The following is a 54,049-nucleotide window of genomic DNA, read 5'->3' on the forward strand; positions in this document are numbered from 1 at the left end:
CGGGGGTGAGCGCCGTCGCTCTGCCCGCGCTCGCAGTCCTGGAACTGCGCGCCACCGCCGGGCAGGTGGCGACGCTGGCGTTCCTCGGCCAGCTCCCCAGCACGCTCGCGCTGTGGGCCGGAGCCATGTCGGACCGGCACGCCAAGCGCTTCCAGCTCCTCATCTCGGACCTGGTGGCCGCCGCGGCACTCACCACGATCCCGGCCGCCGCTCTGGCCGGGGTGCTCACCACCGGTCAGCTGTACGGGGTGGCGCTCGCGGTCGGCGCGGCGAAGGTGGTCCGTGACGCCGCGGCGATCAGTCTCCTGCCGACAGTCGTCGCCCCGCACCTGCTGCACGACGCCAACTCCCGTCTGGGTGCGGCCTCCTCGGTGGCCGACAGCGCGGGCAGCAACGTCGGTGCGGCGCTCGTGGGAGCCGTCGGCGCCGCACGGTCACTCCTCGTCGACGCCGCCTCCTTCCTCGCCTCCGCCTGTCTGGTCTGGCGTATCCGCGCGCCTGAACCGCACGCGCCCCGCGTCGGAGCCGTGAAGCAGCGCGGCCTCATCCGGGACATCGCCGCAGGCGTGCGCTACGTGATCGGGCAGCCGACGATCCGCACGGTGATCGCGGCCCTGGCCGTGCTGTCCTTCGGCCTCGCGCTGATGAACACCTTCTGGGCGTACTACCTGCTCACCGCGCTCGGTGTCTCCCCGACCGCGTTCGGGGTGATCATGGGCGCCGGAGGCATGGGCAGTCTGGCCGGTGCGCTGCTCACCTCACGGATCACGGACCGGTTCGGCGTCGGCCCGGTGATCATCACCGGGTTCGTGGTCAGCCCCCTCGCCCAGGTGCCGCTCCTTCTGGCCGGGCCCGGCCGCGGCTGGCAGATCGTCCTGGCCGCGGCGCTCGCCGTCCAGTTGTTCTGGGCGACGGCTGCGGGAGTCAGCCAGCGCACCCTTTCTTGGGGCGTTTCAGATTTGTCTCAAGCCACGTCCCTCCTGCCGGTGGATGGTGTCCGCTTGGCTCTCCGCTGACTGCTATCTCTCTTCTCCCAGTTATCTCGAGAAGTGACGAGCATGCAGTTGTTCGCGGTTGACATGGCGCTGGTGCGCCGACATTTGGACAGCCCAGTTCTCACGGGCACTGACGCAGCGCGTTTGCTGGAGCTCCACGGGATCTCCGACGGCACGCCGGTCTTCCTAGATGACGAGACGATGATGCCGGTGGAGCCCCTGTGCGCGTGGGGCCGGAGCATGTCGTACGCGGATCTGGCCGAGGGCACGTTGAAGGACTACGGGCGGATCATGGCCCGGTTCGGCGCCCATCAGGTCGAGCGTGACCGTGAGGTGCTCATGGCTACCGAGGCCGACCTCGTGTCCTACAAGAAGTCGCGCACGCAGCTGCAGGAGAAGCCGATCGGTTCTTCGGCGTGGTCGAAGGAATCATCGGTCTTGGACCAGTTCTTCGCCTTCGCGGTGGAGCAGAGGTACCTGCGACGTCGGCCCGTGCGGGTGGCGTCACGGGGGCGGAACGCGCTGAGTCCGAGGACGCGGCGTGGGATGGACATCCGGCATCTGAGTCTGGAGCAGTACCGGTACTTCCGGGATGTCGGGCTTGGCGGACAGGGCCCGGACGCGCGGCTGAACCGGTCCTATCGGGGGAGTTCCCCGCATCGTGACCGGGCTGGGGCTGATCTGGCGGTGTGCAGCGGGATGCGGTGGCAGGAGTGGGCGACTGTGCTGCTGCCCGAGCTCGGCATGGGTGTGGACCGCCCCGGCGACGAGGCCGACTTCACCGTCCAGGCGTGTGCGAAGTACGGCAAGGCACGGAGAGTCTTCGTCCCTGAGCAGGCCGTGCAATCCGTGGAGACCTACTGCCTGCTGGAACGGCCGGAGTTCACCGCGGCCGCGGCCCGGCGGCTGGAGCGCCGGCACCGGGAGCTGTTCGTCGTCTCCCGTGCCGAGCCGGAAACGGGCCGGGTTCACGGCGTGCTCGACGGTGAACGGCAGGTGTTCGCAATGCAGGCGATTCCGCCGAAAATGCGCCGGATCACGGTCTGGGAGGGCGAGTTCGGACTGGAGGCCATGACGGTGTTTCTCGGGCGGGGCGGTCTCATGCCGGGGGCGGATTCGTGGAAGCGGTACCGGCACGCCGCGTGGCGCCGGATGGTGGCGCTGGCCGATGAGACGACGCCGCGGCTGCCGGCCAAGAGGTGGCGCTGGCACGATCTGCGCCACACGTACGCCTTGCAGCTGTTGACCTATCTGGAGCGTCAGATGGATGGGGCCGAGCCGGACCTGGTGGCGCGCCGGCGTCGACATCGCTCCTACTTGAGCGGGCACATCCGCTACAACCCTCTGCTGATCGTCAGCCGCAGGCTCGGTCATTCCAGCCCGGAGACCACGTACGCGTACCTCGAGTACACCGACGACCTGGTGCACGAGTACGAGGCGGCGTTCGCCGGGTGGCTTGGTGACCCCGGTGAAGAGGCTACCTACGCGCAGATCGCCGCCAGGGCCTTCCAGTTGGAGAAGCAGTCGGCAGGGGCGTGTTGATGGCGCGCGTGAAATGGCGGAGGTCTGTTGAGTGGACGGCGCATCTGCGGCAGGCGCTGGGGGCTCCGGGTGGGGACGGCAGGATCGGGGTGCGCGTGGTGGCGGTCAATGACCAGGGGCGGGAGCGGCTGCAGTACATCGATCCCGGGGACTACCAGTGTTCGAAGCTGGCCGCGCAGTTGGCTGACGAGTGGGTGGAGTACGTCAACGCGACTGGTCTGTCGGCCTCGGCGTCCCGGGACTACGTGCGGGCTGTTGATCTGGTGTGCGCGGCCATGGACGCCGCATCCGAGGACTCGGCCGCCTTGTCACTGGAGTCCGTGGATCTGATGCCGCTGCTGGCCCGGTGGGAGCGCACCTTGCCCGCCGCGTACAAGGAGGGTTCGCGGCAGCCGGGGATGGCGGCCTCGGGCGTGCGGATTTTGATCGTGCGGCGGGACGACCATGCGGAGCGCCGGGTCGACGAGTCGCTGGCGAGGTTCTCCCGCGGCCAGACTCTCACCGGGTGGGGTGAGGGTGCCGAACGGGACGAATTCAGCCGGGCCGACAAACAGGCCTTGCTCAAGGCCGCGTGGTCGTCGGTGCACGCACTGGAGAAGCGGCTGGCCGAGGGCTGGGCCCTGGCGGAGCAGGGACGGCATCCCGACAAGGGGGACTGGCTGCACGTGCCGGATCTGCTGTGGGGCCTGTCGCGGGGAGCGATCCTGCCCCGGCAGATCGGCGACAGGCTCCCGCCGACCACCGCGCTGTGGCCCACAGTGCTGCGCGAGATGATCCAGCGCGAGGACGGGACCGTCGCGCCTCGGCGGGCCCGGCGGGATCTGATCTGGCAGCTGGTGCGCCGCCTCTACCCGACGAACCTGGATCTTCACGCCTTCAGAGTCCTGCTGATGGATGCCACCGGGCACGCCTCGGAGGAGGTCACCAGCTTCGGCCTGTCGGATATCGAGTTCCTCCCGAAGGGTGTGCGTTTGACGCTGGTCAAGGAGCGCGCCCACCGCGTGCGGCACCGGGCCTTCCGCGACGCCCCCGGGGATGACGAGCCGGAGATCGAGGAGACGCTCGATCGACCGCGACGTGAGGCGAGCGCGATCGTGCGCCGGCTTGTGAAGGTCACGGAGCAGTCGCGGAGGCAGTGCCCGGAGGTGACCGACACCCTGTTCGTGCGCCCCTCACTGGTGTACTACGACCTCAGGTTCGGACGCTGGGACGCCAACGCCGCAGGGCAGCGGTTCACCGACTGGCTGGGCTCGGTCGGGGTCACGATCGACGGCCCGGCGCACATCGGGCGGCTGCGGAAGTCCACGAAGGTGGAGAAGGCCATCGTCTCCGGTGGCCGTATCAGCGCTGCCGCCGACGACCACCTTGAGGAAACCTTCGCCGGCCACTACGCCCAGGGCACCACACTGCGGATCCTGTCCGGCAAGGTCATCACCACGGCCCAGGCCCACTGGTTCGAACGGGCGGTGAACGGGCCGACCGTGATCGCCCCGGAGGCGGCCGAGATCGCCGAGAACAGCGAGCGACTGCGGGAATTCGGACTGGAGGCGGAACAGGCGGACGGCATCGTCCAGGGCGAACTCGACATGGGCGTCTCCCACTGCAAGAACCCGTGGGACTCACCGTTCAGCAACCCCGGGGAGCTCTGCGCGGTCGCGCCGCTGCGCTGCATGGAGTGCCGCAACGCCTGGGTCCTGCCCAGCCACTTGCCGCAACTGATGCTGCTCGCCGAGCACCTGGAGAGGGTACGCCTCCGGCTCGATCCGCGAGCCTTCACCCTGCGGTGGGGCCAGTCCTACGTCAACCTCCGTGCCGTACTGGAAGAGCGCAGCGAGCAGGAGAAGGCCCTGGCGCGGCAGCACATCAACGACGGACTGGTCCGATTGGACCTGCCACTGTCCGCTCACGTGGAGTTCGACGCATGATCATTCCCCGCCCGACTGCTCGTACGCAGTCCCTGTTCCGGCCGGACGAGCCGATCGTCCAGGGCCGGGCCCTGCTGCCGGAGGCCCGCAAGGAAGGCGCCCGGCAGCCACGTTTCGGAGACTTCGAAGTCCTCGACTTCAACGGGGTGGTGGCCAAGCCGGCCAACCGCAATCCGGCGTGGTGGCGCATTCGCCTTGCCGGGGAGCTGGCTGAGCCGCACTGGAACCTGCTCGCTCGAGAGGTGGTGATGATCCTGGCCAACCCTCAGCACGAGACGCTGCAAGCCCACGGCCTCCACTTCGGCTTCGCTCCCTGGGACATCGGCACCATCAACTTGAACATGGGCTGCCTGCGCGGGCTGATCGCGTGGGCACGAAGCGAGGGCCTGGACGATGACCCGGCGTACTGGAACGTGGCCGATCTGCGCCGGCGGATCACAGCTTTGAGGACGACGGTCAAGGCCCCGACGCTGACCCGGCATGTCGCGTTCCTGAAGAAGTTGTCCCTCTTCGCCCCGGCCTTGAGTTGTGCCTGGCCGGCCGAGGACCCGTGGCCGGGCAAGACGGCGGGACAGGTCGCCGAGGACGTACGGGACGGCGAACTGTCCACGAGGGCCGTGCCGCCGGACATCTGGTTTCCGCTGGTACGGGCGGCCTGGACCTACGTGCACACCTTCGCCCCTGACATCCTCCATGCCCTTCGCCAGGTCGAGCAGCTGAAGGAGGCCGCCGCCACGTCGGCTGCCGGGAGGGACGCCGCGCTGGATGCCTGCCTGACGGACCCGGAATGGAAGGTGCCCTGCCACTACGACCCGGAATGGCCGGGGGACCTGCCGCCGGAGGTCAACTGGTCGATGCTCGCGTTGCTGCTGGGCGTGAACGAGCGTCGCTGCGGGGCGCTGTTCGGACGGTCTTCGGCAGCGTCGCGCAGCCGGCGGGCGAAGGTGTTGCGCGCCGTTGCCGACGGCCGCTACCACCTCGGCTTCCCCATGTCCTTGGTCGAGGTGACCCGTGCGAACGGCAGCCGCGGGCCGTGGCATCCCGGCTTCGACCTCTACGAGCTGTCCGTCCTGGCGACCACCCTCCGAAATGCCGCGTTCGTGCTGGTGGCGGCGTTGTCGATGATGCGGGACTCGGAGTTGCAGGAGATCGTCCGCGGGAGCGTGGTGGAGCACTACGACGCGCCCGCCATCGCCTCCACCCTCGTCAAGGGCCACGACGGGCGGCCGCGCAAGCACTGGTGGATCAGCGAGCCGGTCGCCGAGGCCATCGCGGTCGCCGAGGCCGTCTCACCTCACCCCACCAGGGTGTTCTCGACGCTCACGCCGAGGGCGGTCAACGAGGAGCTCAACGGCGGCCACATGGTCGACTCGTTCATCACCGCCGTCAACGCCGGACACACCTTCTCGGGGCTTGAGCCGATTCCTGCCGGCACCGTCCGTCCCCACATGTTCCGCCGCACGATGGCGATGCTCACCGACCAGTTCGCCGGCTCCGAGATCGCGCTGGGCATCCAGCTCAAGCACATCGCCACTCGGGCCCTGGCCAACCGCGCCACCCGCGGTTACGCCGCGCCCGATGCCACGTGGGCCAAGTACCTTGACGACGCGGTCCACGCCGCCCGGTTCCGTCGGCTCAAGGACCTCTACGGGGTCCACAGCAGGGGCGAGGAAATCGGCTTCGGCCCGGCAGCCGAACGCCTCAAGGCCGCCTTCGACCAGATCACGGCGACAGTCAAGGCACGTCACGGGGACGCCCGCGTCGAGGACGACCTGTTGCACAAGGCCCGGATCACCATCAGGTTCGGCACGCTCAACAACTGCCTGTTCGACGAACGCAACCCGGCCGGGGCCGTCTGCCTGGAGAACGCGGTCGTCCCCGAGGGGCACGCCGGCCCGCTGGAGGACCGCTGCCGCCCCGACCGCTGCCCCAACAGCATGATCGGCACCGAGCACGTCGCGCTGTACGACTCCCACCACCGCACCCAGCTCCAACTCCTACAGACACCGGGCCTGCCCGCCGGCCGCAAGGCCCTGATCTCCAGAGAGGCCGAACGCGCCCAAGCCGTCCTGGACAAGATTCGAGGCACATCCGCATGACCACCCCAAGCCGCGTCACATCCGACGGCGTCTCACCCGAGACGGCGAGGGCCCTGCGGGCCGCGATGCAGCGTCTGTTCACCGGCAAGCCCCAGCGCACCGACGGACGGCTCACCAAAGAGAACCTGTGGCGAGAAGCCCAGGTCAGCCGGGCCACGATGAACCGCGCCCAGCCGATTCTCACCGAATGGGACGCCCACATCGCCGAGCGGGGCAAAACCACGGCAGGAGAGGCCCGCCGGGACGCCGAGATCACCCGCCTCCGTAAGCGCCTCGCCGCCAAGACACAGGAATGCACGCAGCTGGAGATGAAGCTGAAGGCCGCCGCGACCGCGATCGCCGCCCTCCACCACGACAACCAGGCTCTACGCGCCGAACTCACCGACCGATCCGGCACAGTCGTGCCCATCGCTCGTCGGCCGTAGCCGCGCAATGGCACTCCCGCTGATCCCTGGCGAAGCCGCGACCTCCACGTCGTTGCGCACGGGCTCCGGCTCGTTGGGTTCGATGCGCTCCTCGGTGACAGCCGTCATGTACCCGGCCTCGGTGGCTGCTCTGAGAGATCGTCTGTCGGGAACGCGCCAGCGCCTACGCGGAGGCCGTCCGCTCCGCCTGCCCTGATGCCGTCCAGGTCGCGGTGACCGCTTCCATCTGTGGAAGAACCTGTGCGAGGCCGTCGAGAAGTGCGTCGCTCAGCACCGCAAGTGCCTCGCCGAGCTCACCGGAGGCTCGACCGCGGACACCGCCATCACGGAGGTCGACGACGTACCGGAAGTCATGGAGGGGCTCCGCGTGATCAAGCGACGCGAGCGGCACTCCGCGGTGCACGTCCTGTACGACAAGGGCCTGAGATCAAAGTGATCGCCAAGACTCTTGGCCTCGACACGAAGGCCGTGCGCCGTTACGCGCACGCCGCCACCCCCGAGGACGCATCCCTTGGCACCGGCTCCCGCCGCTACGGCCAGATCCACGCCTATTCGCCCTACCTGCACCGGCGCTGGAACGAAGGCTGCACGGACGCCGCCCGGCTCCACGCCGAGATCACCGAGCTTGGCTACCTCGGCAGCAAGCGGACTGTCCGCCGTCACCTGGAACAGCTTCGCGCCAGCGGCAAACCCGCACCCGAGAAGCCCAAGGAGCTCACGGTCCGGAAAGCCACCTGGCTGATCACCGCGCCCCGACAAGATCGACGAGAGCAACGCGCCCAGGCGCAAGCACCTCCTAGCCCGCTGCCCAGAGTTGGAATCTGTCGCTGATTGCGTGAGGGACTTCGCCCGGATGGTGACCGAGCGTCGAGGCAGCGAACTCGACGACTGGCTCACCCGCGCCGAGAACACCGGGCTGAAGCCGCTACGGAGTCTGGCCCGTGGCCTGCGGCAGGACTTCGACACCGTCACCGCCGGACTCACCCTGGAGTGGAGCTCGGGCAAGGTCGAGGGCAACGTCAACAGAGCGAAGCGGATCAAGAGGGACGGGTACGGTCGGGCCGGGTTCGAGCTGCTTCGTCGACGGATCCTCCCCGCAGACTGAGCGCCATCACCCTTCGTAACCGCTCCACAACAAGTGGATCAGAGCCGCTTGTCATGGCCGCCGTCACTGATGGTCGCCTCCGACGTCACCTCAACCGATTCATGGCGTTCAGGCTATTTGCCCCATAACTGCGCCTCCTGGCGCCGGCAACCTCCTTCCACCTCGGCGGCAACGAATAACGGTTCGATAAATCCGCAGGAGGTGTGGAAGGCGAGCGCATCGGTCGTGGTGAACACCCTGACGAGAAAAGGATGGGGAAGTCCATGAACGACCCGCGACGCCGCCTGTCTCTGCGCCTGCTCGCCGGCGCTTCCGGCACCGCCCGGGCCGACGGCCCCCCGCCGGGCCGGGGCTGGGAGGCCGGGGACGCGGCGGGCTACGAACCGGGAGACGGCGCGGGCGTGGTGTCCCCCGCTGGCGCCTGTGAGTTCTCCGTGGACGGCGTCGTCTGGCGGGGACAGGTGAAGCTGGGGCCCGCCCGCCTGAAGTCCGGCAAGGACGGCACCGTCCGGGTCCGGGTCCGCTCGGCCGGACGCCAGACCTGCGTCGCCTCGCTGGCCTCGTACCGTACGCACGGCGCCACCTGGAAGTCCTCCGGACTCCAGGTCTTCCACGACTGGGACACGATCACCGTCGCGGGCCAAGCCACGGGAGTGCTTCGGATCGCCGTGCCGGACGCCGGTTGCTTCGGGCAGGTGGACCTGTACCGGGACGATGTCGTGTACGACGGGCTCCTCGACGCCCGAGACGGGAGGCGACACGGCCCGCTGCCCCAGGGGCCCGACCGGCCAGTGATCAAGGAGCGGCTGATCGCCGCGTGGAACGGGGGCACCAGGGACTGCGTCCCCCGGCAGACGCCGGAGCCGGACCCGTCGGCCGACACACCGGCCGCTCCGGTTCCCTCGGCCCCCTCCCCCGCCGGGTCGGCGGGACCGGCGGGACCGGCGGGACCGGCCACACCCTCGCCGACGGTTCCGACGCCGTCCGTTCCCGAGGGCGGAGAACCGCAGCCCGGCACGAACCCTGTCGCGCCGAGTCCCATGGAACACGAGCGCGGCCGTCCGGGCGGCGAACTCGCGCGGATCGGTGCGAGCGACACAGGCGTCCACGCCGGGTTGGGAGTGCTCCTGCTCGGAGCGGGCGGGGGCGTGCTCATGCTGCGGCGCCGCTGTGGGGGCACCGGGCCGACCGATAGGACCTGAACGGCCGGTCCCGTTATCCTCCGCGTCGGTCCGACGTGGCCATGGTCCCGGCAGAGGGCGCCCCGAGCGGCTCGGGGCTCGGGGCTCGGGGCTCGGCCGACGGTTGCCGGATCTGGCGGCGAGTGACCCGTCGCCGCGCATCTGTCCGCGTCTGCGGGAAATCGCAGGCGCCTGATCTGTAGAACGCATGTCTATTCTTGCCAGACGACGCCTTCCGGATTCATGAACTCCGGCTGGTCGTGCCGGGGACGACCGGTTGCCGACCCCTCGACCGGGGCTGCCGCCGGGACCTTCCGGACCCCGCGATTTCACGCCGTCCGGCCGAGTTTCAGGAGCATCATGACTGAGTACGCGGGGCCCTCGATGGAAGACCGTTCGGACGAGGAGCTGGCGGAAGCAATTCGCGGCGGTTCGGAGCAGGCGGCGATGGCGGAGCTGTACGTGCGCCACCAGTCCGCGGTGCTGGCCTACGCGCGTTCGTGCTGCCGGGACACGCACACCGCCGAGGACCTCGCGGCCGAGGCGTTCGCCCGGACGCTGGAGGCGGTGCGGTCGGGCGGCGGGCCGACGGGGCCCTGGCGGCCCTACCTGCTGACGGTGGTCCGGCGTACGGCGATGGCCTGGACCGCCACGGCCCGGCGGTCCGAGCTGACGGAGGATGTCGAGCGCTGGGAGGAGACCGCCCCGTACGCCCAGGACGGGGCGGAGTTCGCCCTGCGCGATGAAGAGGGCGACCTGGTCCTGCGCGGCTTCCGCGCGCTGCCCGAGCGCTGGCAGGCCGTGCTCTGGCACACCGTCGTGGAACAGGAGAGCGCCCAGCAGGTGGGGACCATGCTGGGGCTGAGCGCGAGTGGGGTCTGGTCGCTGGCGGAACGGGCCAGGGAAGGGCTGCGTGAGGCGTACCTGTCGGAGCACGCCCACGGCCCACGGGCCTCGCACGAATGCCGTCGGCACGGTCCGCTGCTTGCCGCCGCGGTGCGCCGGGGGCGCCGTACAGCCGGTCGGCGCCTGGAACGGCACCTGGGCGAGTGCCGCTCCTGCCGCAGGGCGTTCCGCGACCTGACGGAGCTCAACTCCCGGCTGCGGCTGGTGCTGCCCGGCGCCGTGCTGCTGTGGGGCGCCGAGAAGTACCTCTCCTCCAGCGCCGCAGCCGCTGCCACAGCCGCTGCGGGGAGCGGAGGTGCGGCGGCCGGCGGCTCGGGGGCGGCGGCTGGTCTGCCGACCGCCCACCTCGCCGGGGTGTCACTGGCGGCCGTGACGGCGATCGGCGCCCTGGTCTATCTGGCCGCCCCCCAGTGGGACGGCCCGGACAGAGCCACCCCGCCCGCCGTCCGGGAAGTCACCGGGCTGCCGGGGAGCCTCGGCCCCGGGGCGTCCATATCGACGGCCGCCCCTGCCCCGAGCGGTAGCACCAGCCCCATTCCCACCTCAGCCTCCACCCCCCCGCCTTCTCCTTCGTCCCGCTCCCTGGGGAAGACCGCCGGCTCCTCCGCGGTGGCTACCTCGGCACGCTCTGGCGACCGCACCCGGCTGCGGATCGACGCCACGGGGCTGTGCATGGAGATCCCGGGCGGCTCCACGGCCGCCGGGACGCAGCCGCGGGAGGCGGCGTGCACCGGCGTGACCTACCAGGAGTGGGACGTCACTCCGCAGGAGAAGCGCCGCCGGGTGATGCTCAGGAACGCGGGTACGGGCCTGTGCCTCTCCCACACCGGCACCACCGCCGCCGGCGCCCCCGTGCGGCAGGTGGTCTGCGACCCCGCCGACCCCCTCCAGGTGTGGACCATCAACCGGCACGACGACAAGGGCACCGCGGGGATCTTCACCAGTGACAACATGTACCTCGGCCTCAAGGAGTGGGCCCCGGCCGGGCGGGGCGAGGCGCACGACTCGCTGATCGCCACGTCCCCCCACTACTACCTCTCCCCGTCCCTGCACTTCCGCACCGACTGGTGACCCGACGGGCCGCGGCACCCGGCCGTGAAGGATCCCGTACGGGCCGCGGGCACAACGGAATCCCCGGCTGCCGGGGCACGGTCAGATGGAAGCCGGCCGGGCGCGCTCCGAGCCTTCGAGAGTGCGCCCGGCGGGTGCCCCGCCTGCGGCCTCCGCGCGCGGCCGCCGGGGCGGAAGGCGGCGGGGCGGCCTTCCGCGCCGCTTCGGTCGCCTCGCCGGTCTGCGAGAGGCTCCCCACGGCCGCGCCCCGCGCCACGGGGCCGGGGTAAGGCGTGCAGGGGGTTGATTCCTGCGTCGTTCATCGGAAGCTCCTCCGGTCGTCGAGTGCCGCCAGCCGTCCGCCCTCGGGGCGGCGAGGCCGTCTCCGACGGCGGCTACGGGTCATACCAGGGGAGATGCGTTCGAATGCCACCATTCCTCCATCTTTGCTGACTCTTCACCAAGTGCGGTCTCGGTCGATCCGGCCGGGCACCAGGCCAGCGCACTCTCCTTCAGTAAAGGAAAGGCAAAATGCCGGGAGGGTCCGGGTGTCTCGTTGCTCTTCCCGGTGAAGGGCGGCAAGACAAGGGAGTGCGGAGCGTCATGAGGCTCGGTCCGAGGCGGGTTGCCGGAGTGGCGGCGGCGTCCGCGGCGCAGTGGGCGGATGCGGCGGGAGCGGCTTCGCCCGGCGTGGCGGAAGGGGTGCTTGAGAACCGCTCGGTGGTCGTGGCGCCGGACCTCCCGGTCCGGCACCGCCTCGGTCACTCGCGGGACTGGTGGGTCGCCATGGTCGAGATGGCCACGGACATCGCGGCGTCACCGGCCGCCGTGACCTCCCTCGCCCCCGTCCGGCCCGCCGTCCGGTATCCGGCGCGGTGCGAAACCGGAAGCCACGCGGACACCAGCCCGCAGCCGGCCCGCTGGCCCCGCCCTACGGAAACACGAGAACGACGTCCCCGGGACAGAAACGGCCGGGCCACAGCCCCGGCCGGAACGCTCCCACGGAAAACCTGCGAGAAGAGGACGCACGAAAGTGTCCGAACCGATCTGCCCACACTGCGGCGCCGCCCCAACGCCTCGGGACGCGAACTGCTCCTGCGCCACGGCACACGCCCACGCCCACGCGGACGGGTACGACGACACCGAGCCGTTCGCATGGACACGGGTGCGCCGGTACGTCGACCTGCCTCCGCACGACGCGTCGGCCGCGGACACGACGACCGCCCCCCACCCGGGGCAGGGCGGCCCCCGGAGACCCGCCTCCGGTCCGGTGTGGGGGATCATGCAGGGGACAGTGCCGCAGCGGCCGGCACCCGATCCGTGCGCGGCGCCTCCCGAGGCTCCAGCGTCCCCGGCGCACGCCCTGGAGGGGTCGGCGGGTCCCTGGGAAACCCCCGCGGCCGCACGGCCTTCCGGCCCGCCCGGGGAAGACACTCTTGTTCTGCGCGCGGTCGGCCACGGCACGCGTGCTGCCGTCGCTCCGCCCGGGACGCAACGCTCGGACCGGAGTGCGCCGACGGCGCGCCAGGGCGTGGGCCTGAGCCGGTCGGCCAGGATCGCGGGCGCCGTGATCGTGCTGGCGGCGGTGGCGGGCGTGACTGCGTTTGCCGGTGCCATGGTCGGGACGGACGGCACCGAGCGGCAGGCGGTGCCGTCGGTGGTGCCCTCGATCCCGGTCGCCGGGCCGACCGCCGCACCCATCGCATCGCCCTCCGGCAGCTGGCTGGACCCGGTCGACGAGGACGGGTCCCTCCCCAGCGCTGCCCCCACCTCCCCGGCCTCGGACTCGTCCTCCGTGCTCCCCCGGACACCCGTGCCCACCGTCACCGCTACACCCACCGTCACCGCTACACCCACCGTCACCGCTACACCCACCGTCACCGCTACACCCACCGTCACCGCTACACCCACCGTCACCGCTACACCCACCGTCACCGGCGGGGGTGCCGCACGGTGTACCGTGCCGCACCTTCCCGGGGCGCCGTGTCCGTCCGGTGGCGGGGCGGACCCGGAATCGTCCCCGCCCGCTCCCACCGGCCTGTGCTGCGGGGCCACAGGCCCCGAGGTCGCCGACCTGCAGTACCGGCTACGGGCACTCGGCCTGTACGAAGGTCGGATCAACGGCGTCTATCACCAGCGCGTGACCGAATCGGTCGCCACCTACCAGCGGACCCGTCGCATCACGGCCGACCCGTCCGGCCGGTACGGGCCCTCCACCCGGGCCGCCCTGCGCACCGAGGTACCCGACGTCAGCGACTACTGACTCCCCGGCGTGGGAGCACGCCGGCCGTGAGGGCCGGGATCCTCCCCTCCCCGTGCGCAGCTCCAGCCAGACGGTCAGGCCCGGCCGCCGGGCGAAGTCCCCGCGCGGCGGCCGGGTTCTCCCCGACGGGCAGGCGTGGCCGTGTTCCGGCTGCGCGTCCTCCTCGTCCGATCGAGTTCGCGGCCAGGACGCGGAGCGGCTCCCGCGCGATCGGCCGTGCCGCGTTCGCGCGACGCGCCCTATCTCTTCACAGGTGGCAGGATCCTCCAGCCGAGCCCCGGCAGAGAATGACGACGGGCCACGCGATCCCCCGCCTCCCTCCGGACGCCCCGCTCCCTCGATCACCCGGTCCGCCGGGCGCCTGGGTCGCGTTCGGCCCTGTGGTCGTTCGGAGGCGGCGCGCACCGTCCAGGTGCCGATGACAGGGCGGGAGGCCGAGGCACCCGCCGCTCCCCATAGAGGACCGCCGTGCCGCCGTACTGAGGCCGTCGTAGTGACGAGCCGCCGTGCCGACGGGTCCCGCGAACGGCGACGGCCGGGTCCCACGCCGGACCCAGGGCCCCTGTCCGGGACGGTCACATCCGGGCTCTCGGCCGCTCCTCGACGAGCTTGCCGAAGACGATCAGACGCCCCCGGGTGCTGAACTCGGGCGTGCATGTCGTCAGGGTGATGTAACGGCCGGACTCGGAGAAGGGCGACCCGCCGGGGATCAGCCGGAGGACGCTCACGTCGGTGGGGGGCGTCTCCGGGATGCGGCCGGCCACCTCGTAGCCGTACGAGACGGTCGCGGTCTCCACCACGATCCGGTCCCCGGGCGCCAGTCTGCCGATCTCCCGGAACGGCTCGCCGTGCGTGTTCCGGTGCGCGGCCAGCACGAAGTTCCCGACGGAGTCGGCAGGCATCCCCGTGCCCGGGTAGTGGCCCACCAGGCCCTTGTCGAGCACCTGCTCCAGGCCGACGCCCTCGGCGATCGGGAAGGCCAGGTCCAGCTTCGGGATGCGGATGATCGCGAAGCCCTCGCCCGGCGCGAACTCCCCCGCCCCGTCCTCCGTCTGTGAGTCCGGTGCCTCATCGCTCCACGTCCGTTCCAGCTTCGAGAGCGCCTCGTCGGCCTCCGCGCGAGCCTGGACGTTGGTCCACCACACCTGGTGGACGACGAAGAGCACCATCGCCAGCCCGGACGTGACGAGCACCGTGCTCGCGGCCCGGGCGGCATGCGCGGCGGGCGACCGCTTGCGGCGGCGCCCGGCGCCCGTCGGACGTCGCGCGGCCCGGCGTCTCCCCGAACCGGCGCCAGGGGCCGCCGCCCGCCGGGCCCCGGCCCGTCGCGAAGGGGACGTCTCCCCCCTCTCAGAGGGCGCCGGCTCCGCTTCCGGAGCCGACTGCGGCGGGAGCGGTGTCCCGAAGTCCTCCTCGCCAGAGCCGGCCGTCCACTCGTGGGCCGACGGGGCCGGGGCATACGCCTGCGGTTCCTGAACGTACCAGCCGTCCGGTGACGGGAGCGGCTCGTGGCTGTACCAGATGCCGGAAGGCTGGGGTGGTACCGGAGTGTCCCAGGTGTCCGGCGGCGGCTGATGGGCGTACGCGTCGGCCGGTTGGTGCGGTGGGTACGTCTCAAGGTCGGAGGAGGCCGGCCGGCCGGGCCACGGGGAGGGGTGCGGAGCCGACGGGTACGCCGGAGGCTGGTGAACGTACCAGTCGTCCCGCGACCAGTGCGGTTCCTGAACGTACCAGCCGTCCGGTGACGGGAGCGGCTCGCCGCTGTGCCAGGCCCCGGACGGCTGGGGCGGTGCGGAGGTGTCCCAGCCGTCCGGCAACAGCGGTGGTTCCCGGACCCACCAGGCGTCCGGTGACGGTACGGGAGGGTACGGCTGCCGAGTCGCCGGTGCGCCGAACCCGTACGCGGCCTCCTCCGGATGCGGCATGGTCATGAGGAGGGTCCTCCGGAGACTCGGCCGGGTCGGTCCCGGCGGGATGGGGGTGACGGCCCGGTCGGGGCCGGCCCGGGTCTGCGGCGCCGCGGTGCCCGGGCGTGCGGGGAGCGGTGTCCGGTCAGTGGCCCTGGGAGGCCCTGCGCCGGGAGCGGGTGTAGCGGGTCCCGGCGAACGCCCCGCCGAGGAGGAGCACGGTGCCGCCGACGGCGGTCAGCGTGAGCACCGTGCCGTCGCTGCCCGTCGAGGCGAGGTTCCGGCCCGGGAGGCCCATGGCGGAGCCGGCCTTCGCGGACGGGATCTCTGTCGAGGACGGTGTGGCTCCCTGCCCCGCTTCGCCCTGTGTGCCGTGCTCGTGTGCGGAGTCGGTGCCGCTCTCGTCGAGGTCGGTGGGGCTGGTCGGGACGGCCGGGTCCGTCACCTCCAGGGCAGCGACGCCCTCGGCCGTCTCCTCCGGTGCGACAGCGACGCTCGGGGCGGCGCCGGCGGCCGGGGCCTTCCCGTCGAGGGAGACGGTGACGGTCGCGGCGTCGGCGGTGCGGCCGGTGACCTTCATGGTGACCTTGCTGGCGTTGTCCTGGAGGGTGATGATGCCGGCGTGGCGGCCGGTCGTGGACAGGACGATGGGGACGGCGGTGTGGTAGTTGCCGTCGGTCACGCGGTAGGCGAAGACGCTGTCGAAGTCCTTGTCCAGGGAGCCGGACGGGCGGCGGTATTCAAGGAGCAGGCTCTCCTTGTTCCCCATCGGGATCTCCAGCGCGCGGGTGCCTTTCTGGGAGCCGTAGAGAGGCTTGAGGCTGAAGGTCCCGGAGCCGGTGACGCGCCGGTGCTCCGCGGTCTCCAGCCAGCCCATGCGGATCAGCTGGTTGGCGGACAGGCCGGCTTCTCCGTTGCCACCCATGGGGGACCTGCCCGCGACGGCGGCGCGCTCCCCGCAGTCGACGAGGTTGCCGTTCTTGCACGTGAAGCGGACCTGGTGGCCGAAGCCGATGTTGTGGCCGAACTCGTGGCGGATCGTGGTCTCGGAGACGTCGTTGTTGCCGGTGTTCAGCCAGGTGTAGCGGCCGCCGATGGAGCCCATGCCGGACCAGTAGCAGCCGAGGCGGGGCAGGATGATGGACAGATTGTCCCAGTCCCTCTTCCGCTCAAGGCCCTTGGCGGTGACCTGTGCCTCGATGTCCTCCCGGATTCCCCTGAGGTCAGTGCAGCCAGCCTTCTGCCGCAGGGTCAGCGGACCGAGGACCTTCTCCTTGACGGCGGGTACGAAGGTGAACCGGCCGCGCGAGACCTGACTGAAGTACGTGTTCAGCGACTCGCCCGCGCCGAAGTACTTGTCGACGGCGTTCGCCCGCATCACGGCGGGGTCGGGGTGTGCCCGGTCGGAGAAGTCGGCCATGACGACGAGGACGCGGCCTTCCTTGGCGTCGTCCGCCGCGGCCGGCGTGGCCCAGGCCCCGACCGCAAGCGCGGTGAGGGATGCCGTGGCGGCGAGGACCCTGGCGATTCTGGTGCGCATGTGCTCTGTGCTCCCCTTGCTCGGAGTGTGCTTCACCCCGTAAGAGCAGGAGCCGGCCGCACCCTCGCACGCCGTTGCCATCTCGTTATCTTCTGGGGCGGGGGGATCCGCCACCGAGGGAGTCCAGCCCCCTCCTCGTGCTCCGGGCGGCCCTCAGCGCCCAGCGTCCGTACCCCACCCCGAGCCCCCGGGCCGGGCACGGTCGAGGCAGGCCGTCGATGCGCCCGAACGGCTGAACCTCGCCCCTGTCCAGCCCGGTCCGCCCTCGCCGTGGCCCACCATGAGCCCATGAACGTGATCAAGGCTGCGGCCTCGCCCGCTCCCTCTTCCACCTCTCGTGCGGCTCGCAAAGTCGTACCGCTCTGCGCCGCAGTCGTCGCCGCGGCGGTTGTCCTACCCGCCCTGCTGGCCGGCCCGTCGGCCGCGCAGACCGCACCTGAGCGTCCCGCGGTTCGCGCGGCCCAGGCAGTCTCGATGGAGCAGGCCGTACTGGAGCGCATCAACGCCTACCGTGCCCGCCACCACGCCCCGCCGGTCACCCTGGACCAGAACCTGAACGGCATCGCGGCGGACCGCGCCCGGCAGTGCACCGGCAGGCCCGTGGCCTCCAGCAGCCCGCCCTACCTGACGAACGTGGCAGCGGGCGTCTACAGCAACCCTGAACTCTACGTCGACGCCTGGTACGAGACCAGGACCGGATACGACTACGACTCGGGCACCATGTCGGACTTCAGCGCCGGCAACTTCACCCTCATGGTGTGGAACGAGGTCACGACGATCGGCGTCGGGTTCGCCGACACCTGCGAGTCGAGTAGCCCCAGCGGCTTCCCGTACGAGCTGACGGTCGCCTTCGGCCCGACCGGGAACGTCCCCGGCGCGTTCAAGGCGAACGTCAACCGGCCCGACCCCACCGTCCCACTGCCCACTCCCGCCACCTGACAGCACCGCAGCCAGCAAGTCCCGCCCTCGGGCCGCCGCACCGGCGAGTGCGGCGGCCCGAGGGCGGGAGGAAGACCGCCGCGGACGGCGTCGAGGCGCCCGGCCCGCGAGCGTGCCGGTGCGGCGGCCCCACCGGGCGGTCGGGGGCGAACCCGCATGACGCCGAAGTCCGCAGTCGAGCTGTATCGGAGACAAGGCCGGTGCCGTGCGGCGGCCCCACCGGAGTCGCGCCGCGGACGAGCCCGCGCCCGCGGTGCGGGGATCCGGAGCTACCCGCCGCCGCGGCCTGACGATGCCCGACCAGGGCTCGAAAGCCGGCGAATCAAACGCCCGAATCCCGCTCATCTGCGCGATAGGCGAGGGGGGCAAGGGCCCGGAGTGAGCGAAGGGACCGAGGCCGGGCGCAGAAGAGGACTGATTCACGCCGCTCCCGGTCGGCTCCTGAACGGCCCGCGACACACCTGAGAAGACCCTCCGTGCAGTCGGCGGGAGGGTTCGTCGTGGAGGACGGACACCTGGAGCCGGTGGCCGTGGCCGGTTCACGCCCTGGAGAGGGAATGGCCGACTCCCTACCGTCATGGACGGCCCGCGCACAGGGTGCGGGCCTTCGTCATGCCGGGAGAACCCCTTTGGACATCAGCGACAGCCGCGTGAAGGTCTACAGCGATCGCAGGTACACACGGACGACGGCGGTGCGGCACCAGGGCACCACACTGGCCTTCGCGATGGACGATCAGCGCCGGATCGTCTACAGCGTGCTCGCACTCGACGGATACGACCCCGCGCGGGGTGACACGGACGCGGCCTACTGGAGCGAGAACCCAAGGGAACTCTCCTTCCCGCAGGAGCTGAACCGGGTCGGCTACGCGGCGCTCGGCACCGTGACGATGCCCCGGGTGAAGAAGGGCGGCCGGGCGGAGGCGGATCCGGGTCAGGTGCTGGACCCGGAGGAGACCAACGCGTTCCTCTCCTCGACGGCCCGGCTGACCGCCGATGTTCCCTTCCAGGTGCTCTCGGACGGCACCCACGTGATCGTTCTGCGGCAGTCCATCGCCGCCGGGCACCCCGACGCGGTGCGCGAGGTCACGCCGGGGGCGGCGTCGGCCGCCGGGACCGAGCCCCCGCTCGTGGACGGCCTGCTGCTCTGCGACCGCTTCCTGATGGTGGGCGGCATCCTGAAACCGGTGCGCGAGACCCGCTACCGGCGCAGTCGGATGAAGCACCGTCCCGGCTCCGCCAAGGACAGCCTCGGCGCCTCCGACATGGAGGGCAAGCCGTTCTACGAGCCGACCCAGGCGATCGGCTTCGTCCGCAACCTGAGCGAGGGACGGTTCGCGGCGGTCCTGGTGCCGACCAGCGTGGCGGGGGCCCAGCGCTGGCAGTTCTTCGCCTGGAACACCGTCACGGGCCGTATGGACGCGTTCAGCGTGGACCGTTCGGCCGACGGGCTCTTCACCACCCAGGGCAACCGTGCCTGGACCAGTCCCGACCCCCGCTACCAAGGCGCCGTGTACGAACGCGGTGCCGGCCCGTGCCCGTTCACCGGGGCGCCGCTGGTACCGGTGCGCTCCGAGTCGGGATTCGGGGAGACGGCGCTGCGGCTGGCCGCCGCCGGGGCCCAGGGCATGGTGGGCACGATGCCGCGCGGACCGGAGTTCACCGTTCAGGCGTGGGTGAACCCGGCCCGGCAGGCCGCCACCACGCTCCTCACGAACGGCTACACGCTGGAGCTCACCGACCAGGGCTGCCCGCGGCTGCGCGCCGGCGACAGCGAACTGACCGGAACACAGCCGCTGCCGGCCGGGCGGTACACCCATCTGACGGCCACGTACGCCGACGGCACCGCGACCCTCTACCTCGACGGAACGCCCTGCGGCAGCGGCGCGTTCGCCTTCCCCGGGGAGGCTGCGGGCGAGGCGGTCATCGGCGGCACCGTACCCGAGGGCGGCTTCGCCCTCGACGAGCTGCGGGTCTGGGACCGCGCCCTCGGCCCCGCCGAGATACGCGAGGACCTCGGCCACCGGCTGGTCGGCGACGAGCCGGGCCTGGTGGCGTACTACCGGTTCGACGGGGGCGCCGGAAGTATCGCGTACGACCAGACCGACGCCGCCCGCCACGCCGCTCTGACCGGTGAGGTGAGCTGGGAGACCTCCACCGCTCCGATCGGGGACCACGCGGGCATCCGGCGCGACAGCTTCACCTTCGCCAACCGGGAACCGGTCTCCGCGCCCTCCGCGGTCCTCTACCACCAGCAGGAGGCGCGGGCCTGCGGCTACGACGCGGCGGCGAAGCCGGTCAAGAGCCAGGCCCGCGTCCTGCTGGCCTGCGCCACCCGCGATACCGCCGACCCGCACTCCGAACCCTGCCTCGCCACCCTCGACTTCGGAGTCGGCGTGGACGGCAGGCTGGCGCAGACCGCCGACGTGGTGATCCTGCCCGAGATCGGGACGGACGCCGCCGACACCGGGCTGGAGCGGCAGAGCCTGCTGGAGCAGCGGATCCAGACGCTGCGCAACGAGATCGCCGCCCTGGAACCGCAGGTCCCCCCGCTGGCCGCCCGCTGCGCCGACCTCGCCGCCACCCGGAACCAGGTGACGTCCGCACAGCAGACGCTCGACACGGCCCAGGCACGCTGGGACACCCTGCGCTACGACCCGACCGACTGGACGTCGGTGCGCATGTTCTTCAACAACTCGGTCGGGCGCTACGCCGTACAGGCCCTGAACAACCGGCTCACCCTCGGCGAGTCCGTGGTCGGCGGCAGCAGCACGCAGACCAGCTCCGTCTGGAAGATCGAGCACAGCGGCCTCACCCACAACGGCCGGCCGCAGTACTACGTGTACACCTACGACCGCGCCTACCGCCTGAACGTCTACAACGCGGCGACGAACGACCAGGCGCACATCGAGCTCTACCCGACCACCACCACCGACTACACCAGCGAGCAGCTCACCCTGACCCGGCTGGCGGGAAACGTCTGGCGTCTCGTCGCCCGCCACAGCGGCAAGACTCTCGCGCTGCGCTACGGCAGCGAGTACAACCGGATCCGCCAGTACACCGACTCGGTCCTCTCCGGCAGCGAGGGCAGGTGCGAGATCGAGTCGCTCGGGTCCCGCTCGGGCGCGGACACCGCCGTGGCAACGGCACGCGACGACCTCACCCGGCTTCAGGCCGCGCTGGACGTTAAGCTCGCGGCCCAGGAGCAGCTGGACGCCGTCAACCTCCAGCTGACCACCCGGCGGGACGCGCTGAGCGCCGCCGAGGACGAACTGGCCCTGCTCACCGCCGGTATGGCCGGGGCCGACGACGTGGTGGTGCCCGCCGTCCACCTCGGCACCGACCCCACCGGCCTGACGGTCTGCGGCGGCCTCCTCGCCTTCGCCCGCACCGCCGATGCGCCGTTCCTGATGGACAGCTCGACCGGTCAGGTCGCGCTCTACTTCCGGGGGCTCAACGGGCAGTTCTTCGCGGCCTACTACGACACCCGCGTGGTACGCGGCAGCAAGGTCCTCGGCTCCGGTGCCTCCGGGCTGCTTCTCACCGCCTGGGACGCCTCCGTCGACCTGAGCGGCGTCACCGTCACGGTCAGCGAGGTCCCCGGGCAGCCCGCCCTCTGCGACCTCACCCTGGACCGCCCCGGCGAGCGCGAGGTGTGGCGGGGGCTTCCGCGCCACGCCCGCACCCTCGTCGACGTCCTCACCGGCGCACCGGAGGGCGACCCTCCCACGATCGGCGTGCTCGCCGACCCCGGCCCCCGGACCGGCCCGGCCGCGCCACCGGAGCCGAGTACCGTCCTGCCCCTGGCCGCGCCGCTCGCGCAGCCGCTGGCCGCCCCCGCCTACCTCGCCACCGACGACGGCGTCCGCCTCCTCACCGCCTCCGCCGGTGCCGGCGCGGTCGAACTCCACCTCGACGCCCCCTGCCTGCCCTCCCCGGGCTCCCCGGTGCGGGTGGTGCGCTACGACACGAGGCTGGCCGAGGCGGAACGGCCAGGTGCCGACCTGCGCCGGGGCTCCCGGCTGGTGACCGCCGCGGCCACCTACGAGGACGCCCGGATCGCCGACGGCACCGCCACGCAGGCCGTGGCCGGGCACGGCTGCCGCTGGCGCGGCGCCTCCCCCGGCCGGGCGCTCGCCTTCGACGGCGCCACCCAGCACCTCGGCCTCGCCCCCGAACTGGTGGAGCAGACCGCCATCCCCTCGGACGTGACCGTCGAGGCGTGGGTCAACCCGTACGCGATGGAGGGCACCTCGCGCCTGGTGCATGCCGCGAACGGCGAGGACGCGCCGTACAGCCTGCTGCTCACGGACGCCGTCCTCCGGTCCGCGGTGGCCTTCTCCTCCGACTCGGCCCACGTGACGGTGGACCGAGTCGACCTGACGGGCGGCCCCTTCACCGTCGAGACCTGGCTGCGGCGCATCACGGCGGGGTACAGCGCCGAGGAGACCGTGGCCGCGCAGGGTTCCTCCGGCACCGCCGGGAGGAGCCTCGCCCTGGGCTACCGAGCCTCCGGCGCCTTCTTCTTCAGCCTCGGCGGCGGGGAGGACCTGCAGACCGCCGGCACCTACGCGGACACCGACTGGCACCACTGGGCCGCCACCTACGACCCCGCCACCGGCGCCCAGGTGCTCTACCGCGACGGCGTGGAGACGGCCCGCCGCACCGCCACGGCCCCGTACACCGGCGCCGGCACCCTGGTCCTCGGCCGCGCCGTCAACGGCACCCGCGGCCTGCGCGGCACCATCGACCAGCCGCGCCTGTGGGGACGGGCCCGCACCGCCGCCGAACTCCGCGACCTGATGCGGCAGAACGTCACCGGCAGCGTGCCCGGTCTGCTCGCGTCCTGGACCTCCACCTCGGGCCAGCTCCTGGACACCTCCGGCCACGGGCGGCACGGCATCCGGCACGGCGACGCCACCGAGGCGAACGCCCACGCGACCGGATACCGGGTCGTCTTCGGCGTCGGCGAGCGCGCGGTGCGCAGCCGCGAGGTCCACCCGGCCGGGGAGTGGGCCCATCTGGCGGCCGCATTCGAGCAGTCGTGGGCGGTGCGGCTCGACGGCGCGGCCTGGCTGGACGGGGACAACGACGACACCCTGGACCTGACCGGTGACCTCACCCTGGAGGTGTTCTGCCGACTCGACCGGCTCGGCATCACCCACGGCCTGGTGACCCGCGGCAGGCTCGGCTCCGACGACACGGCCGTCCCCTACCAGCTGTCGGTACGCCCCGACGGCAGGCTGGAGTTCGCCTTCGAGGAAGCCGGGGGCACCGCCCGGCGGTTCGTCTCCTCCGCCACCGTGCCGGTGGGTCGCTTCACCCGGCTCGCCGCGGTCAGGCGGGCGGGCCGCGAGACCGCCGAACAGAAGGGGACCCGGGAGATCACCCTGACCAACCCGGACGGCTCCACCACCGTCGAGACCGTCGACGTGATCCAGGACATGGAGGTCCGCTCCTGGGACGACATCACCTTCTACATCGACGGCGCAGCCTGCGGAACCTCCCGCTACACCGGTGGCGGACCGGGCGGCGGCGAGGGCGCGCTGGAACTGGGCCGGGTCTGGGACGGGCCCCGCCCGTACGCCGCCCAGGGCGTCCTGGGCGAGGTGCGGATCTGGAACACCGCCCGCGAGGCCGCCACGATCGGCGCCGCCGTCTCTCCTCGCGACAGCGGCCTGGCGGCCCGCTTCACCTTCGAGGAGAACGAGGGCAACACCAGCACCGACACCACCGGCTCCCATGCCGTGCGGCTGCGTGGTGCCACCTGGACGCGCAACCCCGACCCGCAGGGCAGCCGCTTCCGGCTCTACCGGGACGGCTCACCGATGCCGACCGAGCCCCTCGACCCCGGCGCCCCCGACCATCCGGCCGCGAACGGCGCCTTCACCCAGAGCCAGTTCACCCTGGGCGCCCGGCGCGCGGGCACCGCGGTCACCGAGGCGCTGGACGGCACCCTGGAGGAAGTGCGGGTCTGGCGCACCGCCCGTACCGCGGAGCAGATCAGCGACAACCTCTTCACCCGCCTCAAGGGCGACAAGGAGGACCTGGTCGGCTACTGGCCGTTCGACCGGGACTCCACCGCCGTCGGCGCCACCCGGGTGCGGGACCTGGGACTGCGCGGCAACCACCTGGAGGTCGGCGCGGGCACGCCGCCCACCGTCGTCCTGTCCACCGCTCCGGTCTCCACCGACACCGCCGCCGTCCGCTCCGCGATCTCCGGGGTGCGCACCGCCTTCCACCAGACGATCGCCGGGACCCCGGCCACCGCAGAGTACGCCGACATGCAGTACCGGCCGGACGGCTCGGCGGCAGGGGTGATGAAGCGCGCCTACAGCTATCTCAACGACAGCGGCCGCTGGGCTCTGGTGACCGGCTACAAGGTCGGCGACCTGGTGTCGGAATGGGTCAGCCAGGTGCAGTACGACCCTCAGCTCGTCGGCTACCTGGAGGGCGCGCCGCCGGTGCCCTCGGAGAACCTGACGGGTGAGGACGGCGACTACGCGGGCGCCTCCGCCGTCACGTTCACCACCGCGGACTCCGTGACCGAGTCCCTGTCCTCCTCCCGGAACCGCAGCGTCGACACGGCCTTCCAGATGGCGTTCCAGAACGAGTACGACGCCGAAACCCTCCTCATCACCGCCCCGCTGGGCATCGGCACGGCCCAGCCGGCCGTCGAGGGCGGCGCGGTCGTCAGCGTCGACAACACCCTGGAGTTCAGCAACACCTGGAGCGACGAGACCTCCCTGGCCCAGTCCACCGACACCGAACGCGCCACCTCCGTCTCCCTCGCCGGGTACTGGGAGGACCCCGCGCGCCTCCTCAACCCCGCTCTCGGCCGGCGCTACCAGCCGGCCAACGTCGGCATGGCGCTGGTCCAGTCGCAGACCGCCGACGTCTTCGCGCTGCGGCTGGCCCACAGCGGCGCACTGGTCGCCTACCGGATGCGGGCCAACCCCGACATCCCCCGCGACTGGAACATCCTCACCTTCCCCATCAACCCGCAGTACACCAAACAGGGCACTCTGGACGGCGGCGTCGGCTTCGACGAACACGGCAAGGTGCTCGACCCGGCCTACCCCAACGCCCTGCAGTACGGCGAGTACAGCTACTTCAAACCCCGGGAGGCGTACGCCCTGAAACGGGCCATCCAGCGCCAGCAGCAGCAGACCCAGGACTACTACGACAACGTCACCACCCGCACCGGAACGTCCGACCCGGTGGCAGGACGCGCGAAGAAGATCGCCGAGAGCTTCGTCGGCCCGATCGGCGACGCGCGCGACACCACCGCCGGCGAGGGTTCCAGCAGCTCAGCCGCCTCGGCCTTCGCGGTCCGCGACCTGGCCAACACCTACCTGTGGACCGCCGACGGCGGGTTCTTCGCCGAGACCACCACAACCGCCGACGCGATGACCGAGACCGCCGGCGGCTCGTACTCGGTGACGGACATGCTCACCGCGGGCGTCGAGTTCGGCTTCTCGGTCTTCGGCGTCGGGATCGCCGGGCAGCTCAACGCGAGCATCGGCGGCAGCCACAGCGTCACCCGCACCAAGAGCGAGGACGCGTCGCGCTCCTACGGCCTGGATGTCACCTGCGAGCCCTCCGGTGACCTCCAGGCGTACGACGCGGACGGCAAGGCGGTCTTCGACCCGCAGGGCAGGCCGGTACTTGTACCCGGCAAGGTGGACGCCTACCGGTTCATGAGCTTCTACCTGCACGAGTCCGGCCGGAACTTCGACGACTTCTTCCACAAGGTCGTCGACCCGGTATGGCTCGCCGACTCCAACGCGCCCAGCGCCGCCGCACTGCGCCAGACCCGGCAGTCCGACCGCAAGCCACCGTGCTGGCGGGTCCTGCACCGGGTCACCTTCATCTCCCGCGTCCTGCCACCGGTGCCGGGCGCCGACGCACCACCGCTGGAACGGGACCTGGCCCGGGTGGACATCGCCTCCAACTACGAACTCGTACGCAGGCTCGCCCCCTACGTCCGGCACGCCACCAGCTCCCTCGGTGAACTGTCCGACGCCACACGCACCGCGCTCACGGCGCACCTGCCCGAACTCCTGCCGCACCAGGACGACATCCGCCGCTTCCTCGCCCAGTACTACGGAGTCGAGGACTGATCTCCGGTCCCGGTGCTCCTGCGGCAGTCCAGGAGCACCGGGAACCACACCGGTGCGGACCGCCGCGGTCGCCCGGCATCCCCGAATCGCACGGGCGGACCGCTGCCCCGGGGCGGAGGACAGTGAGCTGGCATCCACGGTGCGGGCAGGCTCCGGCTGCTTCCCTTCCCAGCGCACCACACCGGCGGCCTCGTAAGCCCTCGAAGGGGTGGCTCGGGTCCGACATACGCAGCGCGACAGCGTCCGCATGGAACGCGGGCGGGCAGAACCTTCATCACCGTGCGGAAGCCCCTGCCGCCCGGGGACAGGTCCGGTACGTCCCGCTCAAACGGCGCGGCTCCGCCGCCCGCCGCGCCGCGGGGCGAGGCCGGAGGCGGGTCGCTGCCGACATCAGCGGCGTGCGCGCCTGCGTCGGCCGGCCAACCCCAGGAAGGTGCCGAGGAGCAGCAGGAGGGCGGCGCCCGCCGTGCTCAGGACCAGAGTGGTGGCGTCGCCGCCGGTTACGGCCAGACGCTCGGCGCCCTCGGTACCGGTGTCCGCGGCGTGCGAAGCGTCGTCGGGTGTGGAACCGGGCATGCCGGAATCAGCGGTGGTGGTTCCGGCATCGTCGGTGGTGTCGTCGGCCGGGGGCTCGTGGTCCTCGTGGGTGACGGGTGCGTCGTCCTTGAGTTCGGACGGGTGGGCCGGGGGGGCTGCTGTGACCGGTTCCACGGGGGGTGCAGCGGCGGTGTCGGTCGGCGGGGCCTCGCCGTTCATGCTGATCTCGACCCTGGCGCCCGCGGCGTCCTTCGCGGTGACGGAGACCTTCAGCTTGTGGGCGGTGTCGGTGAAGCGGGTGATGGCGCCGTCGCCGTCGTTGGTGCCCACCCGGAGCTGGAGGGCCCCGGCGTACTTCTGCTTGGTCACGCGGTAGGCGTAGACGCCGTCGAGGCCCTCGTCCAGCCCGCCCTCGGGGCGGCGGTACTCCAGCACCAGCTTGTCCTCACCGAAGGGGACCTCCAAGGCCCGCAGGCCGCCCTGCTTCCCGTAGAGGGAGCGCAGGGTGAACGTGCCAGAGCTCGTGACCCGCTGGTGTTCGGCCGCGGTCAGCCAGCCGCTGTGGATGAGCTGGGTGGCCGTGAGACCGACCCTCGTGCCGCCGCCACCGCCCATGGGGGACTTGCCGCCTCTGCCGTTCACGCAGTCGGTGAGGCGCCCGTCCTGACAGACGATGCCCGGCTGATGCGGGTAACCGAGGTTGTGGCCGAACTCGTGCACCACGACCCCGAGGTTGGCGAAGGCATTGGGGGCCTGGATCCAGGTGTAGGGCCCGCCGATACTGCCCAGCCCGGACCAGCTGCAGCCGATGCGCGGGCTGGCCATGGACAGACTGTCGTAGTCCTCACCACGCTTCAGCCCCTTGGCCTCCAGCAGTTCCAGAGTCTTCATCTTGATCTCGCCGGCATTGCACCCAGCACCCTTCATCGGCAGCTTGAAGGGGCCGATCACCTTCTCCGGGACCGCCGGCACATAGGCGGTCTTCCCGCTCGAGACCCGGTCGTAGTACGACTTCAGGGAGTTCTCGGCTCCGAAGTACTTGGCGGCGAAGTCCGCCTTGACCGCGGCCGGGCCGACGTGGGCCCGGTCCTGGAAGTCCACCATCACGACCAGCACGCGGTTCTCGCGCCTGTCGTCCGCCGCGGCCGTCGAAGCCACCACCCCCGAACCCGTGAACAGCGTCGCCGACGCCGCCACGACTCCACCAATCTGCTTCAGCCCGAGTCTCATGACGCTCTGCACTCCCTTGGTTCGTTGCGCTTCACCAGGGAAGACCAGTCCGCCTCACCCCCCTCCCGGCATTTTGCGTCCCCTTTACCAAACGATCGCTTCAGAACGAGTTGAACCGCGGGTCCCGCACTTACCGATCTTGATCGGCAGGGCGCTCGGTACATGCTGATCCTGCCTCTGACGACCTGCGCAGCGGAAGGCCCCGCCGCTACCGCGCACTCCCCTTGGGAGCCACGGTGGCGCGACCCCGAAGGCATGGCGAGTCACGGCCACCACGGTCGCGCCCGTCCCGGGGGCCGGTGACGGCCAAGTCCCGGCCGCCACGCACCTCGGCATCGCCAACGCCCGGCATCCCTGATCTCACGTCCGCCCGCCGCGCGCCGCGTCCGGGACAGCGCCGGCGGACTGCTGTACTCTCCGTCCCAGCCCTCCGAGGTGCTGTTCATCCTTCAGAAGGGCCGGGTCCGGATCTTCCGGGTCTCCGCCGACGGTCGCGCACTCACCACCGCGATCATCAGCCCTGGCACCATCTTCGGCGAGATGGTGCTCCTTGGGCAGCGGATGTACGACAACTTCGCCGAGGCCCTCGACGACGTCACCGTCTGCGTCATGAGCCGCGCCGACGTCCACCGCTTCCTGTTGGCCGACGCCCGGATCTCCGCGCGCATCACCGAGATCCTCGGCCGACGGCTGACCGACCTCGAACAGCGGCTGTCCGACAGCGTGTTCAAGTCCGTACCCCAGCGCATCGCCACCACCCTGCTCACCCTGGCCGCCCAAAGCCGCCCCCTGGTACTCGGCGCCCGCAGCCCGCAGATCGCCCTCACCCACCAGCAGATCGCCGCCCTGGCCGGCACCTCCCGCGAGACCACCACCAAGGTCCTGCGCGACTTCGCCGAGCAGCACCTGATCCGGCTCGCCCGGGGCCGCATCACCGTCCTGGACACTGAGCGGCTCGCGGACCACGCGGGCTGATGTCACCGAACCGTAAGCACCGGGCCCGCACCGAACTCACCCCTGCAGCCTACAGTTCAGCCAACCCCGACCTCCAGGAGTGACCCTTTCATGCGTGCCCGCCTCATCCTCACCGGTCTACTGGCCGCCACCGCGCTGACCGTGGCCGGCTGCGGCACCCAGGACAACGCCTCCTCCCAGGGCACGGCAGACACGGCCCCTCCCGCGGCCTCCGGCTCCTCCGCGCCGGCCGGTGGGCAGTCCGGGATTTCAGCGGTACCCCAGGCGCTGCGGTTCACGGGCACGACCGTGGACGGCCAGCCGTTCGATGCGGCGACGCTGGCGGGCAAGCCCGCCGTGCTGTGGTTCTGGGCGCCGTGGTGTCCCACCTGCAAGGCCCAGGGCCCCGAAACCGCCAGGGTCGCCGCCCAGTTCCAGGGCAAGGCGAACGTCATCGGGGTGGCTGGACTGGACAAGCCGCAGGCCATGAAGGACTTCGTCTCCGACACCAGGGTCGGCGCCTTCCCGAACCTGTCCGACGAGGCCGGGGAGATCTGGAAGAAGTTCGAGATCACCCAGCAGAGTTTCTACGTGATCCTCGACAAGGACGGCAAGACGGTCTTCACCGGAAGTCTCCTGGCCGGCAGGGGACTCGCCGACAAGCTCACCCCGCTCGTGGGCTGACCCGCCGTGTCCGACCTTCCTCTCGCCCTGGCCCTGACCGCGGGCATGCTCGCGGCCGTCAACCCCTGTGGCTTCGCCCTCCTGCCCGCCTACCTCTCCCTCCTCGTCCTCGGCGACGACACGCCCACCCGCGCGGCCGCCGTCACCCGCGCACTGTGCGCGACCGCCGCGATGACCGCCGGATTCGCCGCCGTGTTCGCCTTGTTCGGTCTCGCCATCGCGCCCGTCGCCGGCCAGGTCCAGCAGCACCTGCCCTGGTTCACCATTGCCTTCGGGCTTCTGCTGGCTCTCATCGGCGGCTGGCTCCTGGCCGGCCGGGACCTGCCCGCGCTGCTGCCCAAACTCCGCCGCGCGCCCTCCGTCACCCGCTCCGTACCGTCGATGGCCCTGTTCGGCGCCGCGTATGCCATCGCCTCCCTCGGCTGCACCATCGCCCCCTTCCTCGCCATCGTCGTCTCCGCCTTCCACAGCGGCTCCGCCCTCGAAGGCGCGGCCCTGTTCACGACGTACGCGGCCGGAATGGGCCTGATCGTCGGTGCCGCCGCCCTGTCCGTCGCCCTCACCCGCACCGCCCGCATGGGCCGGCTGCGCCGCCTCGGCTCCGTCGCCTCCCGGCTCGGCGGCGGTCTGCTCTTCCTGGTCGGCGCGTACGTCGCGTACTACGGCTGGTACGAGATCCGCGTCCTGCGCGGCCCCCAGACCACCGACCCCGTCATTGAGGCCGCGGGCACCGTCCAGCAGGCCGTCGCCGGCCTGCTGGACACCATCGGGATCCCCGTGATCTCGGCGGCCTTCGTCACGCTGCTGCTTGCCGTGGTGCTGCGCCGCCGCCGGCAGCGCCATGACCGGCCCCAGGCACCGGACAGGCAGCGCCACCCTGCCTGACGGTGCCGACGGCGCAGGGAACCTCTCGCTCTGGTTGCAGAAGGACGAGCGGACCGAGGCCGACGCCTCGGGGGTGACCAGGGAGACCACCGCAGTGGCGGGCTCCGCACCGGTCGGGCCGTCCGGCGTGGCGGTCAGGCGAACCGGCTCCCCGGTGGCGCGGCAGGCGAGGTCACCTGGGCCCTCTGACCGAGGATCGCGGGGAAGGCCAGCTGCACATCACGCCCCGGTGGACTCCCGCGTGCCCGGGGCGGTCTCATGTCCGCAACCAAGCCGAGCCGCCGACTTCGGCCGTCATTCGGCACACCGCAGCGACCAGGGTAGACACCCTTGCCTGTGGCCGAGCTCGAAGACTGTGCCTCACTCGTGCCGGCGATGCGACGATCGACCTTCCCCCTTCGGGGTGAACCGCTCAGCCCGCACTTCTGGGTGCAACCTGTCTCATTCCTCTGCGCACACCCGAGCCCATCGCGATCCTTGAGGAGCCCGGCCGCTCCGAGTTTCCAGGGAACGCCAACGTCTCATGAGACATGCAGATCGCGGAGAAGTCGATGCGGCAGATCCTGTGCGCCCCGGCCTTTCAGGCCCGGATGCAGGCGGTCAGCACCACCGTGACCGCCGGAAGCCGCCCCCTGGCCGCTGCGACCGCCGGCACACTCGCGCTAGTCCTGGACGTGCCGGCCGCCCTCGCCGTGGGCGCTCTCCTCCAGGTCGTGCCGGTCCTCCTGTTGCTGGCCTCCCCCGTACGCGCTCTGCGAGCCATGCCCGTCCTTCCTGTCCCCGCGGCCGTGCCGCCCGCCCGAGAGGGAACCTCGTGACAGCCATCGCATGCACCGCGAGCCCGGCCTACTGGGAGCCCCTCTGGGCCGAGGACGGCCGGCGCTACCGGACGCTGTGCCAGGCCGAGAAACAGCTGATGGCCGAGCACCTGGGCCCCGGCGAGGGCCGCCCCGCCCTCGACATCGGCAGCGGCGACGGCGGCCTCGCCCGCCACCTCCACCACGAGCTCGGCTACCGCACGACCGGCATCAACTGCTCCCCCAGCGCCCTCGCCCTCGCCGCCGCCCAGGACACCACGCCCGGACCGACGTGGCGGTGCGCGGACATCGCCACCGGCGACCTCACGACGGTCACGGACGCGGCCTACGCCCTCATCACCTGCCGCCTGGTCTACCGATGGATGGACGACAAGCCCGGCTTCCTCAGCCGTGTCCGCCGCCTCCTCGCGCCCGGCGGCACCTTCTGGGTCGTCACCGAGATCGCCGGCCGCCGCACGACCACCAACCCGGCCCTCCTCGGACTCGGCATCTCGCCCTCGGACGCCGAACTGCTCACGGTCGGCTGGTCCGTCGCGCGGACCGCCGACCTCGACGTCCTGCGCTGCTACGCCCTGCGCCCCTGATCATCCGCCCCGCGAACGAAAGGAAGTACCTCGTGCCGGACGTCGAGAATGCTGGTAGTTCCGGCTATCAGAAGTTGTGCAATGAGTGCCTCGGTGACGCCGTGGGCCAGCTGGGCGCGAGGTAGAGATCAGTGGCTGCGCGGCGCGTACATGATCACGGCCATGCCAGCGAGGCAGACGAGGGCACCGATGACGTCGTAGCGGTCGGGGCGGTAGCCGTCGGCGACCATGCCCCAGGCGATCGATCCGGCGACGAAGATCCCGCCGTAGGCGGCGAGGATGCGGCCGAAGTTGTCGTCGGACTGAAAGGTGGCCACGACACCGTAGAGGCCGAGGGCGATGACGCCGGCGCCGATCCAGATCCAGCCCTTGTGCTCGCGGATGCCCTGCCAGACGAGCCAGGCTCCCCCGATCTCGAAGAGGGCGGCGACGGCGAACAGAGCGATGGAACGAGCGATGGTCATGGTGCTCGACTCTATCGACGGCCGAGACCGGTGATCTTCATAGGGTCCCCGGCCTTCTGGCAGCCGCACCCGCTCTCACCGGCGGTCCTCGGCGCGCAGGAGCACGGGCGGCGGCGCTGGCCGAGCCACCAGGTCCCGGCGGCGAGCACGGCCAGGACGACAGCAATGGCCGGCAGCCAGCCCACCACTGCTCCTGCCCCGACACCGACGACGCCCGCCGTGATCAGGACGGGTAGCGCGCAGCACGCCACGCAGGCCAGGGCGGCCAAGCCCCCGAGGGCCTTCGGGGTGCGGTGGGGGCGGGGGTCAGCAGCAGGGGCCGGCATGGCGGTTCTCCTCGGCAAGGTCGGTGAAGGGGATCGGGCAGCAGGAGCTGCCGGCACAGACGGTCAGGTCGTCGCACCCGGCTTCGACAGCTGCCACCAGGGCGGTGCGGATGGTGGTGAGGTCGGCGATCTTCGCGTCGACCTCGGCGAGCTTGGCCGCAGCGCGCTCCTGGAGCCCGGCGATGGGGCGGCCGTGCCGGTGGCGGCCGGCCTCCAGCAGCTCGGCGACCTCGTCGAGCGTGAATCCGAGCCGCTGGGCGGCCTTGATCACGCGCAGTGCGGTCACCGCGTCCTCGCCGTAGAGGCGGTGACCGCCGTTGCTGCGCTCCGGCTCGGCCAGCAGGCCGCGCCGCTCGTAGTAGCGCAGAGTCTGGACGTTCACCCCGGCCGCCTCGGCGACCTGCCCGCTGCGCAGGCCCGCGCTCACGACTGCCCTCCGGCAGCCCGTGTGGCGAGGGCGTCGAGGACCGGTTCGTGCGCCGCATCCACCGCGATGTCCAGCACGATCACGTCCTCGCCGGGCGTAGTGGTGAAGGCGAAGAACGAACAGCAGCCGCTCTCGCGCGCCACCAGCTCGCGTACCCGCTCCTCGACACCCGGTCCGCCGGCCAGGTCAAAGCGGAGCCGGAGCGGTTCGGGCCTCGTCAACGAGGTCAGCCGCTCGGAGAACAGGGCGTCCCACTCCGCAACCCGCAGGGGCTGCTCCTCGGTGGGCAGCGTGCAGGACTGCGGCACCCAGGCCATCTCGCTCATCGTGCTCACTCCCGTCGTCGCGTGCCCCAGGGTGGGGACATCTCCGACGGTAAACCTGTACCTGGGTACCGGATGCAAGTCCGGCAGTCTGTGGCCGGGACGGACTGCCCTGTGTCGTGCTGACCGTGGGCTACCGGCGGTGGGTGATCTCCGCGAACGGCCCGGGCCCGTGGTCTTCCTCGGGTCCCCGTGCTGGTACTTCCGGCGGAATGCCGAGGGGTATGCGAGCTGCGGACCGGTTGCTCAGTGGCGTGTGTCAGTCCCGGGAGGACGTGGGCGCGGGGTGCCAGGGTGCGTCAGCGCGCGTGGGACGAGCGTCTGCGGCCAGCCGGATTTCGTACACCGGCCGGCTGCCGGGCAGGGGGCCGAGGTAGTCGTGGCCGACCATGTGGCACCAGGCCGGGAGGTCGAGCGGTGCCGCGGGGTCGGTCGCGATGACGTGGACCACGGTGCCCGGTGGTGCGTCTTCGATCTGTTTGCGCAGGCGCAGCAGGAGGGTGACGCAGAGCAGCCCGGTGCCGTCGACGGTGAGGTCGGCTGCGGGGGTCGGGGCGGTGGTCATCGGGGCAGGGTCTGGGTGACGCGCCACAGGCGGCGGGGCAGGTCGCCTTCCTCGAAGGCGTGGACCTCGTCGAGGGTCCAGCCGTCGGCGAGGGAGTCGACAAGGTGACGGGGGAAGAAGTGCACGGCGAAGCCGCCGTGTTCGTAGATGTCGTCTCCGTGGGCGGTTCCGGCGCCGTAGTGGGCGTCGCCGGTGTGCCGGACGGTGTAGACGAAGGTGCCGCCGGGACGCACGACGCGGCGGATGTCGCCGACGAGGGCGTGGATCTCCTTCGTCGACAGGGCCATGCACAGGAGCATGTGGGCGAAGACGGCGTCGACGGAGGCGTCCGGCAGGGGCAGGGGCTCGCGGACGTCGTGGACCGCGGTGGTCACCCGTTCGGCGACCCCCTGGTCGTGGGCGGCCTGCTTGAGCTGCTCCAGGCCGGTGGGGCTGAAGTCGGTGGCCTGGACGGTGAAGCCCTCGCGGGCGAAGTAGAGGGCGTCGCGGCCGTGTCCGGCACCCAGTTCCAGCACGTCGGTGGCTCCGGCCGTGTGGAAGACCTGCGCGGCGTGGATGGCGGGGGCGGAGGGCTTCTCGCCGTACATGCCGGGGTGGGCGGTGTAGGTGTTCTGCCAGTGCTGCCGCTGGGCCTCGGCCAGGTCCCTGGCGTCGTCGCTCATGCTTGTTCGCTCCCCTTGCCGGATCCGCCGGACAGCCTAGAGGGCGTTGGTCAGAGCCTGGCGCACCTGGTCGGCGGTAGGTACGCCGGCCAGGCCGTCGGGGGTGCGGTAGAGGCGGCAGGTCAGGGCCGGCGCCCGGCCGGGTTCGGCGAAGGGGTCGTGGCCGTCGATCAGAATCGTGGGCGAGCCGGTGAAGCGCGCGGCCTCGGCGCCGACGTGATCCGTGATGAGCCGCGTCTGGAAGGCCAGGTCGTTCAGGCCGAGTCCGTCCAGTGCCTGGCGGAGCCGGGCGGCTGCGGGCTCGGTGTTCGGGCAGCCGGGAACGACGAGCAGTTCGATCTTCATAGCGTCCTCCAGCGGGTCGTGCCCGGGGGTGGTTCAGCTGCAGCAGTCGCAGCCCGGTCGGCAGCCGCATGCGTCGGGCCGCGCGACGGTGGCCGGGGCCATGTTGGTCGTGGTGGGTGCGCAGCAGCCTTTGCCCTGCCAGGCGTCGCGGCCTTCCTTGACGGCGATGGCGGCGATGACGAGGGCGGCGATCGGGTCGGCCCAGGACCAGCCGAGCAGCAGGTTGGCGAGCAGGCCGGCCAGGAGCACGGCGGAGAGGTAGGTGCACAGCAGGGTCTGCTTGGAGTCGGCGACGGCGGAGGTGGAGCCGAGTTCGCGGCCGGCCTTGCGCTGGGCGGCGGAGAGGAACGGCATGATCGCCAGGGAGAGGGCGGCCAGCACGATGCCGGGGATCGAGTGGTCGGCTTTGCCGGTGCCGGTCAGCGCCCGGACGGAGTCGACGCTCACGTAGGCGGCGAGCGTGAAGAACGAGACGGCGATGATCCGCAGGGTGCGCTGTTCGCGGGCTTCGCGGACGGCGTGGTCGCGGGCGGAGAACTGCCAGGTGACGGCGGCGGCGGAGGAGACCTCGATGACCGAGTCGAGGCCGAAGCCGATCAGCGCGGTGGAGGAGGCCAGGGCGCCGGCCGTGATGGCGACGACGGCTTTGATGACGTTGTAGGTGATGGTCGCGGCGACGAGCAGACGTATGCGCCGGGTGAGGGTGTCGCGGCGGTCGGGGCTGGGGCCGAGGGATATCGCGGTCATTCAGCAGCAGCCCTTCTCGTCCGCGTCCGGGCAGGTCTTGTCCGCCTCGACGGCGACCACGGCCGTGCGCAAGTCGTCGAGGGCGTGGCCGAGGCGTTCGTCGGCGAGTTCGTAGCGGGTGCGCCGGCCGTCGGGCACGGCGACGACCAGGCCGCAGTCGCGCAGGCAGGCCAGGTGGTTCGACAGCCGGGTGCGGGAGATCTCCAGGGCGTCGGCGAGGTCGGCCGGGTAGGCCGGTGCCTCGCGCAGGGTGAGCAGGATGCGGCAGCGGATGGGGTCGGCGAGGGCGCGACCGAACCGCGCCAGCACCTCGATGTCAGCGGCGAGTGTGAACACGCCACGACAGTACATCGAATCCTGAATTCAGGGAATCATGGATCATTGGCGGTGGGTGATGTGCGCGGCGTAGGTGTGGTCCTGGCCGGCGAGGCGCTGCCAGGTGTCGGCGGTGTTCTGGTGGATGCCGAGCAGGCGGCTGACGACGACCGCGGGCAGCTCGGAGGCAAGTTCGATCAGAGCGGTGTTGCGGGCCATCCGCGGGCGGATGCCGAGCAGCCGGAGTCGGCGGGTCAGCCGGCCGGAGCTGAGGTGCTGGGCGGGGAAGCGGCCGGGGAACAGCCAGCGTTCTGCGGCGGTGTCCCTGGCCATCGCCTCGGCGTGGAGCGTTCGGAGGTAGCCGTCCAGGGGCGGGGGCATCTGGACCGGGACCTTTCCGAGCCGGAGGGCAGCCTCGTCGCCGCGCAGCGCCATGTGGGCGGCGGTGAGGGCGGTGATGCGGAAGGGGCCTTGGGCGAACAGCAGGGCAAGGAGTCCGGCCGCCTTGTCGGCGACGGTGATCTCGTCGTCGTGGATGAGCCGGTCCACCAGGCGCCACCGGGCGTCCTGGGCGATCAGCTGCCCGGTGAAGGCCGATGCGGAGACGTCGACGGTCAGCGTCCGGGTGTGGCCCTTGCGGCTCGTCCAGACGAGGAAGCCGTGGACACGGGGACCGCGGGCGGGATGGTCGTCCAGCCAGACGTCCAAGAGGTCCTGGGTGCACGAGTTGAGCTCGACGCCCTGTTCGTGGAGCCAGTTGAGCAGCCGGACTACCTGGATGACGTAGGCGCGGACGCCGTGCACCTGGGTCTGGGTGACGGGCCGGCGGCGGGAGGATGCACGCAGCCGGCGCAGCAGATGCCAGGTGACGTAGGCGTGGAGGACCTTGCGGCTCTCCGGCGCGTGAACCTCGGTGATCTTTCCGGGCAGCCAGCGTTCGAGGGCGGCGAGCCGCTCGTCGCGCGCGGGCAGGGCACCGCCGTCGACCAGGTGCTGGCGGAGGTTGTCGACGGCCTTGGAGGGACGGAGAGCGTCCAGGGTTTGGTGGGTGACCGGTCCGCGTCCCTGGGCCAGCGCCTGAAGGACGTCGCGGCGGGCCGGGCGGCGCTTGAGCCAGTCCAGCACGCTCGCGCCCGGCTGGCGCATGAGGGCGTCGAAGACCGGCTCGATGGCCGGGCGCACGGAGCCGTCCACGCTGAGGGCCTCGCGGAGCTGTTCATGGGCGGCACAGTCGGGGCACAGGCCGCGGTGGTGGAGGTGGGTGGTCGTGCCGCATGCGCGGCAGGTCCGCTTGTGCGCCGGATGCTTGAGCCAGCAGGTCGGGCACAGTTCGGCCCCGTCCTCGGTGACGGCGTTGATCCGCATTGTCCGTCCGCAGTCGGTGCAGGGACGGCGTGTGGCGCCGCAGGAGGAGCACAGCGGTTCGCCGTCGGCGGTGCGGTAGCTGACCATGTTCTCGCGTCGGCAGCCCACGCAGATCTCGCGCGGGCGGCGTTTCCGGATGCACGGGATGCACACCGGGGTGCCGGTGGAGATGTAGAAGCATGGGTGGTCGTTGCCGCATTCGCTGCAGGTCGCGGTCGGAGCGGCCCGGCAACGCTGGCACAGCAGAAGGTCGCCTTCGCGGGCCTGGATGTAGCGGCGTTCCCCGCACTGCGCGCAGATCTTGTGGCTGACAGGGTTGTGGTACCGGCACGCCTGGCACAGGGGCAGACCGTCATGGGTGCGGCCCAGCACCGGCCGGTCGCGTCCGCAGCGGGCACATGTCTCCACGCGTCCGGCCGACTTGCACTCGGCACAGCAGCGGACCCCGTCACGCGTACGCGACAGCGGCGTGTCCCGGCCGCACAACGGACATGGCGGAACCACCAGGCCCACCGCTCCCCGCTGCTGCAGAGCGGCGATCAGACTCACGGTCTTGGGCGGGCCGTGAGCCGCGTCGCCGGTCAGCAGGCCGGGACGGTCTTCCAGAGCCCACAGCAGCTTGCGCTGCCGGGCTCCGACCGGCTCGACAGCTCGGACCGCCTCGGCGATCACCGTCTCGGGCAAGTCCGGACAGAGCCGCTGGACCAGCCGGCACAGCCCTTCCAGCGGGTCGGCGCCGTCGTCCGGCGGATGGGCCGGGCAGCGGGGTCGCCCTTCACGGTCCCTGGTGACGAAACGGGGGCGGCCGCACACGGCGCACGGGTTGCCCTTGTCGCGGCGCACCCTCTCGCACTTGCCGCAGATACGGGTCTCGCTGTCCGGGAGCATGCCGACCAGCCGCCGGGCCTCGCCGCAGACACCGCAGCGGGGCGGTTGCACCTGGGTGGCGCCGTGCTTGATCAGCGCCTGGATGAGCCGGTCGACGATGGCAGGCGACTGGGCCCGCCCTTGCGTCAGCCACGACGGGTCCTGCTGGAGGAGCGCGGCGAGCCGCCGGCGCTGGGTGCCGACCGGGAAGGTGGCGGTCACCACGGCCCGGACCATGGCGGGATCCAGCGCCGGTTCGACGGCGCCGACGGCTTCCGCGATCACGGCCTCGGGTTCGAGCGCATGTCGCGGCAGTGCGGAGGCGTCCATGCGCTACTCCCCCGAGGGCATGATGCGAGCCCGTCGGGGCCGGAACTCACCTACACCGGCCGTCGGCCCGGCAGCCGCACCGTCCGCACCGCCTGCCGCGGTCTTCTTCTGCGCGGCGCGCACGGCCACCGGCTCGATCAGGTCGTCCATGTGGCACTGGAGGATGTCGAGCAGGGCCATCAGCGTGGGCAGGCTCAGCCGTTCGGGCCGCTCGACGACGAGCCGGTAGACCTGGCTGGCCGACAGGTCGATGCCCCGCTCGGCCAGCAGGGGTCGCAGATCGGTGGTGGAGAACATGCCGCGTTGGGCCATGACCTCCCGCAGGTGCCACCGGTAGTCCAGTTTCGCTGTCACGTCGTCTCCCTACTCGCCGCGGTCCAGGGCCTTGTCCAGGACCTTGCGCATCATCGTGTTCATGAAGTCACCGCTCACACCGGTGTAGAGCGCGGTCGTCGAGGCGTACCGGTGGCCCACCTGCCGCTGGACGAAAGCCGGGTCGGCGCCGTCTTCGATCTGATGGGTGACGTAGCTGTGCCGCAGGCAGTGCGGCACCAGGTCGGAGTCCATGCCCAGGGCATCGCGGTACTCGGCGAAGCGGTCCTCGATCTCGCGGCTCTGGAGCCGACTGCCGCGCTCGGTCGGCCACAACGCCGGCCCGGCCGAGGCCCGGTGGCGGGGGCGGATGTTCGTGACGTAGTCGTCGACCGCCTCCACCGCCCAGGGCATCACGCTCAGGACGTTCCGGCGCCGGGGCGGGGAACCCTTGGACCGCTTCCCGTACCGGACGTGCAACGAACCGAACCGACCCAGCTCTGGCGCCTTCGGGTTGCGGTACCAGTCGGTGAGGTCCAGCTTCGAGGTCTCCGTGCACCGCAGCCCCCAGCCGTAGATGACCTTGAAGACGGTGGCGTCGCGGTACGCGGCCAACGCGCCCTTCCGGCCGAGCCTGATGGCCCGGTCGACCTGGTCGTCGGCGTAGTCGAGGAAGAGCTGGATCTCCTCCCGGGTCATCGGCCGGCGGCCCGGCTCGCCTTCGTAGTCGACGAGGTGGGCGGCGGTGTTCCATTCATGGCAGATCTGCACGGGATGTGTTCCGAAGCGCCGTTCGCATTCCTGCGGCCACTGGTAGTGCGGCGAGGTGATGTAGTCGCAGAACAGGCGAACGGCGGTCTGGTAGCCCCGGATCGTCGACTCCGCGCGGTGAAGCTCCGCGATCAGGTGTGTCGTCCACTCGTCCATGGCGGCGGCCGACCAGTTCCACGGGTACACCTGGGCGAAGTCGTTGAACTGCCTTACGACACGCAGCCGGTCGCTGATCGTCTTCGCCTGCAGGCGCCGCCCTCCGCGCTGCTGGCGTGTCCAGCCCTCCAGCATCGCGTCGAACACGGCGTCCTCGGGGTGCAGCAGCGTCACGCCGTTCAGCAGCACCAGCCGGGCGGAGCCCTTACTCAAGTCCGTCGTCGTCACGCAGCCTCTTTCGCAGAGTGCGTGAATCATGCATCAGATGAACGATCCCTAGCAAGAGTGCAGGTCAGGAGCCTGCCTCACTCGTCCCCAGGAGGTACGTTGATGCCGCAGGTCCCCAGCTCAGGCGCCCCGGATTCACGCATCGGATGCAATTCCCCGGAGTCAACCATCGGCGAGATCTGGACCCTCTACGGCCGCCATCAGCTCAGCCGGACCTTCGACCTGCCGGAACTGGACGAATGGGCCTGGGATGTGTCGCAGGCCGGGCCCGGAATCAGCGTGCTCGGCAAGGTCGCCGGCCTGCGCGTCCTGGACCTGGGATCCGGAGTTGGCCGACACGCAGCTCACCTGGCCGCCCTCGGCGCCGACGTCACCGCCGTCGACGCCTCCCCCACCCAGCACCAGCGCGCCCTCACCCGCTACCCCGACACCCCCGGCCTGCGTCTGGTGTGCGCCGACGCCGTCGACCACCTGCGGGAAGCCGACCCCTACGATCTGATCTACTCCGTCAGCGGCATCCCCTTCGTGGATCCGCACCGCCTCCTGCCCGCCCTGGCCAACAGCCTCAGGCCCGGTGGCCGGCTTCTGTTCAGCGCGCTGCACACCAACTCGAACGGCGACGGTCCCTCCGACTCCGTCACGGCCCGCCCCGAAATCCTGCGGCTCCCTGGCACGGACGTTGAACACCAGATGCACATGTGGGTCCTCGAACCGCAGCTGTGGGAGGACCTCCTCGTCGACCACGGCCTTGTCATGGAGACGGTCACGACGATCGACTCCCCGCAGCCCGACCAGCCCCTGTCGTACCGGCTATACGCAGCTCGCCGCCCGGAACGGATCCGCAGCCGGCCCCGGACGCCGGCGCCGCCCGCGCCCCACGCGGCGCTGGGGGTCGGCATCATCGTGCACGGCCCGGACGGCGTCCTGCTGGGGCGCCACCGGCTCGGCACGTGGGAAGTTCCCGGCGGATCGCTGGAGCCGGGCGAGACGTTCGCCGAGGCCGTGGTCCGAGAGCTCGCCGAGGAAACCGGCCTGATCGCGCAGCCCGGCGACGTGCAGGTGCTCGGCACGCTTCTCGACCATGTGGGCGGCGTCCTGCGGCTCACGGTGCCCGCGCTGATCACCCGCTGGTCCGGCACACCACAGGAGTTGGAGAGAACCATCGGGTCGTGGCGGTTCTGGAGCCTCGACGCGCTGCCCCAGCCCCTCTTCGTGCCAAGCAGCCAGTGCCTGACGGCGTGGAGGCAGGAACTCCCCCTCGACCACCCGCCCGCCGACTTCCAGCCCTACAACACCCCCCTCGCCTAGCCCGGTGGCCATCACCTCAGGAACGGAGCACCGTCATGACCCAACCGTCGCGTCCTTCACTTCTCGCCGTCTTCGGCCACCCAGACGACGAAGCGCTGCTGGCAGGAGGCGTCCTGGCGCAGCACGCCGCCGCGGGAGCGAACACGGCCGTCGTCACCGCGACGTGGGTCCCCGGTACCCGTAGAGCCACGGAGCTGGCCGATGCGTTGACCGTTCTCGGCGCCGGGCAACCGCGGATGCTCGGCTACGCCGATGCGTGCGTCCCCGAGTCGGCCCCCGGCCGGCCGCGCCTGTGCGACACGCCGATCGACGAGCTAGCCGAGGCGATCGTCGCCCACATCAGGGCGGTACGCCCGCAGATCCTGATCACCCACGACGCGTACGGTCAGCTGACCGGGCATCCCGATCACGTACGCACCCACCAGGCGGCCCTCCTCGCCTTCCACGCCGCCGGACTCGAACACCGTTACCCGGACGCGGGACCGCCCTGGCGCCCCCAGGCCCTGTACGCGGCCACGCACCCGCACTCGCGTGCCGGCACTCTGAGCGCGCTCATGAAGCGGGTCGGCAAAACGACACTGAGCGTCCCAGACGAGCAGGTCACCACGTCGGTCGACGTGGGCAGCCATCTCGACCAGAAGTGGCGGGCCATCCTCGCCCACAGGAGCCAGGTGACCAGGGAACGCCCCCTGCCCGGCATCCTCTCCCGCCTCGCGCCCGTCGACCGCGAACCACTCATCCGGACCGAGTACTTCACCCGCCTCTCACCCGACCACATGCCCGGCATGCGGCCGAACCTAGCCATCTGACGATCACAATGACCACGAACCGAATCAGTGTCGCGCTACGCGCACCGGACCCAATCTCGCAGGCCGGAGTGACGAGTCAGTTACGAACCCGCCCCGAGATCACCATCGCCGACTGGAACGAGAACGCCGACCCGGCGCCCGAGGTCGTCGTGCTCGTGGTGGACACCGTCGACGAGGACGTCCTGCAGCTGCTGCGTCGCATCCGGCGCACCAGCCCGGCCCGTCCCGTCCTCGTGACGACGGGCATCGACGAACAGAAGCTCGTGAGCGCGGCGGAGTGCGGGGTCGCCGGGGTGATCCGGCGCGCGGAGGCGACCCCCGAGCACCTGGTGCACGTCATCGGCACGGTCGCGAAGGGCGCCGGACACCTCCCCTCCGACCTGGTGGGGCGCCTCCTGGAGGAGGTCGGCCGGCTCCAGGGGCAGGTCCTCGGCCCGCGCGGACTGCACTTCACCGGCCTCGCGGCGCGCGAGGTGGACGTACTGCGCCTGGTGGCGGAGGGGTACGACACGGCAGACATCGCCGCGAAGCTCTCGTACTCCGAGCGGACCATCAAGAACGTGCTGCACGCGGTGATCACCCGCCTGCAGCTGCGCAACCGGTCGCACGCGGTGGCGTACGCGATGCGGCAGGGACTCATATGACCCAGCCCACCATGACGCACGCCAGCGCTCCCGTTGGCGAACGCTTCCCCTGCAGAGACCAAGGAGTTCCGTTGTGAGCACTGTCCCGTGGCAAACCATCGGCCGACTGGCCGAGCTCTTCACCCGCCTCGACACCGCGCGCGGGATCCCCGCCGAGCAGCAGTGGACCTTGCAGGTCCTCAAACTCGCCGAGGAGGTCGGCGAGTCGGCCCAAGCCGTGATCGGCGCCTGGGCCACCAACCCCCGGAAGGGGCAAAGCCACACCTGGGGCCATGTCCAGGAAGAGGTCGCCGATTCCGCGATCACCAGTCTCCTTGCACCGGATGCTGGGTGACCAAGCGCCGGCCTTCTTCGAAGCAGTGCTCGTCCGGAAGGCCGCGAGGTTCCTCGACTTGGACGATGACGCCAGCGTGCCGCCTCTCGAAGGGGCGTGAGCAGCTCACGAGGGTCGTCGATGATCTGGGCCTTGCCGATGATGCCGTGGGCGTGGCGGACGTAGCCGCGCAGCGTGCGGGCCAGGACGGAGGCGAGCACAGACGGTTCCTTCGGGTGGCGCCGGCCGGGGCCGGGAGTCCTGCCCCGGCCGGCGGTGACAGACTGCCGGGAACGACGGTAGAGGTGAGGGAAGTTGATGGTGGTCGAGAGCAGGACCCCGACGGTCTTCCTGCTGGTGGGACTCACCGGATCAGGGAAGACGACCTACGCCCAGCGGGTGCTGGAGCCTCAAGGGGCGGTGCGGCTGTCGGTCGACGAAGTGGTCTTCGAGCGGCACGGCCGGTACGGCGTCGATTACCCGGAGAACACGTACTTCTCCAAGGAGGCTCCGGTTGTCGCCGAGCTGCACGAGCGGCTGGCAGAGCTGGTCGCGGAGGGCCGGGATGTGGTGTGGGACCACGGGCTGTGGCCGCGCAAGGACCGCGAGGGCATGAAGGCTCTGGTGGAGTCGGCCGGCGGGCGGTGGCGACTGATGTACTTCCCCGTGGCCCATGACGAGCTGCTGCGCCGGCTGGCGGAACGTAACGAGAGGGCGGACGCGAACGCGCTTGTCGTGACGCCGGAGGCGCTGGACGACTTCTTCGTGCGGTTCGAGGAGCCTCAGGGCGAGGGCGAGGAGATCGTGGAGCCGGGCTCGTTCTGAGGCGTCGGCGGGTGCCAGGCGGTGGTGATCATGGCTGCTTCGGCGGCCTGCCCCATCTCCCGCAGCGCCGTCCAGCACGATCTCGACGCCCCCTTCGACTGGGCCGATGACAGCACCTTCGACATCGTCCTGGTGGCCCTGGTCATCCACTACGTGCACGACCGCGTCGCCACCCTGGCCGAGCTCCGCCGCCTTCTCCGTCCCGGCGGACGGATCATCGTCTCGACGAGCCACCCCACCGCCGACTGGATCACCGCCGACGGCAGCTACTTCGAAGCAGGTCACGTGGAAGAGACCTGGTCGGTTGGCATGACGCACCGCTACTGGCGACAGCCCCTCCAGGCATGGCTCGACGACTTCGCCGCCGCCAGCCTCGCCCTCGAACGGCTCATCGAGCACCAGCCGGCTCTCGATGGCCCACGAGCACCCGACGACTTACGCCAAACTGGCCCACGAGCCCGACATCATCGCCTATCGGCTCGCCGCGTCACTCCCCGCCAGCGCTTAGCCCATCACCTTCGCGAAGGATCTGTGGTGCCTAACCGACCCACGCTCCTGGTCATCAGCGGTCCGCCCGGCACGGGTAAGAGCACGCTCGCCCGCGTCCTCGCAGAGCACCTCGGCTGCCCGGCGGTCATCCTCGATGAGATCAAGCAGGGCATGGTCCTCAACGCCGTCCCGTCACCGGACGGAACCGATAACCTCAACTTCCCGGCTCGCGACGCGTTCTTCGACACGATCACCGTGCTCCTGAAGGCCGGCGTGACCGTCGTCGCGGAGTCCGCTTTCCAGGACCGCCTGTGGCGTCCGGGCCTGGAACTCCTTACCGAGATCGCCTCGATCCGTGTCATCCGCTGCAGGACACCCGCAGGAACGATCGTCCAGCGCATCACCCAGCGGGCCGAGGACGACGCACACCGCGCGGCCCACGCCGATCACAGCCTCCTGGCAGAGATCGCCGCAGGTACGTACGTCCCCGACGGCTTCGTCGACATCTCCCTCGACCTGCCCACGCTCCTCGTCGACACCTCCGACGGCTACATCCCCGGTATCAAAGAGATCATCGCCTTCGCCCAGCCCCCTAAGAGGTCATCTCATTTGGGTGACTCGGTATTCTGTGGGTCATGGTGGGGATCGTTGAGCGGCTGGTGCCGGACGAGTTGTGGTTGTTGTTCCAGCGGGTGGTGCCGGAGGTGCCGTCGCGGCCGCAGGGTGGTGGTCGGCGTCGGCACGGCGACCGTGAGGTGCTGGCTGCGATCGTCTTCGTGGCCACGTCGGGTTGTACCTGGCAGCAGCTGCCTTCGGCATCGTTCGGCCCGTCCGGAGCGACCGCCCACCGGCGGTTCTCGGAGTGGTCGAAGGCCAGGGTGTGGGCCAAGCTCCACCGCCTGGTCCTCGATGAACTCGGCGCCCGCGGCGAGCTGGACTGGTCGCGGTGCGCGATCGACTCGGTGAACATGCGAGCCCTGAAAAGGGGGACCTGACGGGTCCGAATCCTGTCGACCGAGGCAAGTACGGCTCGAAGATCCACCTGATCACGGAACGGTCGGGTCTGCCCATATCCGTCGGCATTTCCGGCGCCAACCTGCACGACAGCCAAGCCCTGATACCGCTCGTGAAGGGCATCCCCCCGATCCGCTCGCGCCGCGGCCGGCGACGGCGCAAGCCTGGCAAACTCCACGCCGACAAGGGCTACGACTACGCCCACCTGCGGCGATGGTTACGCGAGCGTGGCATCACCCACCGCATCGCCCGCAAGGGAGTCGAGTCCTCTCAGCGGCTGGGCCGCCACCGCTGGACCGTGGAACGCACCATGGCCTGGCTCGCCGGCTGCCGCCGCCTCCACCGACGCTACGAACGCAAGGCCGACCACTTCCTCGCTTTCACCAGCATCGCCTGCACTCTCATCTGCTACCGCAGGCTCTCCAAATGAGATGACTTCTAAGGGGCGATAGATCACGAGAAGCACTTGGCTTTCGGCAAGATCGCGTTACGGGCCCTAAAGATCTTTCCCTGAAATTCGATCTTGAAATCTCGAATCGCGAGATCCTGACGCCTAGGTGACCTTCACAACACGCGCACTCATATGGATCGCGCTCACCGACTTGTAAGATCAGGGAAGACAGGGTGCGCCGGGCCAACCATCGCCCACCCCCACAGGCTCCTGGCTACTAACGTCCCTCGCAGAAGCGGGCCGGGCAAGGCTGGCAGTAACTACCTCGGTGTCATTGATGGAGCAACCATGCGTTGGCGTAGGGACTTTTTTCGACGCGTCCTCGTAAGGGGATGGCGCAGAAACCCCTCGCAACTTGCTCTCGTGAGGCAGTGCGAGAGGCTCCTCGAAGACCTCCCCATTCCGTCCCCTTTCAGCGTTGAGGCCCTGGTGCGCAACATCGAGGAGGCGCGGGGCCGTCAGATTAGGCTCGTCCCATTGGACGATGCAGATGGCGGCCTGGGTACGGCTTGCGGTCTTCGCGTCAAGGCTCCGGGTCTCACTCTGATCCTTTACCGGCGTCGCTCAAGTCGAAATCAGACCGAGCACATCATCCTCCACGAGCTCTCACATGAATGGCTGGACCACGGCACCTCCTTGACGGACGAGCAAGTCCAGCGGTACGTACCGACTCGGATTCGCGAGGAAGTTATTCGCCGTTTCCCGGGAACGCTCGTCCAGGGTCGCGTAGATTTCAGCAGCCCCGAGGAGAAGCAGGCCGAGATCTCGGCTTCCTTGATTAAACGCTTGGCGCGAAGGCAGTCGGTTACAGGAGACGACATGGTGAGCCTTCTGGAACGCTCGCTCGCTCACCCGGTCGCCCCGCCACGACATCGACACTAGTTGCCCTGGGCTCCCAGCTCAATCCCGTCCACCCGTCGGAAATTAGGCCGAGAAGAGCCGACTCGATCGGCGAGCTACTCGCCCTGTCGACCCCTCTGGTTCCGTGTTCGACTACTTCAAATACCTGACTGCGGCAGTGATGACCGTCATTGCCGTGTGGCGATTTCCCGCGGTGCGCTATGGAGACGCCCATCGGCGAGCCCTCTGGGGTGGATACGCGGGTTTCGCCGTAGCGCTGTGGCTTTACACGCCGGCAGCGATGGACGCGGTGGATCGAATCCCGGTCGTGGACCTGAGCGCTCTGCTCAGGCACTTCGCGAGCACTGCAGCGATCATCGCAGCCCTCACCTACGTAGCCACCAGTTACGGGAAGACCTCGGAGGCGGTGGTGCCGCGTCACGTAGCGGTCTCCCGCTGGATCGCACGCGCCTCCTACGGGGCAGGGGCGGTAGGCGTCACCACGCTGACGGTGCTCTTCTTCACTGTCGTTCAGCGCGACAGGCCGAGCGACAACTTCCTCGTCGATCACGCCGGGCAATGGGGCGCGGCTGTCTACATGACCGTGTTCTATTTTTTCCCTCTCGTCACGACGGCCGTTTGCGGATATCAGTGGACGAGAGCAGCACGACAGGCCGAGAGCATCAGCATGCGAATCGGGCTGGGCCTGATGAGCTTGGCCATGTGGATGGGGCTCGTTCACACCCTGACCCGCATCACAATGCTGTGGGCTGATGTCGCATTTCCACTATCCCCCTCCACGATGCGGTTCCTCGTTGTCGCAACGTCCATGTGGATGAACCTTCTTTTCTTGATCGTCGCCGCAGGTGCAAGCATCCCGACCTCCCGTGCAGCAGTAGCGCGATGGAAAGCATGGCGCACCCTGTACAAGATCTACCCTCTCTGGTTTGACCTAGTGCAGGCTTTTCCAGGGACAAGCCTCTACCCTCCGGGCCGACGCCTCTCAGAGCTCAGGCACTTCCGGGTTCCCATCGACGTCCGCCTGGACCGGTGGACGCAGGATATTGCCGACGCCTGCGAGAAGCTGCGCTACTACGCGCCGCGCGACCTCATGTTCGCCGCGGAGGACGCCACCGCCTCACATCCCGACCCCGAGCTGGCAGCAGAGGCTTACTGGATCCGGGCCGCCCTACAAGCTGCCGAGTCGGCGCCCGCAAATACACAAGCGGCTGCTCCTCTACGGGAAAAGCCGTTCGTGGACACTGACAGCGAGGCCGCGTGGCTGGCGCGAGTCAGCACAGTCTATTCGCGCGTCTCTCCGGAAAGAGCACGGCACCTTCTCCAGCATTCAACCACAACGGAAATGGATCCGCTTCCTTAATTATCGAATACCCCTCGGGGGCTACCCCTCACTCTGCGTGGACGGGGCGCGACGAAAACGGAGCATCGCCTCTCGCGCACTGCCGGGTGATTTTCCACACCCGCACTTCTCGAACGCGGCTGGTACCGTGGTCATGCGGGTTGCCAGCAGGTCTTACCTCCGCCCCGTGATTGAACCCCGGCCGCGACGCACTCTTACTCCCGTCGCCAGATGCAGCCGGGCCGCGACCCTATCCGGTCCGGATGGGCGTCCGAAATCTCAGCAACCTGGAGTTCTCGCATGTCCAACCGCCCCACGGGTCTCATCCTTGATTTCGGAGGCGTTCTCACCACCCCGCTGCTGCCCGCGGTGCTCGCCTTCGAGCAGCGCGAGGGCCTTCCGAAGGGCGCCTGCCTCGCGGCCCTCTACAAGGACGAGGAGGGCGTTCGGATCACCAGCGACCTCGAGCGCGGCGTCGTCTCTCAGACGGAGTGGAACACGTTCGCCGGCAAGATGCTGGGCGTCTCCCCGGACAACTTGATGGGCCGCATCTTCGGCACCCTTCGTCCCGAGCCTCTGATGATCGACGCGGCAGCCGCGGCGCGGCGGGCGGGGATCAAGGTGGGCATCCTGTCCAACTCGGTGGGCTTGGCGCCGTGGGATCTGTACGACGGCTACGAGCTGGAGCGGCTGTACGACGTCGTGGTGATCTCCGAACGGCACCTGCTGCGCAAGCCCGACCCCGAGCTGTTCGAAATCACCCTCAAGCTCATGGGCCTACCGGCCGCCGAGTGTGTGTTCGTGGACGACACCGCCGCTTACACCGAGGCCGCCGAGAAGCTGGGCATCACGGGCGTGCACAACCAGGACCCCGGCCAGACGGTGGCTGCCCTTTCGGAGCTGTTCGGCGTGGACCTCGCCACGGCCTGATTCGCCGCCTCCAGGCAGGGCCAGAAACGACTAAGGACTCCGGCACCCCCGTGGGGGTGCCGGAGTCCTTCGCGTTGCAGGGCCCCTCAGGGCAAGGGCGCGAGTCCGTGCTCCCAGGCGGCGTTACTCGCTCCCCGGTGCCTCTGGCAGCTTGTGCCTCAGCTCTCCGACGACTTCGTTGATCTTGGCCATCATCTCGGCGGACAGACCTTCACCGTTGCCGCGGGCCGCCAGTCCGAGAATCTGTCCTCGATGGATGGAGCCGAGGAACACGAGCGACTCCAGGAACTGGCGGTCCTCGGCGCCGAGCTCGGCGTCGTCCTGGAAAAGGCCGACGTTGACCTGGAGGGCGTGGGCAAGGCCGGCGCGCACTGCATCGGAAGCCTCGGTCGTCGCACCCTCACGAAGGGCGACGATGTCCTCGGTCGTCACGGCTGTTGTCCCGGCGTGCTCGTTGACCAGTCGCGCGATCTCCTCGTCGGAAGGCGCCTCCTGGCCGACATAGCCGTGCTGCACGAGGTAGTTGATCTTTTCCCCGATTGTCCGGGGCGTGGCCGGGCCGTCGCGGGAGCCCTCTGGGCGTACCCCGAAACTTACGTCCTGGGCCGCCAGCAGCTCGGCTTCGGTCACGCCGTACGCCTGGGCGAGGGGCTTGACGTACGCCTCGCTGAGTCGGCGCCGGCCGCCCTCCGCGTTGCTCACCGGAACGCGACTCGCGTTGATGACCTCGGCGGCCTGCGTGATGCTGAGGCCGGCGTCGCAGCGAAGAAGGTGGAGGTCCGCCGGGCCGTCGGCGGGAAAGAGGGCATCGAGCGGCTCACCGACAGCTGCTGCGAGCGCTGGAAGCTTCTCCCCCTTAGGGAACTCCTGGCCGTCCTCCCACCGCGACACGGCCGGCCCCTTGACGCCCACGGCCGCGCCCAGATCCTTCTGGCTGAGCTCCCTGGCTCTTCGGGCAGCGCGAAGGCGTTTGCCGTCGAACTGACGAGTGCGCACGTGTGTACTCCTGCAGGGTCGCGATCTGGCCGGCGGGGGCGGCCTCGGGGGCTACTGTAGTCCAGGCTTGATGCGCCTGTGAAACTAACGTAAGTTTCCGTATCGCACCTGCTGGTCGGGCCTCACCCTTCCATGGTGCCTGCTCTGGGGAGGACCTTCCATGCATGTTGCGGTGCCGACGCCGTGCGCGCAACGCGCTGCTGGATCCGATGCCCAGTCGTTGCCGACAGCAACGCTGCAGCCCCGTGTCCCTGTCAGCGTCGACCGCTGCCTGGCGGGGCCTCTCGGGAACTTGTACGGGGCTGTAGAGCTATGTCTAGACCTTTCCGCGCTGTCCTCGTATGTTCGTCGTCGCTCGCCGGGCAGCCCGCCCGGCCCAGGGGTGAGGAGGAACATGACGGACTACTGCCGCCGCCGCGCCGGATAGACGGCAAAAACGGCGACGGCGCCTGAGAGAGGCAACTCTCAGACGCCGGACGCTCACGATGTTCCCGCCCAGGCAAGGGCCGGGATCACCTTCATCCGCACCGATCCTTCTCACGGGACCACAACGGTGCGGCTTCACTGCACAGGAGATTGTGTCATGTCCGCTGCCCAACGCAAAAGACCAGATTCCTCGGCCTGCGTGGCGACAGCCCCCGTCCGCAACCCCGTCCTCGGGGGTGCCGTCTGATGGCCCGCATCCGAACCATCAAGCCCGAGGCGTTCGAGTCCGAGGATCTTGCCGCGGTCGGCGTGACTGCGATGGTCACCTTCTTCGGGCTGCTCACCCAGGCCGACGACTCCGGTCGCTTCCGCGACCACCCCGCGATCATCGCGGGACGGCTCTGGGCCCTTCGCGCCGACCACACCCCGGCGCATGTGGCCATCGATCTGGAGCAGCTCGCCGAGGCCGGCCTGATCTGTCGCTACACCGGCTGCGACGGGAACGCCTACCTCCACGTGGTGACGTGGGAGAAGCACCAGAAGATCGACCGGCCCTCCGCGTCCAGGCGCCCGCGGTGCCCGGCCCACCAGGGTCACCAGAAGTGCGGCGCCTGCACGAAGGACGCGTGCCCGACGGTCTCACCCGCCCACACTGCGCCCGCTGGCCGCGCGGACGCCGCCAAGACCTCTTCGCACCACCCTCGTCGAACCCTCGATACGCAGGAATCGGCCACGCCCGAGCAGTTCCCGGCCGTCTCGGAGGAGGCCGTGAACGGTGGTCCGGTGCGGGTGAGCAGTGACGGGCAGCCCGCCCGGCCCGCCTCGGTGATGTCCAGCGAATCCGCAGGTCACAAGGGGTTCGGCGACGATTCGGCGAAGCCTCGCGAGGGTGCAGCGCCTGGATCTAGGATCCTGGATCCTGGATCTTTCCCTAAGGGGGGCGAGGCCCCCGCCCCGCGTACCGCTCCGGAAGGTGCCTCGGTGAAGGCCCTGGTGGCCGAGTACGTGCGGGAGTCCGCGCACCGGCCTCCGAAGGATGTCGTGGGGCTGGTCGGTCGCCACGTGAAGGCTCTGGTCGAGGAGGGCTACGACCCGGAGGTGATCCGCAGCGCTCTGGAGCGGCTGCGGGTGAAGGGCCTGCACGGGAGCGTGCTGCCGAGCCTGGTCAACGAGGCGCTGAACGCCTCACCGTCTCCGTCCGCCGTCGGCGCCTCCGGCGCGGGGCCCTGGGCCACCTCCGGCTACAGGCCCTACCTCGATCCCACAGCCGCCGAGCCGAGCGGATTCGGAGGCCGACTGTGACCCGCTACCAGCTCGACGACCCGCAGCCGCCCCTGCCCGAGCGTCTGCGAGCCCGCCTGGAGGCCAGGCTCGCCGAACGCGGGATCGACCCCGCCGCCGAGCTGCCGGACACCCCGGAGCCGATCCCGGCCCTGGAGGCCGCGCAGCTGCGGATCCCGATCGACTACCGCGAAGCCCTGGTGGAGCACCCCGATGTCGCCGCCTGGGTCCGCAAGGTCGCCGAAGGCGCGGTCGCCCCGTCCGCCGGCGGGCTGAACCCGCAGTTCGGCGTATCCGGGCGCCGGCGGATCATGCACGGACCGTCGCTGCTGCTCTGGGGGAACCTCGGGACCGGCAAGACGCACCAGGCGTACGCCGCGATCCGGGCCCTGACCGCCTCCGGGTGCGGGGTGGCCTGGCACGCGACCACCGCCGCCGACCTGTTCGGCGACACCCGGCCGCAGGCCGGCGTGGACCTGGAGCACCAGCTCCGCCGGATCGTCCGGGTGCCCCTGCTGCTCCTGGACGACGTCGGTGCGGCGAAAACGTCGGCGTGGACCGAGGAGGTCCTCTTCCGGCTGGTGAACTGGCGCTGCCAGAACCGGATGCCGACGATCTTCACCACGAACCTGCCTCCGGTCCGCGAGCTCGCCGACTCGTCCCACCAGCCGGTCCTGCGTGACCTGGTCGGCGACCGCGTGCTGAGCCGCATGTCCGGCATGTGCACCCCGGTCCGCTTCACCGGCCCGGACCGCCGCTTCCAGCGCTGAGACGCGCCCTCCTCACCTCGGCCCGCCGCCGCAGCCGGGCCCATCCCTCCGCCTCACCCCTGCTCCTCCTCCGCCCCCGGCGTCGAGGGAGTCCGAGGCGTACCCGAAAGACACCCTGATGCGCTACATCACCACCAACACCGGTCCGCAGCCGACCATCCGCTCGATCGCCGACCACAGCTGGCACTCCCGCGCCGCCTGCTACGGCATCAACCCCAAGGAAGCCGACCGGCTGTTCTTCCACGGCCCCCGCAGCTTCCGCGACCGTCAGCAGGCCAAGCAGGTGTGCGCGGCCTGCCCCGTCCAGCGGGACTGCCTGAACTTCGCCCTGGAGAACCGGGTCGAGCACGGCATGTGGGGCGGCCTGACCCTCAAGGAACGCGCCCAGTGGCGTAAGAAGCTCGCCAACCGCCTCGACTACACGCGAGTGCGCTCCGCGATCATCGGCCGGGACGTCCACCTCAGCAGTCTGGAGCGCGACGCGGTCGTCCGGTACGCCTGCGCGAGGGGCTGGAGCACGACCCGCCTGGCCCATGTCCTGGGCGTCACGGCCGAGTGGGCCCGCGACTTGATGAGCGAAGAAGCCTGCGCCATCGAGGACCGCGACCGGCACAACCTGCACGCCGACCCTGCCCCGGTCGTGCCCGCCCAGGAGGACGGTTCGAACACGGACGACCCGCCGGCGAGCAGCGCCCAGGACGCGGATGCCCCTGATGCCGAGCGCCCGAGCGACGACGTGGTCCCCGTCGACCGGCACGTCCACACCCCCGTCGTCATCGACGACCTCCGAAAGGCAGCATGACTCACCCTTACGCCCCGACCGGCCGCCCCTCTCAGAAGGCGGCCGAGCGGTACGTCCTGATCTCCGCCGGCGCCGTCATCGTGGCCCTGACCATCGCCTCCTTCTGGCTGTCCTACGCCCACCTGGCCGAAGTCGCCGGCCAGCACGGCCTGGGCAGCGCCCGCGCCCGGCAGTGGGCATGGCCTGGAACGATCGACGCCTTCATCGTGACCGGCGAGCTGCTCATGCTGCGTGCAGGGCTGAGGCGCGTCACGGACTGGTGGGCGATCGGCCTGACGGTCACCGGCTCGGTGGGCTCCATCGCACTGAACGTGGCCGGAGTCCGCGGCAGCAACGACGGACCTGTCCCGCTGCTCGACTACATCGTCGCCGCCGTCCCCCCAACCGCCGCCCTCCTCGCCTTCGGAGTCCTTATGCGGCAGATCCACCAACTCGTCGCACCGCAGCCGCGCACCGACGAAGGGGGCACCCCGGAGATGGGGACGGAGACCGGGACCGGAACGGGGACCGGGACCGAGACCGAGACCGGAACCGGGACCGAGACCGAGACCGGAACGGGGACCGGGACCGGAACGGGGACGGGGACCGAGACGGGGACCGGGACCGAGACGGGGACGGGGACCGAGACGGGGACCGGGACCGGAACGGGGACCGGGACCGGAACGGGGACCGGGACCGAGACCGAGACCGGAACCGGGACCGAGACCGAGACCGGAACGGGGACCGGGACCGGAACGGGGACGGGGACCGGGACGGGGACCGGGACCGAGACGGGGACCGAGACCGAGACGGGGACCGAGACCGGAACGGGGACCGGGACCGGAACGGGGACCGGGACCGAGACGGGGACCGAGACCGAGACGGGGACCGAGACCGAGACGGGGACCGAGACCGAGACG

The 54,049-nt window shown here is 70.6% G+C and carries 45 protein-coding genes and 3 pseudogenes (1 of these 48 running past the window's edge); 31 read left to right on the top strand and 17 right to left on the bottom strand.

Annotation, left to right across the window (positions count from 1 at the left end; genetic code table 11):
- The 11 genes and pseudogenes from QK442_RS10105 to QK442_RS10155 form a co-directional block, all read left to right on the top strand.
- Positions 1 to 1,016, top strand: the 3' portion of a protein-coding gene (locus QK442_RS10105; protein WP_282693537.1) for an MFS transporter. Its footprint begins 94 nt before the window's first position; only the last 1,016 of its 1,110 coding nucleotides appear in the window; its start codon lies off the left edge, out of view; the stop codon is at positions 1,014 to 1,016.
- Positions 1,017 to 1,058: 42 nt separating this feature from the next.
- The gene (locus tag QK442_RS10110) at positions 1,059 to 2,537 is read left to right on the top strand and encodes a hypothetical protein (protein ID WP_071278447.1); all 1,479 of its coding nucleotides are present in this window, start codon (positions 1,059 to 1,061) and stop codon (positions 2,535 to 2,537) included.
- Positions 2,537 to 4,462, top strand: coding sequence for a hypothetical protein (locus tag QK442_RS10115; RefSeq protein ID WP_282693538.1), 1,926 nt, complete (start codon positions 2,537 to 2,539; stop codon positions 4,460 to 4,462). Before QK442_RS10110 ends, QK442_RS10115 begins: the two co-directional genes overlap by 1 nt.
- Positions 4,459 to 6,561, top strand: a complete 2,103-nt coding sequence (locus QK442_RS10120) for an integrase (protein ID WP_282693539.1) — start codon at positions 4,459 to 4,461, stop codon at positions 6,559 to 6,561. Before QK442_RS10115 ends, QK442_RS10120 begins: the two co-directional genes overlap by 4 nt.
- A complete protein-coding gene (locus QK442_RS10125) occupies positions 6,558 to 6,986 on the top strand; it encodes a hypothetical protein (RefSeq protein ID WP_071272000.1) in 429 nt (142 codons plus the stop codon). The genes QK442_RS10120 and QK442_RS10125 overlap by 4 nt, the downstream gene beginning before the upstream one ends.
- A 134-nt stretch (positions 6,987 to 7,120) precedes the next feature.
- Positions 7,121 to 7,233: pseudogene (locus QK442_RS10130) on the top strand (transposase); the annotation flags it as partial.
- 185 nt (positions 7,234 to 7,418) lie between these two features.
- Positions 7,419 to 7,817: a hypothetical protein gene (locus tag QK442_RS10135; RefSeq protein ID WP_143065877.1), complete on the top strand. Its 399-nt coding sequence runs from the start codon at positions 7,419 to 7,421 to the stop codon at positions 7,815 to 7,817.
- Positions 7,747 to 8,091 (top strand): transposase, encoded by a 345-nt coding sequence (locus tag QK442_RS10140; RefSeq protein WP_079170882.1) that lies wholly within the window; start codon positions 7,747 to 7,749, stop codon positions 8,089 to 8,091. Before QK442_RS10135 ends, QK442_RS10140 begins: the two co-directional genes overlap by 71 nt.
- A gap of 263 nt (positions 8,092 to 8,354) precedes the next feature.
- Positions 8,355 to 9,293, top strand: coding sequence for a hypothetical protein (locus QK442_RS10145; protein ID WP_071278457.1), 939 nt, complete (start codon positions 8,355 to 8,357; stop codon positions 9,291 to 9,293).
- Positions 9,294 to 9,632: 339 nt separating this feature from the next.
- Positions 9,633 to 11,249 (top strand): sigma-70 family RNA polymerase sigma factor, encoded by a 1,617-nt coding sequence (locus tag QK442_RS10150; protein WP_177204290.1) that lies wholly within the window; start codon positions 9,633 to 9,635, stop codon positions 11,247 to 11,249.
- A 1,573-nt stretch (positions 11,250 to 12,822) separates the two neighbouring features.
- Positions 12,823 to 13,491, top strand: coding sequence for a peptidoglycan-binding domain-containing protein (locus QK442_RS10155; protein WP_282693540.1), 669 nt, complete (start codon positions 12,823 to 12,825; stop codon positions 13,489 to 13,491).
- 575 nt (positions 13,492 to 14,066) lie between these two features.
- On the opposite strand, the gene QK442_RS10160 is transcribed toward QK442_RS10155, so the two are convergent.
- Both QK442_RS10160 and QK442_RS10165 read right to left on the bottom strand, forming a co-directional pair.
- Complete coding sequence (locus QK442_RS10160; RefSeq protein WP_282693541.1) at positions 14,067 to 14,684, bottom strand: class E sortase; 618 nt, start codon at positions 14,682 to 14,684, stop codon at positions 14,067 to 14,069.
- A gap of 859 nt (positions 14,685 to 15,543) precedes the next feature.
- Entirely contained in the window at positions 15,544 to 16,938 is a 1,395-nt protein-coding gene (locus tag QK442_RS10165; RefSeq protein WP_071278465.1) for a hypothetical protein, read from the bottom strand.
- Positions 16,939 to 17,412: 474 nt separating this feature from the next.
- On the opposite strand from QK442_RS10165, the gene QK442_RS10170 reads away from it, so the two are divergent.
- Positions 17,413 to 17,877 (top strand): CAP domain-containing protein, encoded by a 465-nt coding sequence (locus tag QK442_RS10170; protein WP_071278467.1) that lies wholly within the window; start codon positions 17,413 to 17,415, stop codon positions 17,875 to 17,877.
- A gap of 629 nt (positions 17,878 to 18,506) precedes the next feature.
- Positions 18,507 to 25,997, top strand: a complete 7,491-nt coding sequence (locus QK442_RS10175) for a LamG-like jellyroll fold domain-containing protein (RefSeq protein ID WP_282693542.1) — start codon at positions 18,507 to 18,509, stop codon at positions 25,995 to 25,997.
- Between the two features lie 390 nt (positions 25,998 to 26,387).
- Here QK442_RS10175 and QK442_RS10180 read toward each other — a convergent pair whose 3' ends face one another.
- On the bottom strand, positions 26,388 to 27,764 hold the full coding sequence (locus tag QK442_RS10180) for a hypothetical protein (protein ID WP_143065879.1): 1,377 nt from the start codon (positions 27,762 to 27,764) through the stop codon (positions 26,388 to 26,390).
- Positions 27,765 to 28,172: 408 nt separating this feature from the next.
- On the opposite strand from QK442_RS10180, the gene QK442_RS10185 reads away from it, so the two are divergent.
- The 3 genes from QK442_RS10185 (at position 28,173) to QK442_RS10195 (ending at position 30,287) form a co-directional block, all read left to right on the top strand.
- Positions 28,173 to 28,739 (top strand): Crp/Fnr family transcriptional regulator, encoded by a 567-nt coding sequence (locus tag QK442_RS10185; RefSeq protein ID WP_349239642.1) that lies wholly within the window; start codon positions 28,173 to 28,175, stop codon positions 28,737 to 28,739.
- 90 nt (positions 28,740 to 28,829) lie between these two features.
- The gene (locus tag QK442_RS10190; RefSeq protein WP_282693543.1) at positions 28,830 to 29,402 is read left to right on the top strand and encodes a redoxin domain-containing protein; all 573 of its coding nucleotides are present in this window, start codon (positions 28,830 to 28,832) and stop codon (positions 29,400 to 29,402) included.
- A 6-nt stretch (positions 29,403 to 29,408) separates the two neighbouring features.
- Positions 29,409 to 30,287: a cytochrome c biogenesis protein CcdA gene (locus tag QK442_RS10195; RefSeq protein ID WP_071278475.1), complete on the top strand. Its 879-nt coding sequence runs from the start codon at positions 29,409 to 29,411 to the stop codon at positions 30,285 to 30,287.
- Between the two features lie 30 nt (positions 30,288 to 30,317).
- Here the strand turns inward: QK442_RS10195 and merB are convergent.
- Positions 30,318 to 30,499, bottom strand: a pseudogene (merB, locus tag QK442_RS36345) (organomercurial lyase); the annotation flags it as partial.
- A gap of 318 nt (positions 30,500 to 30,817) precedes the next feature.
- On the opposite strand from merB, the gene QK442_RS10205 reads away from it, so the two are divergent.
- Positions 30,818 to 31,105, top strand: coding sequence for a hypothetical protein (locus QK442_RS10205; protein WP_282693544.1), 288 nt, complete (start codon positions 30,818 to 30,820; stop codon positions 31,103 to 31,105).
- A complete protein-coding gene (locus QK442_RS10210) occupies positions 31,102 to 31,689 on the top strand; it encodes a class I SAM-dependent methyltransferase (protein WP_282693545.1) in 588 nt (195 codons plus the stop codon). Before QK442_RS10205 ends, QK442_RS10210 begins: the two co-directional genes overlap by 4 nt.
- 128 nt (positions 31,690 to 31,817) lie before the next feature.
- Here the strand turns inward: QK442_RS10210 and QK442_RS10215 are convergent, their stop codons facing one another.
- The 12 genes from QK442_RS10215 to QK442_RS10270 all read right to left on the bottom strand — a co-directional run bounded on the left by QK442_RS10215 (position 31,818) and on the right by QK442_RS10270 (position 39,892).
- The gene (locus tag QK442_RS10215) at positions 31,818 to 32,153 is read right to left on the bottom strand and encodes a YnfA family protein (protein ID WP_031009500.1); all 336 of its coding nucleotides are present in this window, start codon (positions 32,151 to 32,153) and stop codon (positions 31,818 to 31,820) included.
- Between the two features lie 11 nt (positions 32,154 to 32,164).
- Entirely contained in the window at positions 32,165 to 32,479 is a 315-nt protein-coding gene (locus QK442_RS10220; RefSeq protein WP_282693546.1) for a hypothetical protein, read from the bottom strand.
- Entirely contained in the window at positions 32,460 to 32,906 is a 447-nt protein-coding gene (locus QK442_RS10225) for a MerR family transcriptional regulator (protein ID WP_282693547.1), read from the bottom strand. The genes QK442_RS10220 and QK442_RS10225 overlap by 20 nt, the downstream gene beginning before the upstream one ends.
- Complete coding sequence (locus QK442_RS10230; RefSeq protein ID WP_282693548.1) at positions 32,903 to 33,232, bottom strand: hypothetical protein; 330 nt, start codon at positions 33,230 to 33,232, stop codon at positions 32,903 to 32,905. The genes QK442_RS10225 and QK442_RS10230 overlap by 4 nt, the downstream gene beginning before the upstream one ends.
- Before the next feature lie 256 nt (positions 33,233 to 33,488).
- Positions 33,489 to 33,794: a sulfurtransferase TusA family protein gene (locus QK442_RS10235; protein ID WP_282693549.1), complete on the bottom strand. Its 306-nt coding sequence runs from the start codon at positions 33,792 to 33,794 to the stop codon at positions 33,489 to 33,491.
- Complete coding sequence (locus tag QK442_RS10240; RefSeq protein ID WP_282693550.1) at positions 33,791 to 34,456, bottom strand: class I SAM-dependent methyltransferase; 666 nt, start codon at positions 34,454 to 34,456, stop codon at positions 33,791 to 33,793. The genes QK442_RS10235 and QK442_RS10240 overlap by 4 nt, the downstream gene beginning before the upstream one ends.
- A 36-nt stretch (positions 34,457 to 34,492) precedes the next feature.
- On the bottom strand, positions 34,493 to 34,801 hold the full coding sequence (locus QK442_RS10245) for a hypothetical protein (RefSeq protein WP_282693551.1): 309 nt from the start codon (positions 34,799 to 34,801) through the stop codon (positions 34,493 to 34,495).
- 33 nt (positions 34,802 to 34,834) lie between these two features.
- Positions 34,835 to 35,548 (bottom strand): cation transporter, encoded by a 714-nt coding sequence (locus tag QK442_RS10250; protein ID WP_282693552.1) that lies wholly within the window; start codon positions 35,546 to 35,548, stop codon positions 34,835 to 34,837.
- On the bottom strand, positions 35,549 to 35,884 hold the full coding sequence (locus QK442_RS10255) for a metalloregulator ArsR/SmtB family transcription factor (protein ID WP_282693553.1): 336 nt from the start codon (positions 35,882 to 35,884) through the stop codon (positions 35,549 to 35,551).
- A 42-nt stretch (positions 35,885 to 35,926) separates the two neighbouring features.
- Complete coding sequence (locus QK442_RS10260; RefSeq protein ID WP_282693554.1) at positions 35,927 to 38,425, bottom strand: hypothetical protein; 2,499 nt, start codon at positions 38,423 to 38,425, stop codon at positions 35,927 to 35,929.
- 3 nt (positions 38,426 to 38,428) lie between these two features.
- Entirely contained in the window at positions 38,429 to 38,779 is a 351-nt protein-coding gene (locus QK442_RS10265; protein WP_282693555.1) for a helix-turn-helix transcriptional regulator, read from the bottom strand.
- 9 nt (positions 38,780 to 38,788) lie between these two features.
- Entirely contained in the window at positions 38,789 to 39,892 is a 1,104-nt protein-coding gene (locus QK442_RS10270) for a tyrosine-type recombinase/integrase (RefSeq protein WP_282693556.1), read from the bottom strand.
- 102 nt (positions 39,893 to 39,994) lie between these two features.
- On the opposite strand from QK442_RS10270, the gene QK442_RS10275 reads away from it, so the two are divergent.
- The 9 genes and pseudogenes from QK442_RS10275 to QK442_RS10315 all read left to right on the top strand — a co-directional run bounded on the left by QK442_RS10275 (position 39,995) and on the right by QK442_RS10315 (position 48,875).
- Positions 39,995 to 41,200 (top strand): NUDIX domain-containing protein, encoded by a 1,206-nt coding sequence (locus tag QK442_RS10275; RefSeq protein ID WP_282693557.1) that lies wholly within the window; start codon positions 39,995 to 39,997, stop codon positions 41,198 to 41,200.
- A gap of 35 nt (positions 41,201 to 41,235) precedes the next feature.
- Positions 41,236 to 42,009 (top strand): PIG-L deacetylase family protein, encoded by a 774-nt coding sequence (locus QK442_RS10280; RefSeq protein WP_282693558.1) that lies wholly within the window; start codon positions 41,236 to 41,238, stop codon positions 42,007 to 42,009.
- Positions 42,010 to 42,077: 68 nt separating this feature from the next.
- Entirely contained in the window at positions 42,078 to 42,653 is a 576-nt protein-coding gene (locus QK442_RS10285; RefSeq protein ID WP_234338271.1) for a response regulator transcription factor, read from the top strand.
- 73 nt (positions 42,654 to 42,726) lie between these two features.
- Positions 42,727 to 42,987: a MazG-like family protein gene (locus QK442_RS10290; RefSeq protein WP_282693559.1), complete on the top strand. Its 261-nt coding sequence runs from the start codon at positions 42,727 to 42,729 to the stop codon at positions 42,985 to 42,987.
- A gap of 297 nt (positions 42,988 to 43,284) precedes the next feature.
- Positions 43,285 to 43,791 carry an ATP-binding protein gene (locus tag QK442_RS10295; RefSeq protein ID WP_282693560.1) on the top strand — a complete coding sequence of 169 codons (507 nt, stop codon included), beginning with the start codon at positions 43,285 to 43,287 and terminating at the stop codon, positions 43,789 to 43,791.
- A 30-nt stretch (positions 43,792 to 43,821) separates the two neighbouring features.
- Positions 43,822 to 44,706 (top strand): annotated as a pseudogene (locus tag QK442_RS10300) (AAA family ATPase); the annotation flags it as partial.
- Positions 44,707 to 44,915: 209 nt separating this feature from the next.
- A protein-coding gene (locus QK442_RS10305; RefSeq protein ID WP_282693561.1) for an IS5 family transposase occupies positions 44,916 to 45,724 on the top strand; the annotation gives its coding sequence in 2 pieces (ribosomal slippage) (positions 44,916 to 45,260 and positions 45,263 to 45,724; 807 coding nt in all).
- A gap of 1,006 nt (positions 45,725 to 46,730) precedes the next feature.
- The gene (locus QK442_RS10310) at positions 46,731 to 47,966 is read left to right on the top strand and encodes an MAB_1171c family putative transporter (protein WP_282693562.1); all 1,236 of its coding nucleotides are present in this window, start codon (positions 46,731 to 46,733) and stop codon (positions 47,964 to 47,966) included.
- Positions 47,967 to 48,245: 279 nt separating this feature from the next.
- Entirely contained in the window at positions 48,246 to 48,875 is a 630-nt protein-coding gene (locus QK442_RS10315; protein WP_282693563.1) for an HAD-IA family hydrolase, read from the top strand.
- A 123-nt stretch (positions 48,876 to 48,998) separates the two neighbouring features.
- Here the strand turns inward: QK442_RS10315 and QK442_RS10320 are convergent, their stop codons facing one another.
- Positions 48,999 to 49,871 (bottom strand): helix-turn-helix transcriptional regulator, encoded by an 873-nt coding sequence (locus QK442_RS10320; protein ID WP_282693564.1) that lies wholly within the window; start codon positions 49,869 to 49,871, stop codon positions 48,999 to 49,001.
- A gap of 672 nt (positions 49,872 to 50,543) precedes the next feature.
- Between QK442_RS10320 and QK442_RS10325 the strand changes: the two genes are divergently transcribed.
- From QK442_RS10325 to QK442_RS10340, 4 genes are all read left to right on the top strand, one after another.
- Positions 50,544 to 51,599, top strand: coding sequence for a hypothetical protein (locus QK442_RS10325; RefSeq protein ID WP_282693565.1), 1,056 nt, complete (start codon positions 50,544 to 50,546; stop codon positions 51,597 to 51,599).
- A complete protein-coding gene (locus QK442_RS10330) occupies positions 51,596 to 52,348 on the top strand; it encodes an ATP-binding protein (protein WP_282693566.1) in 753 nt (250 codons plus the stop codon). The genes QK442_RS10325 and QK442_RS10330 overlap by 4 nt, the downstream gene beginning before the upstream one ends.
- A gap of 118 nt (positions 52,349 to 52,466) precedes the next feature.
- Positions 52,467 to 53,150, top strand: coding sequence for a WhiB family transcriptional regulator (locus tag QK442_RS10335; RefSeq protein ID WP_282693567.1), 684 nt, complete (start codon positions 52,467 to 52,469; stop codon positions 53,148 to 53,150).
- Positions 53,147 to 54,049, top strand: a 903-nt coding sequence (locus QK442_RS10340) for a DUF2637 domain-containing protein (RefSeq protein ID WP_282693568.1), incomplete at its 3' end; no start/stop codon positions are given. The genes QK442_RS10335 and QK442_RS10340, both read left to right, overlap by 4 nt.

Source organism: Streptomyces sp. CC208A, from assembly GCF_030010625.1.
Taxonomy (GTDB): Bacteria; Actinomycetota; Actinomycetes; order Streptomycetales; family Streptomycetaceae; genus Streptomyces.

What these genes read in the sequence shown, in the direction of transcription:
- QK442_RS10110 (WP_071278447.1), top strand. Translation starts at nt 1,059, where the DNA reads ATGCAGTTGTTCGCGGTTGACATGGCGCTGGTGCGCCGACATTTGGAC.
- QK442_RS10115 (WP_282693538.1), top strand. Translation starts at nt 2,537, where the DNA reads ATGGCGCGCGTGAAATGGCGGAGGTCTGTTGAGTGGACGGCGCATCTG.
- QK442_RS10120 (WP_282693539.1), top strand. Translation starts at nt 4,459, where the DNA reads ATGATCATTCCCCGCCCGACTGCTCGTACGCAGTCCCTGTTCCGGCCG.
- QK442_RS10125 (WP_071272000.1), top strand. Translation starts at nt 6,558, where the DNA reads ATGACCACCCCAAGCCGCGTCACATCCGACGGCGTCTCACCCGAGACG.
- QK442_RS10145 (WP_071278457.1), top strand. Translation starts at nt 8,355, where the DNA reads ATGAACGACCCGCGACGCCGCCTGTCTCTGCGCCTGCTCGCCGGCGCT.
- QK442_RS10150 (WP_177204290.1), top strand. Translation starts at nt 9,633, where the DNA reads ATGACTGAGTACGCGGGGCCCTCGATGGAAGACCGTTCGGACGAGGAG.
- QK442_RS10165 (WP_071278465.1), bottom strand. Translation starts at nt 16,938, where the DNA reads ATGCGCACCAGAATCGCCAGGGTCCTCGCCGCCACGGCATCCCTCACC.
- QK442_RS10170 (WP_071278467.1), top strand. Translation starts at nt 17,413, where the DNA reads ATGGAGCAGGCCGTACTGGAGCGCATCAACGCCTACCGTGCCCGCCAC.
- QK442_RS10180 (WP_143065879.1), bottom strand. Translation starts at nt 27,764, where the DNA reads ATGAGACTCGGGCTGAAGCAGATTGGTGGAGTCGTGGCGGCGTCGGCG.
- QK442_RS10190 (WP_282693543.1), top strand. Translation starts at nt 28,830, where the DNA reads ATGCGTGCCCGCCTCATCCTCACCGGTCTACTGGCCGCCACCGCGCTG.
- QK442_RS10205 (WP_282693544.1), top strand. Translation starts at nt 30,818, where the DNA reads ATGCAGATCGCGGAGAAGTCGATGCGGCAGATCCTGTGCGCCCCGGCC.
- QK442_RS10215 (WP_031009500.1), bottom strand. Translation starts at nt 32,153, where the DNA reads ATGACCATCGCTCGTTCCATCGCTCTGTTCGCCGTCGCCGCCCTCTTC.
- QK442_RS10220 (WP_282693546.1), bottom strand. Translation starts at nt 32,479, where the DNA reads ATGCCGGCCCCTGCTGCTGACCCCCGCCCCCACCGCACCCCGAAGGCC.
- QK442_RS10230 (WP_282693548.1), bottom strand. Translation starts at nt 33,232, where the DNA reads ATGAGCGAGATGGCCTGGGTGCCGCAGTCCTGCACGCTGCCCACCGAG.
- QK442_RS10235 (WP_282693549.1), bottom strand. Translation starts at nt 33,794, where the DNA reads ATGACCACCGCCCCGACCCCCGCAGCCGACCTCACCGTCGACGGCACC.
- QK442_RS10240 (WP_282693550.1), bottom strand. Translation starts at nt 34,456, where the DNA reads ATGAGCGACGACGCCAGGGACCTGGCCGAGGCCCAGCGGCAGCACTGG.
- QK442_RS10245 (WP_282693551.1), bottom strand. Translation starts at nt 34,801, where the DNA reads ATGAAGATCGAACTGCTCGTCGTTCCCGGCTGCCCGAACACCGAGCCC.
- QK442_RS10250 (WP_282693552.1), bottom strand. Translation starts at nt 35,548, where the DNA reads ATGACCGCGATATCCCTCGGCCCCAGCCCCGACCGCCGCGACACCCTC.
- QK442_RS10260 (WP_282693554.1), bottom strand. Translation starts at nt 38,425, where the DNA reads ATGGACGCCTCCGCACTGCCGCGACATGCGCTCGAACCCGAGGCCGTG.
- QK442_RS10275 (WP_282693557.1), top strand. Translation starts at nt 39,995, where the DNA reads ATGCCGCAGGTCCCCAGCTCAGGCGCCCCGGATTCACGCATCGGATGC.
- QK442_RS10280 (WP_282693558.1), top strand. Translation starts at nt 41,236, where the DNA reads ATGACCCAACCGTCGCGTCCTTCACTTCTCGCCGTCTTCGGCCACCCA.
- QK442_RS10295 (WP_282693560.1), top strand. Translation starts at nt 43,285, where the DNA reads ATGGTGGTCGAGAGCAGGACCCCGACGGTCTTCCTGCTGGTGGGACTC.
- QK442_RS10315 (WP_282693563.1), top strand. Translation starts at nt 48,246, where the DNA reads ATGTCCAACCGCCCCACGGGTCTCATCCTTGATTTCGGAGGCGTTCTC.
- QK442_RS10325 (WP_282693565.1), top strand. Translation starts at nt 50,544, where the DNA reads ATGGCCCGCATCCGAACCATCAAGCCCGAGGCGTTCGAGTCCGAGGAT.
- QK442_RS10335 (WP_282693567.1), top strand. Translation starts at nt 52,467, where the DNA reads ATGCGCTACATCACCACCAACACCGGTCCGCAGCCGACCATCCGCTCG.